The sequence below is a fragment of the Gaiella sp. genome, from assembly GCF_035710885.1.
Lineage (GTDB): Bacteria > Actinomycetota > Thermoleophilia > Gaiellales > Gaiellaceae > Gaiella.
This window is the reverse complement of sequence record NZ_DASTCS010000046.1, coordinates 111820-168021: the sequence shown is the minus strand read 5'-3', so window position 1 is coordinate 168021 and position 56202 is coordinate 111820. Positions and strand designations below refer to the sequence as shown.

Genomic DNA, 56202 nt, shown 5'->3' with positions numbered 1-56202 from the left:
TCGTACTCGGCTCCGGCGTCGTCCAGCACCTTCGTCAAGTCGGCAACGCCCATCTCATCGCCTCCTTCGTCGTCTCGGCGTGATGATGGCAGACGAGGGCGGGTCTTCGGCGCCGCTCGGCGTGGGAGCGCCGGCCACGGCGGTACGCCGGCCCCACCCTCCGTGCCGTCGGTCGAGGTAGGACCGGCCGGACAAGCCTGTCCCACCTCGCGCCCGTGCGCAAGCGCACGAACTGCCCGCGCCCGCCCGGGTTTGCGCCTGCGGCTGCGAGGGCACATGACCTCATGTCGTTCGAATCTCCGCTACCGCCGTCGCCGAAGCCGCCGATCCCCGGCCCCGAGCCGCTTCCGACCCCTGACCCGGAGCCACCGGACGAGCCGGACCCGGTCCCACCGCCGGTCATCTGAGCGGGGCTCGTCATGAGGCGGGCGTGGCGAAACCCCGGCAGGCGGGCAGGCGCTTGCCGAGTACGCCGTCGTCGTGGCCGCGATCGCGGTCGGGCCGCCTGTTCGCGCTCCTGATCCTCCGCTCCGGCATCGAGGCCGTGTCCGGATCGACGGCAAGACCGACCCAGCCCACTCCGCCCCGCCGCGTCGGAGCACGACGCCGGTCCTCACGTTCCCGACGACGATCGCGAGTGCGAGACGGAGGTTGGGCGGACGTTCCGGATTTCGAGGGCGAGGCGGAGTGCAAGGAATACGTGGAGCGGCTGCTCCACGACGCGCTCGCCAGGGGGTACGACGCGACCCTGGTCAGCGACGCCCACACGACGGAGCACCAGACGGCGTGGGGGGCGCCGCCGCCGGACCAGGTCATCGCGCACTCGAACCTGTACTGGACTTACCAGACCGCGCCCGGCCGGACGGACGGGACGGTCGCCACCGGGGAGGTCGACTTCGGCGGTCCGGCCTGAGGGCCTCGTTGACCCGCCCGGCAGAAACGGCGTGTGGGAGACGTTGCACTGACCGTGAACGAGCTCGCGCGCCGCATCGAACGCACGTACCTCGTGCTCATGCTGGGCAACACGCTGGCCGCGTCGTTCATCTGGGGCATCAACACGCTCTTCCTGCTCGACGCAGGGCTCAGCAACCTGGAGGCGTTCGCGGCCAACGCGTTCTTTACGGCCGGGATGGTCGTCTTCGAGATCCCGACCGGTGTCGTCGCCGACACGTGGGGAAGACGGACGTCGTACCTCCTCGGCACGCTCACGCTGTCGGGGTCGACCTTCCTCTACTGGGTGCTGTGGGTGACGAGCGCGCCGTTCTGGGCGTGGGCCGTCGTCTCGATGTTGCTGGGCCTGGGCTTCACGTTCTTCTCGGGCGCGGTCGAGGCGTGGCTCGTCGACGCGCTTCACCATGCCGGGCACGACGGTGGGCTGGAGGCGGTCCTGGGTCGCGGGCAGATGGTCGGGGGTGTGGCGATGCTGGGCGGCTCGGTGGCCGGCGGCGTGATCGCCCAGGCGTCCTCGCTGGGTGTCCCGTTCCTGCTCCGCGTGGCCGTGTTGCTGGCGATGTTCGCGGTCGCATACAGGCTCATGCACGACCTCGGCTTCACGCCGGCGCGCAGAGAGGCTCCCTTGCAGGCGACGCGCCAGGTGCTCGAGGCATCGCTCGAGCACGGGCTCGGGAACCCGCCGGTGCGCTGGGTGATGCTCGCCGCCCCGTTCGCCTCGGGTGTCGGCTTCTACACGTTCTATGCGCTGCAGCCGTTCCTGCTCGAGCTCTACGGCGACCCCGACGCATACGCCGTCGCCGGGCTCGCGGCCGCGATCGTCGCCGGATCGCAGATCCTCGGCGGCTGGGCCGCGCCGAGGATCCGTCGTCTGTTTGCGAAGCGGACAACGGCTCTGATCCTCGGCGGTACGGTGAGCGCGCTGATCCTCGCCCTGCTCGGCGTCGTCGGCTCGTTCTGGCTGGCCCTCTTCCTACTCGTCCTGTGGGGCCTGATCTTCGCGGCCGACATGCCGATCAGACAGGCGTACCTGAACGACATGATCCCGTCGCAACAGCGGGCGACCGTCCTCTCCTTCGACTCGTTGATGGGCTCCAGTGGCGGCGTCGTGATCCAGCCCGTGCTCGGGAAGACGGCAGATGCCTACAGCTACGCCACGTCGTTCCTCGTCGGCTCCGTCTTTCAGCTGCTCGCGGTCCCCTTCCTCGTGCGGAGTCGCCGAGAGGGAGCCCCGGCCGACACCGCGGTCGGTTCGAGCGACGCCGAGCCGACGGCTCACCCGAAGGACGAGCCGCCGTTGGCCGCGTAGGGGCGGGTCGAGCTCGCCAGCGCGGAACTGCGCACATGCGAACACGAAAACCCGGGGCTCACGAGGGGCGACCAGAAGGTCGCCCCTCGTGGCTTGCGCTACGGAATGACCAGGCCCCAGATCTGCTGGTCGAGGCCGCCTGCATTGGGGCAGCCGTCAGCCGACCAGGCACCAGTGGCGGGATTTTGAGTGCGGCACTGATGCACGTCGAAGCCGTCCGTGCCGTCCCCGTTGGTGTAGCGGGGATCGGTTCCGGCGAGCGTGTCACGGCCGTCCGTCCAGTTCAGCAGGACGGTCGTGCCGACGGCCGAGATGTAGTTGTAGTCGCCGAAGAACGGGACATCCCGGTTGCCGAACTGCTCCCACTGAAGCGGGTAGGCGACCGACGAGGCGGGCGTCGACGTCCAGGAGGCCCCGTCATCGGCCGACGTGGCGTAGAACGACTGCACAGCCGCGCCCGAGGATGTGCTCCCGGGCGGGTTCGCAGCGACGTGCCGGTTCTGGAACGGCACGCTGATGAAGCTGCCGTCGGAACCCGTTGCCGTGTCGGCCCGGGTGTCCTGCCAGACGACGTGGAGGCGACCCCCGTTGGCGTCGACGTCAGGGTAGAACTGGTTCCCCGCCGCCTGCGGATCGATTGGCGTCAGTGGCGTCCACGTCGTTCCACCGTCGGTCGTCTTCGTGAAGTAGATCGCGCTCTGGCTCGCCGTCCCGGAGACGATCGTTCCGTAGGAGGGACGCGCCGCCGGCCGCTGCGTGCCGGGAACGGTGGCTTCGATGACGACGTAGAGTGCGTCCGGGTCGCCCGTCGCAGACGGGTCGGCTGCGTTGCGAGGCGCCGAGTTGACCCGGCCGAAGACATAGCCCGACTGGCATGCGAGTGGGCCGTCACCGCAGTCGCGGGCGTCGTTCTTCACCGTTGGCCCTTCGCAGCTGCCGAGGGTTCCGTCGGCCGCCAAGCACGACTCGTAGCGGGCCTGCGCCATTGCCGCCGGCGAGCCTGCGTGGTCGGTCATGTCCCAGTGGATGAATTCCTGGGCGATCGCCGGCTTCGTGAACGTGGCCCCTCCATCGAGCGACTTGACCCAGGCGATGGCGTCCGCCTGCGCCTGCCCCTGGTCGGCCTTGAACTCGTACTGGCGCCAGGTCACGAAGACAGTTCCCGTCCTTGTGACGGCGATGTCGCACTCCTGGTTGCCGTGGATCGACTCGGAGATCTTCTGGGTCCGCCACGTCCGACCGCCGTCGGTCGAGCGGGCGAGCTCGATGAAGTTGTTCGCCCCAGAGCCGGTGAAGCGCGCCCAGCAGACGTAGACGTTGCCGGCATGCGGGCTGGTGACGCCATCGTCGGCCTCGAGCTCGACCTTGTCCTCGAAGTGTCCGAGGAAGATCGGGCTCGGCGTCCCGCGTGAGACGATGCTCGTGAACTCGTAGTCAGGAGCAGCGAACGGCGGCGACCAGTTGTAGCGCGCAACCCAAATCGAGCCGTTCGCGGGCCTGCTCCGGTTGAAAGCGATTCCACCGTAGTAGAGGTGATTCGCACGATCCCAGTCCTGTACGGGATCGCCCGCCGACGTCACAAAGTTGTGTAGCGGAGACGCCTGCCCCTCCGCCGAGGTGTCGGTCGGGTAGCCAGGCAGAAGGCTGTTCGTCCACGTGGCGCCCCTGTTCGACGAGTAGTAAAAGCCGGCCCACGCGTCCGTGGTAGTCGACACCGGGCAGTAGTCGTTCGCCCCGGCCGTCATCTTCGTCGGATCGAGCGGATTGACCGCTGCCGTCGGCTCGTTCTGCTGCCGCTCGCCGCCCCCCTCGTCAGCCGGAGGCGTGGGCGTCGGTGCGTCGAGAGCGGAATCGCTGAAGTCGCTGCTGCACGACTCGATCGTGATGTCGGTCCCGCCGTCGTGACGGACGTAGGACTGATCGGTGATCCGTACGTCGGCGCCCGCCGAACCGGCACCAGTGAGAACTGCCAGCAGCGCTACCGCCGCGACAGAGAGGTTCCTTCCCATCTCTCCCCCTTCCTTGGAGCTGGGTTGAGGAAAGAACCTTCCTCGCATACCCGTACGTCGGGCAGGCAAAACCCGCTCAACAAGTCGAACCGACCACGGTTCGCAAGGTGGCGGCGCCGTGAGTGTCGAGAGCACCGTGCTTGCGCAACGTGAGAGATTCGCGGTCGCGTCCCACGAGTCATCCCTGCTCGTGCCCTCCAGGCATTGATCGATCAGTCGCGGATCGACCACGACGGAGATCTACCTCCGTGCGTTCAACCGAACGCGAGCTGTCGAGCTTGTCGTCGGAGCTCCATGTTCGATAGGTCCATCGCGGTTCAGACGCCCCTGTTCATGGGCCACTCGCATATCGAGAAACCCGGAAAAGGCCCATACGGGATTCAAACCTCGCTGTAAACAGGCCACTTCTTCAGGGCGATGGGGGAACCGGTGGGGGACAGAGCGTTGCCTCCGTCCCCTTCCGTCAGGCGAGGACGGTCTCGCCAGGAGCCCCAAGCCGCTCGGCGATGATGCTCCCGTAGTCGAGCTCGCGCTCGTCCATGAGGACGTGCGTGTACGTGTCGGCGAGGAGCTTCGCGGAGCGGTTACCCACGAGCTCGGCGATCTCGGCCCACGACTTGCCCTGAGCGTGTAGCAGCGAGATGCGCCGGTGCTTGAGGTCGTGAGGTGACCAGAGTGGCGTCCCCGTCGCCCTGCAGGCCTTGGCGATTGCCGTTCGCAGCGCATCCGACTTCACGCCGGGGAACAGGGGGGCGGCGAGGTCACGGTCGTCGCGTGGCAGGAGCGTCCTGTCGATGGCCTCGGCGAGCTCGGGCGGGATCTCTCGCCAGTGCGCCAGTCGCGTCTTCGTCGTCGCGGCCCTGGCCCGGACGCGGCCCCGAGCGGCGTCCCAGTCGCCCACCGTCACCTTGTCCACACCGGCCGTCACCCGATGGGCTGACCAGTCGAGCCAGAGCACCGGCAGCACGTACTTCGATGGCACGAGCCGGAGTGGCGCTTCGATGTGATCGGCCGTCGGCGGGTCGATCTGGTCGGGCTCCTCGTAGGGGAGCTTCACCCTCTTGTCCTTCGCTGGGTTCGGAACGACCTCGGCGAAGTCGAGGACCTGGGCGAGCGTTGACTTTGTCTTGCGGATCGACTCGCGGTCGAGGTGATCCTCCTCGTGCAGCTTGTTGACGAGGGGCTGCACGTCTTCCCACGCAAGCTCATCCACGGCTGTCGTCCCAAGCACTGGTCGGATGCGGTTCAGGTTTGTCGTGTACGTCTTGACCGTCCCCTCGGCCACGTCGATGCGGCTCGCTCGCCACCGCTGGGCGACCTCGGTGAGCGTGTTCGCCGAGACGCGGTCCGGCTCGATCAGTCGCAGGTCGGGGACGCGCATCGCAGCGAGCTCGCTCCTGATCCACGCGGCTCGGGCGTTCGCGTCGGCCTTGCGTGGGAACGTACCGGCGTAGCGGGGACGAGCTCCTCGTCCTCCCAGCGTCCACCTCACCTTGTGGCGGATCTTCCCCTTCGGTGTCTTGTACGTCTCAACCCAGGCGCTCACCGGCGGGCCGTCCTGGGCCGTCGTAGGGTTCTCATGCGGTCAGGCCTCCTAGCAGGTCTGCTCCGAAGTCCGAGCTGGGGTCGTTGACGCGGCCCCGCTCGGGCGCTCGATCTGAGCGCACACGAAGTATGACTCAAGGCCTCCGCGTCCCCCCACGCGTGGGCTGCACCTTGTCGCCGCATCGGTCGCAGTACGTGTTCCCAGCGATGAGGGCGAGGTAAGCCTCGACCGGGACGAGTGGGCGGTTGAAGCCGGGCAGGTAGACGACGGAGACGGCCCGCCACACGGCCTGAGTCGCCCGCTCCGAAAGCCCGAGCTCACGGAAGTGCCCGGAGTCGAGGAGCGTGCCCTGGGCGAGAAGCTCTGCCGCTGTCGGGCGGGGGTTCATGACCGTGGCTTGCCCTGAGCGTCGCGGGCGAGCTCGGCGAGCCGTTCAATCTCGTCCTCGTCCACCGCGTTGCTCTGGTTGTTGGCGGCGGGGGATGAGCTCGGCCGGTCACGTTGAGCAACTTGCTCACTTGCTTCCCCCGAAGGGGGAGCAAGTTGCTCAACCCGGAGCTCGGCGTTGTAGAACGACGGAACTTGCTCAACTCGCTCGAAGCTCTGAGCAGGTTCCGGGCCGGGAAGTGCAGCCTTCATCGCAACCGTCCCCCACAGCTTCGCCCTCGGTGATCGCCCGACCAGCTTCGCCACCTCGCCCGTGATCGACGCGAAGCGATCAGGGGCGCCGCTGAGTGCGGCTCCTGCTTCGTCACGGTTGACGCTGATCCCGGCCTTCTTCCCCGCGAGCTCCGTCTCGGTGCGCCACTCGCCATCGACGAACAGCGCCTCAAGCTCGGCGGCAAGGTCACGGCCCTCGGCGGCGCTCGCGTCGATCTCAACGGTGGCCGTGTCGGTGAACGTGAACCCGCCGTGCTCCCCCGTGCCCGTGCCGACGATGACGACGCCAAGCGCGTCAGGGGCGGCGAAGTCGCGGGCCTCGACTTCCACCCGAAGCCGTCGTGCGCCACTCTCGGAGCGAGTGATGAGGAAGCCGACATCGAGGGCCCCGTGCATCGCGCCAGTCCCTGCCATGCGCTCGCCCGGTGACCTCTCTTTCTGCGTCTCGGTGAGCTTTCCGAAGTGATGAAGGAGCTCGACGGTGCGGCCGTCGGCGAGCAGCGGCTCTAGCCCGTCACGGACGCGAGCGAACTCCTCGGCCACGTTCTCTTTGATGCGTGCCGCCGCTCGGAGCACGTCAACGATCTCCAGCGCTGCCTCGACGCGCTCTGCCTCATCGCTGAGCCAGCCCGCCGTCTCAGGGTCAGCGAGGTCGAAGGGACGGGGTCGGTAGAGCGTGTGCAGTAGATCGAGCCCGTCACCGTCAGGATCGACCCCGAGGCCACGGGCGAGCGCACCGATCCTCGCCCGGAGTCCTGGCCGCGACCCTTCGAGGGCGATATAGAGCACGGGCCTTGCCTCCTCGACCGCGTACTCACCGAATAGGGGCTTGCCCGTGACAAGCGCCAGCGCCTGCGTCAGTCCGATCCAGGTCTTGCCCTTCTTGGGTGGACCCGCGACGAACGCGAGCATCCCCGCCGGAAGCAGCCCGTTGATGAGCCAGCGGTGCTCCTCCGGGCTTGCGTCGCGGAACCTGGACCACGGCGTCGACTCCCACGGCGAGATGCCCGCATGTGGGGCCGGGTCCGGCTCGACGAGTGGGAGCTCGGGCACCGTGGCCTTGGCCGCGAGTTCATAGAGGCGAGCCTTCGCCTGGGCCGGATCTAGCCCATGCAAGTAGTCGGTGATGTCGTAGCCGCTCACCAGGCGGGCCTCGCGCCCGTACGCGGCCCTCGTGGCGGCTCGGGTTCGTCAGGTTCTCGGCCGGGGGAGCGGTTCCGCGAACTCCGCGATGCCGTCGAGCGACGGCGGCGGCCACGGGGGCGAACTCGTGGCACTGCGGCGACGGCCGTCCTCGGGGGCCGGACACGACGAAGGTGCAGCGCACTCGACACCGCGGCCCCAAACGAGACGGCGATGGGGATAGGCGGGTCCGGTGGCCTTGACGCAGCCACGCGCTCACGACGTGCCAGGGCATCGGCGTAGCGGCGGGAGTCCTCGACGTATGACGCCTGCCGCAGACGGCGGAGCGTGATCCGCTGGTCGAGCGTGAGCTCACGGCCGCCCGCGTAGGCGAGTGCCTTCCCCGCGAGCCAGCGGAGCTCGTAGAGCTTCCGGCGGTTCAGGGTTCGCGGATCGCGGAGCCGGTCGAGCTCAAACGTCTCGCTCAGAGAGAGGCCGGGAAGCGGCCGGTCGGTCACTCGATGAGGAGCGTCGCGGTCATCGACTAGGAACCCGAGACCGTAACGGGCGGGTCGGACGGACATGCGAAAGGCGGCCCGCGACAGACCGGCCCCCCGCGTACTCCTAGTCGAGGATCAGGCTACACAGTCACCCGGACGTTGTTCGGGTCGGCCACGGGGCGGCGTCGGGGTCACCTTCACCTGGCCGACTTCGTGGAGCTCGAGCTCGCCGTCCTCCACGAGGTCGCCGTCGTAGACCGTGGCTTCGCCGCTCGATGTGAACCCCGCAACGACGACGGGCTTGCCGAGCGCCTGCGAACGCCGAAGGGCGAGCTCCGCCATCTCGGCGACTGTCTGATCGGAGTTGCGGCTCATGCCCCCGAGGGTAGTGGGGCGGCCGGGTGACCTCGACCCTGTCGCCCCGGGAGGGGTGTCGCTTGCGCGACTACAGGTCGCGCGAGATCTCGCGTGCGAGCGCGAGCGAGTCGCGCCGGGTCTCGAAGAGGTCGCCGCGCACGGTCTCTCGGAACCCGATCACGTACAGCCTGTGCGCCAGCCGGGCTGGTGCGCCGCCTGCAGGCGCTTGCGCAGGCTCCCCATCGAGGTCGACGAGGTCGGCGAGGGCGTTCCTGAATCCCGTGGCCGCGACCACTGCGTCGAACGGCTCGCTGCGACCGTCGGCGAAGACGACCTCGCGCTCGGTCAGGCGCTCGACGGCGGGCAGGATCTCGACGCGCCCCGCGCGGAGCTGGCGCAGGAAGCCAACATCGATGACCGGCGGGTGCCGTACGGTGAACGTCCCCCATTCGGCCGGTCCGAGGCCGTAGCGGGTGAGGTCGCCGATCGCGACCCGCTGAAGCGTTGACGCGATCCAGTCTGCGGCTCGGGGCGGCATCACGGAGGCTGTCATCCCGAGCAGCTGGATGGGGATGCCGACGATGTCCCGGCGTGTGATCGGGGGCGACGCTCGGACGGAAACGGCTACCCGCTCGGCACCCGATTCCACGAGGTCGGCCGCGATCTCGGCCCCGGTGTTCCCGAAGCCGGCGACCAGCACGTCCTGGCCCACGTAGGCGGAGCCGGAGCGGTATGCGCTCGAGTGGACGAGCGAGCCGCGAAAGGTCTCACGGCCGGGCCACTCAGGGACGACCGGGGCGTCGTACTTCCCAGTAGCAACGACGACGACAGGGGCACGGAACGCGGCAGCTGGCGCCTCCACGATCCAGCCGTCCGCGTCGCGGCGGATGCGCGTCACGTCCGTGTCGAGACGGACGTCGAGCCCGAAACGCAGCGCGTAGTCGCGCAGGTAGCGTGCGAACTCGTCCTTCGTGACGTAGCGCGAGAGCTCACGCGGGAGTGGCTGATGCGCGAGACCGGAGAAGCGCTTGATCGTGTGGAGCCGCAGTCGGTCATACCGCTCGGCCCAGCGGGCGCCGACCTCGCCGTCGCGCTCGAGCACGGTCGCGCGGACGCCGAGTCGCGCGAGAGCGCCGGCAGCCGAGAGCCCCGAAGGCCCGGCGCCGACGACAATGACCGGCGCGTCAGCGGGCATTCTCGGACCAAGTTAAGCACCGCGCGGGTTGTGGTTCTGTCACCACCCACTGGATCGACCTACGCCTTCGACCTCCCGGCGTGAGCGGTCGCCCCGCTCGTCCAGTCAGCGAACTCGAATCCGACGATGGGCGAACCGCTCGGCCCGACGGGCTGGGCGACCGCACAGGCGACTCGCAGGTGGACGCGCAGGAGCGTCATGTCGTCCTGGAACGCCGACACCTGGATCACGCCGCCCGGATCAACGAGAACGCCGTCGGTCGAGAGCTCGTAGGTGATGTCCTCGCGGATGCCGATGATGAGCTGCGAGGCGAAGTCGCCGACGACGGCATCGCCCTTCGTCGCGTCCCAGTTGACCGTCGTCTCGACCGGAAGACCGAAGAGACGTGACTCGACCTCGCCGGTCACTGGCCCGAGCCCGGCCGCGATCTGGGCCTTGCGGATCGCCGACAGGATCGAGAGCCCGGAGGCGATGCCGCTCGGGCGAACGCCCTGAGCCTCGACCGCGCTGAGGGCCGCGTCGATGGCCTCGCCTGCGGTCGCGCCCGTCTGGGCGGCCCCGGCGAGTCCGGCGATACCACCGGCCGGGAACTCGGCCGGAGCGTTCGTTCCGAACAGCACCGCCTGGTCGAGCACCTTGGCAATCGACTTGGCGAGCTCCGAGCGAACGGACTCCCACACGGGGAAGCCAGCGTCGTCAATGAAGGCATCGGGGATCGCAAGCGTGGCCGCGATCTCGACGGGGTCGAGCCGCTCGGCACTCCACTCGACCTGCGTGATCGGCTTACGGCCGCCAAAGGCGGGGCTGACGAAGCCCACGCTCGGCGCGACGGAGACGACCGGGATCGACTCGACCCCGGCTCCCATCCGAATGACGTTGCCCAGCGCGAGCACCACGGACTCCTGCTCGGCGGCGGCGATTGCCTGATCTGCGATCCCGCTTGGGATCAGTGTCTCGTAGTCGGTTGCCATCTTCGGTCCTCCTCAAGGCAGATAAAAACGGAGCGCCCTTCCTGAGAACCGGCCCGCCACGGGCTGCGACCGGCTGGCCTACGGGGCCTGCCGACCGCTCCAGGACGACCGAAGCGGCGACCTGCGGGGACATTCCTCGCTCCGCTACTGGCTGCAAACGAGGCCCGCATCAGGAACTCTAGCTCGCGTCGTGACCGGGCACGACCCCCGTGGCACATGAAGGGCCGGGCCAAGTTTCGCGGAGTGTTTCTCGCGGCCACAGTCCCCGCCGGGGTTCGGCGCTCGGCGTCGAGGGGGTCACCCCCGGGTCAGGCGACGGATCGCACGAACCCGCGAACGAGCGCGTTGAACTGATCGGGGAACTCGAGGTAGCACTCGTGCCCGAGCGCCTACGTCGTTTGCCGGCAGCGTTGGGCGGGAACCGCCGACACATGCCGCCTCGCCTTGCCGCCGCTTGCGGCCTTCTCACACCGCTGACGTATGGCGCAGCGCTTCTCTTCGGCGGCTTGGCACAACCTGACGACTTCAGCAGCGCCGACGACGCGACCAGCGATCTCGGCGCCACGACGGCCTCGAGCCCGTGGATCTACAACCAGGTCGGCATGAACCTCACAGGAATCCTCATCGTGGTCTTCGCGCTCGGCTTGTGGCGAGCGCTATCGCCCGACCTCCTCGGGCGGGTGGGTGTCGTGGGCCTTGTGGGTGTGGGCGTCACACTCTTTCTCGAAGGGTTCCTCCGCCTCGATTGCCAAGGCATCGACGCAGGGTGCGATAACACGAGCTGGTACTCAGATGGGCACCGTTTCACGACCGCTCTCTCGGGGATTTTCATCTTTGGCTCGCCGCTCGTGCTCGCGTTCGCGTTCCGTCGTCTCCCCAGTTGGCGTAACGCCTGGTTGCCGACACTGGCCGCCATTCCCGCGTTCTTCCTGGCGAGCATCCTCTTCTCGCTGATCGGCGACGGTGCGTCGAACCGGGCGGGAGCCCTCACGTGGTTCGTGTGGCTTGCCTTCGTCGCTTTCCAGCTTCTGAAGAAGACAGAAGAGCAAGAACCCGAGCCGCTCGCGGCGCGATGACGAGATCCCTGCGCTGCAGCGCTGGGCGGAACCGAGACGGCGTTCGAGGTTTAGCGGGCTAGTCGCTCGTGTATTGCCCGACCAGGCGACGAAGGGAACCAGATGAATGACGACCAGAGGCATGGCCGGATCTTCGGAGTGCTGTTCATCGCCACGTTCGTCACGTCGATTACGGCGCTCATCCTCTTCCAGTCCGTCCTGGACGATCCCGCGGGGTACATCGCCGGCGGCGGTAAGGACAGCCAGATCTACCTGGGGGCCTTTCTCGAGTTTCTCCTCGTCCTCGCCAACGTCGGCACGGCCGTTGTGCTCTACCCGATCGCGAGGCGGCAGAACGAGGCTCTCGCCATCGGCTACGTCGGTGCTCGGATCATCGAAAGCGTCTTCATCGCGACCGGGATCATCTTCGTGCTCGGGGTCGTGACCATGCGTCAGGACTCTCCCGACGCGGCCGACCTCGCGGTCTCGCTCGCCGCGCTCAAGGACTGGACGTTCCTGCTCGGCCCCGGAATGGTCGTGCCCTTCGGAAACGGGCTGATACTCGGCTACCTCATGTACAAGTCCGGGCTTGTCCCGCGGCGCATGGCCTGGCTCGGGATGATCGGGGGGCCGCTGCTCCTGTTCGGGAACTTCGGCGTGCTCTTCGACTGGTGGGATCAGACCGGCCTGGTGAGCCTCCTGGTCATCCCGGAGTTCATCTGGGAGGCGTTCCTTGGCATCTACTGCGCGATCTGGGGATTCAGGAAGGACTCGCCAATCGTCCGACCGAACTGGCGCGGTGACGCCGTTGCCTGACGCTCTAACTCCGTCGTGGCTGCGGCTCTTGGCCCTGTCCGGTGTCGTGTTCGCCGTCCTCTTTCTGGTCGGGTGGTTCGCCAGCGGGGGCGACGCGCCCGACTACAGCGCGACGGACGGCGACCTCGGCGAGCTCGGCTACTCCTCGTCGGCGAAGTAATCGCCGTCCACGCGCTTTACGGCATAGGTCTCGCGGTCGGTCACTCCTACGTTGTGGTCGATCATCAGCTCGGAGAGTCGCTCTCCGTCTACCAGGATCACGCGCGGTGACACGCCGGCCGCATACGTCACTGCGTCGGAGGAGAAGCTCGACGCCGTGAAGATGATGCCCTTCGTGGCCCTCGCCCCTTGAAGTGCGCCGACGAAGCCCTGCACCACCGGACGACCGACTGTCGCTCCCACCGCTTCGCCTGCACGTACACAACGTCTAGGCCGAGCCTGTCCTCTCTGATAACACCGTCGATACCGGCATCGCCACTCCCTCCGACGCGAAGCCGCGAGTGCTCGGTGCCATCGCCGTACCCCATCGCGTGGAGCACGTCGAGCACGAGGTCCTCGAACGCCGAGGGTGGCATCGCGGCGATCCTGTCCCGGACCTCCGCGATCAGCGCCTCGCGTAGTTCGTGGTAAGCCGCTTCGATGCGCTCCTCGGGCGTCGCCGTGTCCGTGACTGCGATCGGCACGGATGCGGCTCTTGCCCTCCGAGGCGACGAGCTCCCCTTCCTGAACTCCGCGAGTTCGGGGAACTGAGAGAGGACGGTGAGGTCCACTCGCTCCGGGTTGGCCGCGAGTACCTCGCGGCCCCGGTCGGTGATCGCGTACACCGAGCGGCGTGGCCGCACGAGGAGGCCGACGCGGTAGAGGTACGTCGCGGCCCAACCTACGCGGTTGTCGAACGTCTTCGCCAAGCCGCTCGGCAGGCGTTCCGCGAGTTCCTCGGGGGTCAGAGCGAACTTCGTCGCGAGTACGCTCCGCACCTCGGCGATCGGCTTCTCCTCGCCGTCCGCGTACTCCTCGAGCAGGGGACGCATGAGGGTCTGGAAGTCTGGGACGGACATCTTGCCGCCGTACTCTACGACGGCTCCTTCGCGTCAGCCCGAGGGCTATCGCGAGCTCGACCCTGCGGGCGAGGACCGGGACGCAGCGCGGGTCGGGCGGGGTCCAGAGCACGGTCTCGACGCGGTAGGTCGCGTCGGCACTCGCCACGAGGTCGCCCGGCTCGACCGGGCCCGGGGCAGTCACGTCGGCGAGGTCGTCCAGCGTCTCAACGTCGCGCATGTGAACGCGTACTCCGAGCTCGGGCTCCACTAGGGGAAGCGTGACGACCGGGTATGCGGCTGTCGAGATGGCCGCTCGGGACGATGCCGTCAGCAGAGGTCGCCCGGCGGGACGAGGTTCTTGTCGTAACCAGGAACGCCGAGCCGTCCTAGCGGCCAGTAGGTGAGAACGACACGCCCGAAGATCGCATCGCGTGGCACCGGACCGAAGGCACGGCTGTCCTGCGAGAAGATTCGGTTGTCGCCGAGGACGAAGTATTCGTCGGGACCGAGACGGGTGACAGGGAAGGGGTCGGTGGCGATGTCGTCCGCCTTCGCTCCGTTGACGAACACGCGGCCTTCGCGGCCAACGACCCTGTCGCCCGGAACCCCGATCACGCGCTTCCCCAGGTTGAGGTCACGCGCTGCCGGATCAGGTACGACAGGACCCCCGATCTGACCACGAGCGTGAATGACGACGATCTCGCCTCGGTGCGGGTCGCGGAAGCGATAGGTGACGTTCTCCGCGAGCCAGCGGCCGTTGCAGGCTGGAATGGTGGGGGACATGCTCGAACCGCCCGCCGCTCGTCCGAGCACGATCACGCCGGTCCCCACGAGCACCACGCCCAGCACGACGACCACGACGATCGTCACGACCGGAATCACCACGCGCTTGCGTCGCCAGCGAGCGGCTTGAGCCATCTCGGGCATCTTGATCCGCCGTGGTGCCTCCCGCCACCGATGGGGGAACCGGTGGGGGAACGCCCTGCCGATTCTGCGGGTTCCCGTCGCTCCTGTTCCGCTTACCTAAGCGGAATCCGTTTGCCCAGGAATCTCGAAAAGGCCCATACGGGATTCGAACCCGTGCCGCCGCCGTGAGAGGGCGGTGTCCTAGGCCACTAGACGAATGGGCCGTGGCGAGCACGAGTTTAGCGTAGGTCCCTCCCGTGCCCATCCGCATCTGTCCCCCCCGGGCGATGAGTCCGACGCCTCCTTTCGGTCGAAACGTGTAGACCGAGGTCAGCGAGGCCAACAGGAGGAAGCCGCCATGAGGAAGCTCGTCGAATCGACGTTCGTGACGCTCGACGGAGCGATCGACCAACCGCAGGTCTGGGGCTCGCGGTACTGGGACGAGGAGCACACGGGGTACGCGCGCAGGCTGCTGTACGACGCCGATGCCCTGCTCCTCGGACGGGCGACCTACGAGGTGTTCGCCGAGGCATGGCCGGTGCGGAGCGGAGACGACTACACGGACCGGATCAACGCGCTTCCGAAGCACGTGGCCTCACGCACGCTCGATGACGCTGCGTGGAACGCGGTGGTCATCAAGGGGGACGTCGCCGAGGAGGTCGCGAGGCTGAAGGCGGAGCCCGGGCGGAGCATCCTCAAGTTCGGCACCGGTGAGCTCGATCGGACACTGCTGCAGCACGGTCTGCTCGATGAGCTCCACCTGTGGATCTTCCCCGTACTCGGAGTCGGCGGTCAGCGTCTGATCGATGGGATCGAGACCACCCATCTGAGGCTCGTCGAGACCACGCCGTTCGCCAGCGGCATCGTCGTCAACACGTACGCGCCGACGAAGTGACCGGGACTCAGGCGGTCGCGGACGGCGTGGGGGCGAGCGGCTCGGGGTCGCGCGCGTCGATGCGCTCCTCGAAGCGCCGCCGGATCTCCTCGCCCGTGGCGAGGAGGTCGTAGCGGGCGCGGCGCGGCGGGAGCTTGACGACGCGGACCGATTCGTCGCGGTCGCCGTGGCAGCGCGCATATGCGGCTGCCTCGTCGAGAGGCCTCAGGCGGTCGGGCTTCCGCCAGAAGGGCACAGTCGCTCTACTACCAGCGAACGTGCGTCGTGTGAACCCGGCGGCATGACCCGGTTCCGCACTTTGCGCACGAATCGTGGCTGGACGTCAGTACCACGGCTTGCACGACCAGGGACTCCAATCTCGGCCTGCCCGCACAAAGTACCGGTAGGCGGCCCTCGCCTGCTCGAGCGCGGTGGGGCCGTGGCCGAACAGCCGGCGTTCGCTGGAGCCCATCTGGAACAGCCCGAGGTACTGCCCGTTCTGCGCCGACACCCGGTAGCCCGACTCACAGCGCGCCACCTGCAGCGCCTCCTGGCAGTGGGCGCCGAAGACATGGCAGATCGCTTTCTCCGGCGAGCGTGCGAGCTCGACGAGAAGGCGCTCGCGGCGCTCCTGGGCCTCTCGACGCGCGACCTCCGCCCGTGCGCGGGCTGCTTTCGCCCTGGTCGACGCGAGCGTGCGCTGCGCAAGACCGAGGCGGACGGCCGCCTCCTTGGCGAATCGAGGGTCTTTAAGGAGCCAGCGGTGCCTTTCGAAGAAGCGGATCACCGAGCTCGACCTCTGCATGGTCGCCAGGTGCTTCGCGAGCCGGGGGCCGAGGTCGACCGAGGTGCCTGCTTGCGCGGCGGCCGGAGTCGCACAGAGAACGAGGGCGCACAGGCCCGTGACCAGGGCTTTCAGGAGACAACCTCCGCGTCGGAGACAGGGTCACGGCGCGCGCCGCAGTCGGGCCTACGCGGAGTAGCCCGGCGCCGCCGTTGTCGTCTGGCAGATCAGGCGAGCGTACCCTGGAGCACAAAGTCGTCGGGAAACGCTTACGAAAGCTTCACAGCGGGTGTTACAAGCGTTTTCTGTCCGCAAAACGCGAAACGCCCCAAAAGGGGCGTTTCGAGGCTGCGGGACAGGGACTCGAACCCCAACTTCCGGAGCCAGAATCCGGCGTCCTACCATTAGACGATCCCGCAGGGCGTGGCCCGGATTGTACCCGGCCGCCGGGCGGCGGTCAGATGTCGAGGCGGTACTCGGGGACGAGACGCTTCTCGTCGGCCGTGTCGATGTGCGCGATCACCTCGACGTGTGGCTCTAGCCCGGAGCCACGGAGCTTCGCCTTGAGCAGACCGTCGACCTGGTACAGCCCGGACGAGTTGTTCATCACGATCTCGATCCGCACCGGCTTCACCTCGCCGTCGCCGATCATGACCTCCTCGACCGCCGCCGCCGAGAGGGAGTGCATCGACACCTGTCCCTTCTCGAACGGGATCCGCGAGCGGCCCTTCGCCATGTCCAGCGCGTCGCCGACGCGAAGGATCCCGGCCTCGAGTGAGAGCGGCTCGCCGTCGGCGCGGTGGCTGGTGATCGCCTGCAGCACCTCCGACACGATCACGGTGCGGTCGGGCTCGTCGTAGATCCCGTCGAGCAGCTCGCGGAGCTTGGGCTCGGCGAGGAATAGGCTCCAGTCCTCGTGACCCCTTCGGTGCACCGACATTCCGACGCAGTGGGTGAGCGCCGCGAGGACGACGACGACTTCGGCGTCCTCGTTCTCCATCCCGTAGTCGCGCACGAGAGACGGCTCGACGCCGTGCTTCGTGAGCTGGCGGAGGAGCTTGAGGGCGATGTTGGCGACGATCTGGATGTGCACCCACGAGTGGTCGTTGATCTCGAGGCGGACGACTGCGTTGACGTTGGAGACATGCCACCAGCCCTTCAGCTCCCGGTCGGCGTTGGCGCGCTCGATCACGCGCCGGAGCTTCCGGTTCCCGCGGTCGGGAACCCGGATCCGCATGTGCTCGACGGCCTCGGCGGGCGTCAGTCGGGCCTCCCGGACGGCGTCCGCGGAGGCCGGCTCCTCGATGCGCGCCTCGGTCTCCGGATCGAGGGTCACGCCTCGGCGACCGGCTCGGCTGCAGCCGCTCCGCCGTGCGCCTCTCTGAGCCGGAAGTACGTGATCGCCAGCGCGATCGCGCCGAAGGGCGCGACGACCGCCTGGGCGATCGTGCTGCCGACCAGGATCTCGAGGAAGCGCGGCAGGAAGGAGAAGGCTGCCTGGAGCAGGCTGCTGGCGATGCCGGAGAGGAGGCCGGTGATCAGGACGATCCCGAACACCGTCCAGCCGTGGCCGCGCACGAGCTCGCGGGAACGGCCGAACGACTCGAGCGCGGAGCGTTTCTCCACGACGATCACGGGCGCGATCACCGCCCAGATCGTCAGGAGGAACAGGCCGGGCACGATCAGGAGCAGCAGGCCGAAGGCGATCCCCAGGCCGGCCAGCAGCCCGGCCACGAGCAGTGGGACGATCGAGGACGAGACGCGGGAGAAGACCTCGCCGAGCGAGGCGTCGAACACGCCGTCGCGGGCGTCCTGCACCGCGTAGACGAACGCGCCCTGGAGCCACGTCGAGCCGACGACGGCGGTCGCGAAGCCGACGATCGCGAGCGCGACCGCAGCACCGTTCTCGTCGTTCGAGATCGCGCTCACGACGAGCGCGTAGAACAGGTTGATCACCGCGAAGACGACGAGTGCGATCGCGAAGAATCGGAGAAAGAACCGCGTGAAGAGTGTCCAGGCCTCGTCGAGGACGGCGCCGATGCTCACGGGGCGATCCTACGTCACGCCGCCGCGAGCGAGCTCGCGGCGGACGTGGGTCAACGCCTTCCCTAGGCGGGCGCGGTTCGTCGCGTCGTTCAGCCAGCCGCTCGCACCCGACGGATGAGGAAGGGGGACCGCCACGGCGTCGTCGAGCAGGAAGCTCTTCCCGACCGCGTCGGTGAGCCGCGGCACACGGAGCAGCTGCTGCGCAGCGGCCAGGCCGACGGTGACGACGAGCGCGGGGCGGAGCAGCCGGAGCTCGGCCTCCCGCCACGGCGCGCAGAGCGCCTCCTCCGTGGGGGTCGCCCGACGGTCGCCGCGACCGCCGGGGCTCGGCCCGGGGAAGCAGCGGGTCACGGATGCGCAGTAGAAGCGCGCGAAGAAGGTCTCCTCGTCGAGTTGCAGCCAGCGCCGGAGCGTCCGCCCGGCCCGTCCCTGCCACGGCCGGCCCGTGTCGGCCTCGACGCGGCCGGGGGCCAGCCCGAAGAGATAGGCGCGCTGGCCCGCGTGCCCCTCGAACACCGGTGGCGGCACGATGGGGAAGCCGGCCTCGAGGCAGCGGCGGCAGCGGGCGTTGTCACGCTGGAGCGCGGCGAGCGGGCTGACGCGGCTCACCGTGGCGAGCGCACGACGACGAACCACTCGCCGGCGAGGAGGACGTCGCCACCGCCGAGCTCCTCCAGGAGCCCCTCGGGTGTGAACCAGCGCTTGTAGACCTCCCAGCTCGACCCGTCACGGAGGGCCCGGCTCGACCATTCCTCGGTGACCTCCGAACGGCCGAGCGATGCGTCCACGACCACCAGCTCGGGCGCGACGCGCCGCACCTCGCGGAGAAACACCGGGCGCTGGTCCGCTCCGAGATGCCCGAAGAAGTGGCCGCTGACGACGCGGTCGAAAGCATCGTCCGGGAAGGGGAGAGCCAGGCCATCTCCCTCGACCAGCGTCGCGTGGGGGAGGCGCTCGGCGGCGATAGCGAGCATCCGGGAGCTCCGGTCGAGGCCCGTGATCGTGCCGCGGAGGTGGCGCGTGAGGAAACCGGTCCCGCAGGCGACGTCGAGGGTGCGGGCTGGGGGGAGGCCCGCGAGGGTCTCCTTGACGCGCGCGAGCTCCTCGTCGAACCCGTCGCGCGCCCTGCCGGCGTAGAGGCCCTCCCCGAGGTACCAGTCGTCGTACTCCGGCGCGCGCCGGTCGTAGTACGCGGGGGCAGTCGGCTCGTGCATCGGTCGTAGGGTAGGCACGATGCTGCGCCTCGAGTCCGTGCCCAACGTGTCGGAAGGGCGCGACACGCGGCTCGTCACGGCGATCGCCGCGGCGTTCGCGAGCGCCGGCGCGCGAGTCCTCGACACACACGTCGACCCTCACCATCACCGCGCGGTCATCACGCTCGTCGGAGACGACCGGGAGCTGGAGGACGGCCTGGTCGCGGGGATCGACGAGGCCTGCCGACGGATCGACCTGCGCCGCCACGACGGCGTCCATCCGCGCGTGGGGGCGGCCGACGTGGTCCCGGTCGTCCCTCTCACGCCGGATGCGCTTCCCGGGGCGGAGGCCGTCGGACGCGAGGTCGGACGACGGGTTGCGGAAGAGCTCGGATTGCCGGTCTTCTTCTACGGCTCCCTCGGAGACGGACGGCGCCCGGCGTACTTCCGGCGCGGCGGGCCCGAGGAGTTGCAGCGGCGGATCGACGCGGGGGAGCTCGCGCCCGCGTGCGGGCCGACGCGGCTCGACCCGCGGTCGGGCGCGGTGCTCGTCGGCGTGCGGCCGCCGCTCATCGCCTTCAACCTCGAGCTGGCCGGGCCGCTCGAGGTCGCGCAGGAGGTCGCCGCCGCCGTGCGAGAGTCGTCCGGGGGGCTGCCCGGGGTGCAGGCGCTCGGCCTCCAGCTCGCACAGGGGGTCGTCCAGGTCTCGACGAACGTGATCGATCTCTCGGCGACGCCGCTTCACGTGGTGGTCGAGCGCATCGCCCGGGAGGCAGCCGCGCGCGGCACACGTGTGGGCGGAGGGGAGCTCGTCGGGCTCGTCCCCGCGGCGAGCGTGGCCCAGGCAGCAGCGGGTGTGCCCGATCCGCTCGATGAGCGCGGCGTCCCGACCGCGACCGCGCTCGACGCGGCCGCGCGTGCGCTTCGCCTGGAGCGCCTCGGGCGGGAGCGTGTGCTCGAGTGGCACCTGGCCGGCTGAGAAGTGGTGCCGTCTTCGCGGCGAGGTTGACCCGGGCGCCGATCGGCGTCGCGGGCGGGGTGCGCGTCGGGAAGCTTGTCGTCTCGCGACGGGAGGCCGAGCAGAGAGCCGGGTCGGTGCACGTGCGCGTGTCGAAGTCGGCGCGAAGTCGGCACAGACCCATGACACTTGCTGCGATACCGTGAATCCAGGGAGCCTCGCTCCCCCGTGGGGGGAGCCCCACGCGAGGCTCGCGGACGTGCTGCCCCGACCTCGGCAGCTTCATTTTTCACGGGGATGCGCGGCGGGCACCAGCGGACGGCCGACGGTGTCCGGCCCGCTTCGAGGGCGACGCCGTCCCCCAAGGTGCACGTACCGCCCGACGGGAGCCCATGTCGCGTCGACGGGGGCCACGTGCCGGCTCCCTCTACACTCGCGCCGTGCCGGCCGCTGTCGAGCTGACGGGGGAGCATCTGGCGATCGACGATGTCTGGGACGTCGCCGTCGGCCGTCGGCCCGTCGTGCTCGGTGCGCGGGGCCGCGAGCGCGCAGCAGCGGCGCGGGAGTTCCTCGAATCCGAGGTGGGCGACCACACCTACGGGGTGAACACGGGCTTCGGACGGTTCGTCTCCGAGTCGATCCCGCCGGAGCAGGCGGCCGAGCTCCAGCTGCGACTGCTGCGGAGCCACGCGTGCGGCGTCGGCGAGCCCTACCCCGAGGACGTCGTCCGCGCGGCCATGCTCCTGCGCGCGAACACCCTCGCCAAGGGGTACTCGGGCGCACGCGTCGAGACGATCGAGCTGCTCGTCCGCGTCCTCGGGGCCGGGATCGTCCCGCGCGTCCCGTCTCGCGGCTCGGTCGGGGCGAGCGGCGACCTCGCTCCCCTGGCCCATCTCGCCCTTCCACTTGTCGGCGAGGGCGAGGCAACCGTCGACGGAAAGCTCGTGACCGGCGCCGAGGCGCTCGACGCTGCCGGCTTGACCCCGATCACGCTTGCGCCGAAGGAGGGCCTCTCGCTCATCAACGGGACGCAGTTCATGACCGCGATGGCGTCGCTCGCGCTCGTCCGCGCGCGACGCCTCGCACGCGTGGCGGACATCGCGTGCGCGATGTCGGTCGAGGCGCTCCAGGGAACCCCGATGAGCTTCCACCCGGCCATCCACGCCGCCCGGCCGCTACCGGGTCAAACGCGAAGCGCCGCTGCGCTTCGCGCCCTGCTCGCGGGCTCGGCGATCGTGGAGGCCCACCGGTGGTGCGACAAGGTGCAGGACGCCTACTCGCTTCGCTGCGCGCCACAGGTGCACGGCGCCAGCCGGGACCTGCTCGATCACGTCGAGAGCAGCGTCGCGGTCGAGCTGAACGCCGCCACCGACAACCCGCTCGTCCTGCTCGAGGAGGAGATGATCGTCTCCAACGGGAATTTCCACGGCCAGCCGATCGCGATCGGGCTCGACTGTCTCGCGATCGCATGCGCCGAGCTCGCGAGCATCAGCGAGCGGCGCACGGAGCGGATGGTGAACCCGAGCCTTTCGGACGGACTGCCGCCGTTTCTGGTCGCACGCGAGGAGGGGCTCAACTCCGGCTTCATGATCCTCCAATACGTGGCGGCGGCCCTCGTCTCGGAGAACAAGGCGCTGAGCCACCCGGGATCCGTCGATTCGATCCCCACCAGCGCCGGACAGGAAGATCACGTGTCGATGGGAAACGGCGCCGGCCTGAAGGCGCTGCAGGTGGTGTCCAACGTCGAACGGGTGCTGGCGATCGAGTTGCTGGCAGGAGCGCAAGCCGTCGAGTTCCTCGCGCCGCTGGAGCCGGGCATCGGTGTTCGCGCAGCCCGCAGCTTCGTGCGCACGTTGTCGGAGCGCGTTCGCGAGGACCGGTCGCTCTCTGCGGACATCGAGCGGGTCGCGGACGCGATCCGGGACGGCAGCCTGCTCGCGGCGGTCGAGCGCGAGCTGCCGGAGGCCCTTCCGTGAGCGATCTGCCCGCGCCTCGGCAGCCCTATCGCGCCGCCGTCGTCTTCCACGCCATCCTCGCAGGGGTGATCCTGCTCGTGGCGGCGATCTCCGGCGGGGATCTCGTCAAGACGCTCGGCGTGGCGCTCGCGTACTTCGTCGCCGCGACGGGTTGGAGCTGGTTCCGATTCCGGCAGCGGGAGACACGGGCGGCCGCAGGGCGTTCGAGCGGTGGAGACGGGGGCGAGAAGTCGTGAGCGCGCTCGTCGAGGACCTCGTCGGCGACCTCTCGGGGATCAAGGCGCCGCGTGGCTCGGCGCTGCACGCACGCTCGTGGCAGACCGAGGCCCCGCTCCGGATGCTCCTCAACAACCTCGACGCCGAGGTCGCCGAGCACCCCGAGTCCCTCGTCGTGTACGGCGGCTCGGGCCGCGCAGCGCGGTCGCACCAGGCGCTTCGGGACATCGTTCGGACCCTGCTGCGGCTGGGGGACGACGAGACGCTGCTGATCCAGTCGGGGAAGCCCGTCGGTGTCTTCGGGACGCACCCGGGTGCGCCCCGTGTGCTGATCGCGAACTCGCTGCTCGTCCCCGCATGGGCGAGCTGGGACGAGTTCCGGCGCCTCGAGACGGCCGGCCTGACGATGTTCGGCCAGATGACCGCGGGGTCGTGGATCTACATCGGCACCCAGGGGATCCTGCAGGGGACGTACCAGACGTTCTGCGCTGCAGGGGAGGCTCATTTCGGCTCTCCGGATCTCTCCGGCCGGACGGTGCTGACGTCCGGTCTCGGGGGAATGGGTGGCGCGCAGCCGCTGGCCGCGACGATGGCGGGCGCCGCCATCCTCTGCATCGAAGTCGATCAGCGCTCGATCGATCGCCGGCTGGAGATGCGGTACCTCGACGCGCAGGCCGAGTCGCTGGACGACGCGCTGAACCGCGTGCGTGGGGCAGCCGCCGCGGGTCGCCCGCTTTCCGTCGGGCTCCGCGCGAACGCTGCAGACGTCCTGCCCGAGCTCGTCGCCCGCGGCGAGACGTTCGACCTCGTCACCGACCAGACAGCGGCCCACGATCCCTTGACGGGCTATGTCCCGGCAGAGGTCCCGTTCGAGGAGGTCGTCGCGCTCCGTGACCGCGCCCCGCAGGAATACCTCCGGCTCGCCTCGGAGTCGATCGTGACGCACGTCCGGGCGATGGTCGATTTCGTCCGGATGGGATGCTACGTTTTCGACTATGGCAACAATCTGCGAGGTGAGGCCTATCGAGCCGGTCTGAGCGAGGCCTTCACATACCCGGGCTTCGTCCCGGCCTATATCCGGCCGCTGTTCTGCAAGGGGATCGGGCCGTTCCGCTGGGCGGCGCTGTCCGGTGACCCCGCCGACATCGCGACGATCGACCGAGAGCTGAAGAGGCTGTTCCCGGACGACGGGCTTCTCCAGCGCTGGCTCGAGCTCGCACCCGAGCGGGTCGCGTTCCAGGGGCTGCCGGCGCGGATCTGCTGGCTCGGCTACGGCGACCGGGCGCGGGCGGGTCTCGCGATCAACGCGCTCGTGCGCTCGGGGGAGGTCTCCGCGCCCGTGGTGATCGGGAGGGATCACCTCGATGCCGGCTCCGTCGCCTCCCCCTACCGCGAGACGGAGTCGATGCGCGACGGCTCGGACGCGATCGCCGACTGGCCGATCCTCAACGCTCTCCTGAACACCGCCGCGGGCGCGACCTGGGTCAGCGTCCACCACGGTGGCGGCGTCGGGATCGGCAACTCGATCCACGCGGGCATGGTGGTCGTCGCGGACGGGTCGGCGGATGCCGACGAGCGGCTCGAGCGGGTGCTCACCGCGGATCCCGGCACGGGCGTCATGCGTCACGCTGACGCCGGGTACGAGGATGCGCGAGCAGCCGCGCGCGCGGGGGGCCTCGACCTTCCGGGCGTGACGTCGTGAGGCGGTCGAGCGGCGGCCGCGCGGCCCGTGGCTGACCCGCCGGAAGGGCCCGTGCGGCGCCTGCTCGTCCGCGACCTCGCCCAGCTCGCGACGCCTGCAGGGACGGGCGCGCCTCTCCGGGGCGGTGCGCTGGCCGAGGTCGAGGTCGTCGAGGACGCCTACGTTCTCGTCGGCGGCGAGACGATCGAACGCGTCGGGCGGATGCGCGACCTGGCCCCGATCGCGGGTGACGTCGAGGAGGTCGACGGACGCGGGCTCTCGGCCATCCCGGGCCTCGTCGACTGCCACACGCACCCGGCGTTCGCGGGAGACCGGGCGAACGAGTTCGCGCTCCGCGCAGCGGGAGCGACGTACGAGGAGCTCCTCGCCGCCGGCGGCGGGATCCTCTCGACGACCCGTGCGACCCGTGCCGCCGGAGCCGAGGTGCTCACGGCGATCGTCGCGCGGCATCGCGACGCGATGCTGGAGCATGGGACGACGACATTCGAGGGGAAGAGCGGGTACGGGCTCGATCGCGACACGGAGCTGGCTCAGCTCGAGGCCGTTCGCTCGGCGGGCGGGATCCCGACCTGGCTCGGCGCCCACGCCGTGCCTTCCGAGCACGCCGATGCGGACGCGTACGTCGACTGGGCGGTCGACGAGGTCCTGCCCCACGCGGCGAAGGTCGCCGTCGCGGCGGACGTTTTCGTCGAGCGCGGGACCTTCGACGCCGAGCAGGCGCGCCGGTACCTCCTCGCCTGCCGCGCCGCAGGCCTCGCCCTCAGGCTCCACGGCGATCAGCTCTCGGAGATCGGCGCGGTGCCGCTCGCAGTCGAGCTCGGTGCCAGGTCGGTCGACCACCTCGAGGCGACGGGTCGCGGCGGTATCGCGGCGCTCGCCGCGAGCAACGTCGTCGGCGTCCTGCTCCCGATCGCCGCGCTCTACCTCGCCCGCCCCATGCCCCCTGCGCGCGAGCTCGTCGACGCGGGCGCCGCGATCGCGCTCGCGACCGACTTCAACCCTGGGAGCGCCTTCTGCGAGAGCCTGCCGGTCGTCTGCACGCTCGCGTGCACGCAGCTCGGCCTGTCCCCCGAAGCAGCGCTCATCGCCTGTACGGTCAACGCCGCGCACGTGGTGGGCTTCGACGACCGTGGGAGGCTCGCCCGTGGGCAGCGCGCCGATCTCGTCCTGCTCGCAGCTCCGGACTGGCGCCACCTTGCCTACCATCTCGCCGGGGACGTCGTCCACACCGTGATCCAGGCAGGCCGGGTCGTGGTGTCGCGGGCATAATCCGGGTCGATGGCGACGCAGAAGCAGCGGCGAAAGCGCGCGAAGGAGAAGCGCCACGCGTACGACCTCGTCGAGATCGACGCCGAGGGCAACGAGACGCTGCTGACCGCGTCCGAGCTGAAGGCAGAGGCGCCGGCGAAGGCACCGGCGCAGAAGGACGGACGCGGGAACGGGCGAGCGAAGTCCCCCCGGGGCGCGCCCCAGCCCCCGACGTGGCGGAGGGTCCTGAAGCGGGCGGCGATCTTCGCGCCGATCTTCCTCGCGACGGTGATGCTCCTCGGCGGCGACGGCATCACCTTCACGGGTGCCGTCGTGCAGACGTTCTTCCTGCTCGCGATCTTCGTGCCGTTCAGCTACTTCATGGACCGCCTCGTCTGGCGATCGCACGAGAAGCGCCTCGCCAAGGCAAAGACCGGCGGACGCTGACGAGCGGCCACGTGCGGCCCGAGCCGGGCAGGCACCGTCAGGCCATCTCGGGGTCGGCGCCCAGAGCTCGATCAGGCCCGCAGGCCGCTAGCCTCTCCCCGTGAGGCAGATCTGGACGGGGCGGGCGACACGCGTTGCCGTGCGGTACGGCGAGCACGCGCCGATGGCGGCGGTCTGCTGCAACGCCTGCCGAGCCTGCGCCACGACGAACGTCGCCGCCGTGGCGGCGGGAGCCGGGCTCGGGCTCGTCTACGCAGTCGGACGACTCACGAGGCGCGTTGCGCCGATCCGCCGTGGTCAGCCGGGGCGTACCTCGCCGTCGAGATAGTGGCCCTCCCCTGGCCACGGCGCCAGGATGAGGAGTAGACGGGCGCCCTCGGCGCTCGAGAGCGCGTGCCGCTCGCCGGGGTCGAACGTGACGAGGGTGCCGACGCGGCCCCGCACCGCGTCGCTCCCGCAGCGGATCTCCGCCTCGCCTTCGACGATGACCACCCAGGCGCGCTCTCGCACCTGGTGGTCGCGGAGCTCCTGCCCTGCCTCGAGGCGGATCGAGATCGCCCGTGCGCCGTCGTCGGTCGTCAGGACCGTCGGGTCGACAGTGCCGCCGGGAGCCTCGATCTCGGTCAGGTCCCACGACTTCACGGCGCAACCGTATCGCGGGTCGAGATGGAGCGGCGGCGCAGGGCGTCCGTAGACTCGCGTCGTGCTCCCGGTCGTCGACCAGCTCCCGCTCGGCCCGCTCGGCACGAACTGCTACCTCGTGCGCGCCGGCCGTGGCGTACCCGAGGCCGTCGTCGTCGACCCGAGCGGCCCCGCGGCCGAGATCCGGGTCGCGCTCGCCTCTCTCGGCGCGCGCTGCGCCGCGATCCTCGTCACGCACGGTCACTTCGATCACATCCTCGGCCTCGCCGACCTCGCGGAGGGAACGGGAGCCCCGGTCCACGCCGCGGCGGGGGAGCGTGCGCTGCTCGAGGCTCCGGCGGCGTTCACGCCGCCCGGGGTCGCGGTCCGTCCCTGGACGCCCGACGTGCTGCTCGGGGGCGGGGAGGCGCTCGAGCTCGCCGGGATCCGCTTCGATGTCCTCGCGGTCCCCGGTCACTCGCCGGCACACCTGGCCTACGCGATCGACGGCGCGCTGCTCTCCGGTGACCTCCTCTTCGCAGGTTCTGTCGGACGGACCGATCTGCCCGGTGCGGACTGGACGACCCTGCTCGCATCGCTCCGGTCGCTCTTCGACCGCTACCCACCGGGGACGGCCGTCCATCCGGGGCACGGCCCCTCGACGACGCTCGGCGCGGAGCTCGCGGGCAACCCGTTCCTGGCCGAGCTCCGGCTCGAGCAGCACGAGGCGGCCGGATGAGCGGCGCGGCCCCGATCGAGCGGCCGCGCGGAACCCACGACGTCGTCCCCGCCGAGATGCCGTCGTGGCGGCGCGTCACCGACGAGATCGAGCGTCTCTGCGCCTTGTACGGCTACCGCAAGATCCTGACGCCCGTGTTCGAGGACACGGCGCTCTTTGCCCGCACGTCCGGCGCCGGCTCGGACGTGGTCCAAAAGGAGATGTACACCTTCGCCGACCGGGCCGACCGCTCACTGACGCTGCGCCCCGAGGGCACGGCCCCGATCTGTCGCGCGTACGTCGAGCACGGCATGCACCGCGAGCCCCAGCCCGTGAAGCTCTTCACGATCGCCACGATGTACCGCTACTCCGCGCCCGGCAGGGGGCGCTACCGCGAGCACTGGCAGGCCTCCGTGGAGGCCCTCGGCACGGACGACCCGGCGATCGACGCGGAGCTGATCCAGCTGTACGACGCGCTGCTCGCGCGGCTCGGAGTGACGCGCTACCACCTCGAGCTGAACTCGATCGGATGCCGGCAGTGCCGTCCCGCCTACCTCGAGACCCTCCGCGCGTGGCTCGCCGACAACGCCGGTCGCCTCGACGACGAGACCCGCGGGAAGGCGGACGCAAGCCCGCTGCGCGTCTTCGACAACTACCTTGCCAAGCCGCCTGCCGTCCGCGAGGCCCTCGACGACGCGCCGAAGATCGGCGAGTCGCTGTGTGCCGCCTGCGTCCAGCACTTCGCCGCCGTCCGGGCCGGGCTCGACGCGACGGGCGTGAGCTACACGCTCGTGCCGACGCTCGTCCGCGGCCTCGACTACTACTCGCGCACGACGTTCGAGTTCATCGGCCCGCTGGAGAGCCAGAACTCGACCATCACAGGCGGCGGGCGCTACGACTATCTCGTGGAGGAGATCGGCGGGCCGCCCACGCCCGGGATCGGCTTCGGAGCCGGCCTCGAGCGATTGTTGATCGCGATGGAGGAGGAGGGGATCGAGAGTCCGCAGGAGCCCGGGATGGACGTCTTCTTCGCAGTGGAGGACGGTGTTCCCCGGAACCACGTCGCCCGCTGGCTCGCCGAGCTGCGGCGAGCAGGGGTCGCGGCCGAGACGGACTACGCGCACCGCTCGCTCAAGGGACAGCTGACCCAGGCACGGCGCCTGGGCTCCATCCACACGGTCGTGGTCGGTCCCGAAGGCGCGACGCTCCGCACGCCCGGGGCCGCGGACGAGCCGCTGGCGCACGACGACATCGTCTCGAGGCTCACGCCGTGAGCTGGCGTGACCTGATGTGCGGCGAGCCGCGGGCCGACCACGTGGGGAGCAGGCTGACGCTCGCGGGCTGGGCGTCGCGGCGCCGCGACCACGGCGGCCTCGTGTTCGTCGACCTGCGCGACCGGACCGGCATCACGCAGCTCGTGATCAACCCGGAGCGATCCCCGCAGGCCGCCGGGCTCGCGGGCGAGATCCGGAACGAGTTCGTGCTGCAGGCACGCGGGGAGCTCGTCGCCCGCGCCCCGGAGACCGTCAACCCGAGGATGCCGACCGGCGAGGTCGAGCTGGCAGTCGACGAGCTCCGGATCGTCTCACGCTCGACGCCGCTCCCGTTCCAGCTCGACGAGGAGAACGTCGACGAGACGCTCCGCCTACGCTACCGCTGGCTCGACCTGAGGCGCGAGAAGCTGCAGCGGAACCTGCGGCTGCGGGCGCAGATGGTCGGGATCATCCGCCGCCACATGGAGGAGGCCGGCTTCCTCGACATCCAGACGCCGATCCTCTACAAGTCGACGCCGGAGGGCGCGCGCGACTTCGTCGTCCCGAGCCGGCTCCACAAGGGACGCTTCTTCGCGCTGCCGCAGAGCCCGCAGATCCTCAAGCAGCTCACGATGATCGCCGGGTTCGACCGCTACTACCAGATCGCGATCTGCTTCCGGGACGAGGACCTCCGCGCCGACCGCGTCCAAGAGCTGACCCAGCTGGACGTCGAGATGAGCTTCCCCGACCGGGAGGTTCTCTTCCTCCTGATGGAGGAGATGTTCGCGACCATCTGGCGGGATTGCCTCGGGGTCGGAATCGAGACGCCGTGGCCGCGCATGACCTACGACGAGGCCGACCGGCGGTTCGGCACCGACAAGCCGGACACCCGCTTCGGGCTCGAGCTCGAGGACGCCACCGAGCTCACCCGAGGCTCCGGGTTCGGCGTCTTCGCCGGCGCGGAGGCGGTGCGGTACCTGCGCGTGCCGAGGGTGCTCTCGCGGGCCCAGCTCGGCGCGCTCGAGGAGATCGCGAAGGAACGAGGCGCAAAAGGGCTCGCGTACCTCGTCCGGGACGACGGGGGAGAGCTCCGCTCGCCGATCGCGAAGTTCCTCTCGGAGGACGAGCTGTCGACGCTCGCCCCCGCCGCGGGGGAAACCCTGCTCTTCGCGGCGGACGAGTGGGAGCTGACATCGCGGGTGCTCGGCCACCTCCGGCTGCACGTCGGACGCGAGCTCGGCCTGATCGACGACGCCTCGTTCACGTTCCTGTGGGTGACCGACTTCCCGATGTTCGAGTGGGACGTCGAGGAAGAGCGCTGGGCGGCGAAGCACCATCCGTTCACACGCCCCACCGACGACTGGCGCGAGCGCTTCCACGAGGATCCGCGCAGAGCGCTCGCGAACGCGTACGACATCATCGTCAACGGGAACGAGCTGGGCGGTGGCTCCTTCAGGATCCACGAGCCCGACCTCCAGGCGCGGGTCTTCGACCTGCTCGCCCTCAGCGAGGCGCAGCAGCGATCGCAGTTCGGGTTCCTGCTCGACGCGCTCGCGATGGGGGCCCCGCCCCACGGAGGGATCGCCCTGGGGATCGATCGGATGACGATGGTGCTCGCGGGCGAGCCGAATCTGCGTGACGTGATCGCCTTCCCGAAGAACCAGGCGGGGGTCGACCCGATGTCGGGTGCGCCGACCGCGATCACGCAGGATCAGCTCGACGAGCTCGGGCTCGCCGTCGTCGTCGAGGAGCCGCCGAGCTGAGCGCGCGCGTCGTCCAGCGGCTGCTCGCGCTCGCCGCCGTCGCGCTGCTCGCGGGGCTCGTCGCCGTCGCCGTCGTCGAGCAGCGCGCGGATGAGCCGGTCTCCGCTCCGACGGGGGCCGTCGCAGCCGGAGGGGGCTGGTACGAGGCGCTCGCCGCGCCGCGGCCGCCCGGCGAGGACGCCGAGCGCACGACCTGCGGCCTCGTTCTCACGGCTCGCTCGCTCGGCGTCACGCACCCGGTGCTGCCGTGCGGGGCGAAGCTGCTCGTCCGCTATGGAGGCGAGACCGTCCTGACCGAGGTGATCGACAACGAGCTGGTGGCCACGGGCCGTCAGTTCGAGCTCACGTCCGCGCTCGCCGGCCTCGTCGGGCTGGACGGCACGCAGGAGGTCGAGTGGCGCTACGCGAGCCGCCGGTGACCACGGGTCGGCGCGCGCGACTACACTGACAGAAGCGCGACGTTGCGCGTGACCTCGGGCTCTCAACGTGAACCAACGATCACACGAAGGGAGCCCGGGTCCGGAGGACGGTTTCACCGGAGTCCGGCAGGGCACCCACCTGGAGAAGCGGGTTCGCTTTTCCGGCCCGGGGTCACGCGGAGCGTCGCGTCGCCCACGATGACCGGCGCGGTCATCGGCCTCGATCACGTCCAGGTCGCCGCTCCGCCCGGCTGCGAGGAGGACGCACGGCGGTTCTACGGCGAGCTCCTCGGGCTCGAGGAGCTCGACAAGCCGCCGACGCTCGCCGTTCGCGGAGGGGTCTGGTTTCGCGTCGGCGAGCACCAGCTGCACGTCGGCGTCGCCGACGGCTTCACGCCTGCCGCGAAGGCGCATCCTGCGCTTCGCGTGGCATCCCCTGCCGAGCTGGAACGGCTCGCCGACCGGCTCGGAGAGCACGGAGTCCACGTCCGCTGGGCCGATCCGGGCGAGATCCCGGGCGTGTCGAGGCTCTTCCTCGCCGACCCGTGGGGGAACCGGGTCGAGCTCGTCGCCTGACGGCCCCGCCGCGGGCTTCTTCATCGCCTCCATACAGCCGTCGGGGAGAATCCCCGGGCCGTCAACGACCCAGGAGGCAGGTGATGTCCAACTCTCGTGTCGTGAAGCGTGTCTCGACGCGGCGTGCAGCGGCCGCCGTCCTCGTCGCCGGCGCGGCGGTACTGGCCGTGCTGGTGCCGGCAGGCTCGGCCCGTCAGCAGGCCGTCCCCGCGAACACCGTCCCACCGACGGTCACCGGCATCCCCTCGTTGGGGCAGACCCTCACGGTGACACCCGGAACCTGGACGGGGGACCCCGCGCCGACGTTCGAGTTCCAGTGGGTCCGCTGCCCGCCGTCCGGCGGAGCGCCGGACGGATCCGACTGCTCTACCATCGGCGGCGCCACGACGACCGGGTACGTCGTGACCTCGGGCGACGTCGGCTCGCGCATGCGAGTGCGTGTCACGGGGCGAAACAACGAGGGCGCAGCGACGGTCGCCACGAACGCGACCGAGGTCGTCGGCGGCCAGGCGGGCCCGCCGAACACCGCGCCGCCGACGATCGTGGGCCCGGCGGTCGTCGGCCAGACGCTCACCGCGAGCCCCGGGACCTGGACCGGGACGGGAATCACGTTCGCGTACGCGTGGCAGAGGTGCGACGCGGCCGGGGGTGCGTGCGCGGCGATCGCCGGCGCGACCCAGAGCACGTATCGGCTCGTCGCGGCCGATTCCGGCCGGACGATCCGCGTGAACGTCACGGCGACGAACACGACCGGCTCCAATTCCGTCCAGTCGGCCCAGACCCCGGTCGTCACCACGGGCACCGGGACCACCGGCTGTCCGGCCGGAACGGGGACGATCGACGTCGATCGCCTCACGCCTCCGGTCCGCCTGCAGTTCGGCCGGCAGCGCATCACACCGAGCCCGGTGCGACGGGACACCCGCACGATCCGCGTGAGCTTCCAGGTCACCGCGTGCAACGGGCGTCCGGTCGAGGGGGCGCTGGTCTACGCGACCCCGACGCCGTACCAGCAGTTCTCGGCGACGGAGCAACCCACCGGCTCGGACGGCGTGGCCATCTTGACGATGAGTCGGCTGCGCTTCTTCCCCGCGAGCAACCAGCAGCAGCTGCTGGTCGTGTTCGCCCGTGCGCGGAAGGCCGGCGAAGACCTGCTCGGCGGCATCTCGACGCGCAGGCTCGTGTCGTTCCCGGTCAACCTCCGCGGCTGACAGCGGCCCGGGGAGCCGGCGGTGACGCCGGCTCCCCGCCGCGTATGATCGACGGTGCCTCCCCGAGGCACCGTCGGACGTGTCCCGTTGCATCGCCGCCTACTGACAGTCACGCTCGCCGTGGCGGTCGCCCTCGCCGCCTCCAGCACCGCGGCGGCCGGTGAGCCGCCGAATCAGAACGACCCGTGCTCGTCGGGCGGCCGCAACACCTGTGGCACGCTCGGGGTCGGCTCCTACGAGACCTACCGGTACGGCGTGCGGTGGTTCGGGGACTACCGGGGCGCGGTGCCCGGCGTCGCCCACACGTACTGCCTTGACCTGCGGTACTGGTACCCCTCGGCGAGATACCGGTTCCGAGAGGACGGGTCGGGCACGCTCCGCAACCGCGACGGCGAGGTCGTCTCGCTCGAGCGGCAGCGGCGCATGGCTTACGCGATCTGGAACGCCGGCCGCACGACGGACCGGACACAGGCCGCGGCGGTGATGCTCTACGTGCACGGGTTGATGGGCGATGCCGCTCCCGGCGAGGCTGCTCCCGACGCGATCGGGGCAACGGTCGCGGCCGCCCACGCGCGCGTGGCCCGGGACGCCGAGCGCTACCACGGCCCGTACCGGATCGAGGCGCGATTGCCGGATCGTCTCCGGGCGGGCGTCAAGGCCAGCGGGACGATCCGCGTGCTCTCGGCGGGCGGGAACCCCCTCCCCGGGGTCGACCTACGGCTCGACGCGAGCGGCGCGAGCGGGATGCCGACCAACGTCACCACGGACGCGAACGGCGTCGCCGCGCTCGAGCTGACGCCGACGTCGGCCGAGGGGCTCCGGCTCCGCGTACGTACGGAAGCGCTCGCCTCGACGCGACCGAGGGTCTTTCGTCCGACGACCGCGCCCGCGGCACGGAACGGCCAGCGCCTTGCCGTGCCCGACTCGCAGGTGGTGACCGAGACGCTGGAGCGAGCGGTCGGGAAGGTGCAGGTGACCGTCAGCACGACCGCCGACCCGAACCGCGTCCTGCTCGGCCAACCGAGCCGTGATCGGGTCGTGATCGGCGGGGCTCTCGCCGGCTGGTCCGCGACCGTCGCGGTTCGCGTCTACGGGCCGTTTCGGACGGCGGCGGAGATCCGCTGCGACGGCACGCCGGCCTTCGAGGGATCGTTCTCGACGAACGGCCCGGGTACCTACACCACCCCGCCGGCGACGCTGCGGGCAGTGGGGTGGTACACCTACCGGCTCGAGGTGCCGGGGGACGAGACGCACGTCGGGGTGACGACACCGTGCGCCGTCCCGGTCGAGAGCTTCCGGGTCGAGGTGCAGCCGCGCGTGACGACGGTCGTCAGCTCGGCGCGGGTCGAGCCCGGTACGACGATCACCGACCGGATCGACGTCGAGGGGCTCGGCACCGAGAGCGCCACCGTCCGCGCCTTCCTCTACGGCCCGTTCTCCACGCGTGAGGCGATCGCGTGCACAGGGACGCCGTTCTGGAGCGGGACCGTGCAGGTGGAGGGCGACGGCCAGGTCACGACCGAGCCCGTGCAGCTCGACGTGCCCGGCTACTACACGTACCGCGAGACGATCGCCGCGGCGGGGTTCGTGCGGGCTGCCGAGACGGCGTGCGGGGAGGTGGCCGAGACGACGGTCGCGGTGGGGGCGCCGACGCTGACGACGCGGGTGAGCGCGCAGCGAACCCGGCCCGGGGCGACGATCACCGACAGCGTCGTGGTCTCGGGCCTCGGCGTCCTGCGGGTGCCGGTCTCGGCCGAGCTCTTCGGCCCGTTCCCGACGATGGAAGCGATCCGCTGCGACGGGACACCCTTCTGGCGGGGCACGTTCGTCGCGTCCGGAAACGGCACGTACACGACAGCGCCCGTCCGTCTCGACCGTGCCGGCTACTACACGTACCGGGAGTCGATCGTCGAGGGCCCCGCGAACCCCGCCGTCACGACCGACTGCGGCGACGTCGCGGAGACGACGCTCGCGCGCGCGGAGCCGCAGGTCACGACGCTGGCCTCGGCGGAGGTGGTCGTTCCGGGGACGCTGCTGCACGACCGCGTTCGGGTGAGCGGGCTCGGCCGGACGAGCGCGGCGATCGAGCTCGAGCTCTACGGGCCTTTCGCCTCGCGCGCAGCGATCCGATGCACGGGGGCGCCGTACTGGAAGGGGCGCTTCACGGTCGAGGGTGACGGCGTCCATCGTTCGCCCTCCGTTCGCCTCGCGAAGGCGGGTTTCTACACGTACCGGGAGCAGCTCGTCGGCTCCGCGCTGATCGAGGGGACGCGGGGCGAGTGCGGGGCCACGGCGGAGACGTCGCTCTCGCGTCCGCTGATCGTCACCGGCGGGCGGGCGGCGACGCGGGGCAGGCGCTCGGACGCGGACGTCGGCGGCCGGACGCCGGTGCGGGTTCGAATCTCGACGCTCCGGATAGACGCGCCGCTGACGCCCTCGGACGTGAGCGTCTCGGCGGGTGTGCTCGACGTCCCCGCGGACATCAGGAGACCCGGCTGGTGGAGCGACGGCGCCGCGCCCGGCGACCAGGCCGGAGCGATCCTCATCGGGGGTCACGTCGACAGCGCCAGGCTCGGGCCGGGTGCGTTCTTCAGCCTGCGGTCCGCGCGCGCGGGAACTCGCGTCGAGCTCCAGTTGCGCGACGGGCGCACGAGGTCGTATCGCGTCGTGTCGGTGCGCTCGATGCGCAAGGAGGCGCTGCCCGCCGACGTGTACTCGCTTCGGGGACGCGCGCGTCTCGTGCTGGTGACGTGCGGCGGCCCGTTCAACCGTACGACGGGGCACTATCGCGACAACGTCGTCGTGACCGCGGTTCCCGTCTGAGGGCTCGCCCGTCCGCTGCGGGCCGTTGCGATCCGGCCCGACGATCGGGCGACACGCGAGCCATCCGCCTGGCACACAGTCGACACGAAGCCGCGGCACTTCCGTGTTCGTTCTGCCGATAGCGTGACTACAGGGACACGGGAGTGCCCCTGGGGGCGGTTGGGGTACCGGGCCAGTGGCGGAACGGGGCCGTCGTGGCAGTCGCAGGGCGGCCGACCGGGCTCCCGGAAGCCGGCCGGCGGCGGCCGGCGGGCGTGCGACGAGGAGGGCGGGCGCTAGCCTGGGTCGATGGCCGTCGAGGTGATCGGCGATTCCGCGCGGGGCGACACGTTCGCCGTCGCCCGTCTCGTCGTGGACGGCGAGCGCGTCGTGGAGGCGGACGCGCCGGGGATGGAGCGGCCCCTCGCAGGCCTCACGCTGCTCGAGGCGGCTGCCGTGCCGGGCGAGACGCTCGCCGCCGACGCTGTCGCAGACGCTCTGGCCACAGTGTTCCGCGCCTCGCCGCGACCCGGCCGGATCGCGGTGGCCATGAGCGGCGGGGTCGACAGCGCCGTCGCGCTGCATCGTGCGGGAGCCGACGCCGTCGGCGTCACTCTGCGCCTCTGGCTCGACCCCTCCGGGCCCAGCGCGGAGCGCGCATGCTGCTCGCCCGACGCGGTGATCAGCGCGCGCGAGGCGTGTCATGCGCTCGGTCGCCCGCACGTGACGCTCGATCTGCGCGAGTCCTTCCGCGAGACGGTGGTGCAGGCGTTCGTCGAGGGATACGCCGCGGGCCTCACACCGAACCCGTGCATGCGCTGCAACGGCGCCTTCCGGTTTGCGGCGCTCGTCGCCTTCGCTGAGCGCGCGGGAGCCGACGTGCTCTGGACGGGGCACTACGCCCGGCTCGTCGAGCGGGACGGCGTCCGCCTCGTCGCGCGCGCCGTCGACCCGGCGAAGGACCAGTCGTACATGCTCGCGACGGTCGACCCGGCCCTGTTCCAGCGGGTCGGGTTTCCTCTCGGTGAGAAGACCAAGCCGGAGGTGCGTGCCGAGGCGGCCGCTGCGGGCCTCGCGGCCGCGCTCCGGGCGGAAAGCCAGGAAGCGTGCTTCCTCGCGGGGGGTGACTACCGGGGGTTCCTCGAGCGGAGCGGCCTCGCGGCGGCAAGCGGCGAGATCGTCGACGAGTCGGGCGCCGTCCTGGGCGCTCACGAGGGCATCTGGCGGTTCACCCCGGGCCAGCGCCGTGGGCTCGGGCTCGCATCGGCCGAGCCGCTCCACGTCGTCCGCTCCGACCCCGGCAGCAACACCCTGGTCGTCGGCCCCCGGAGCGCTCTCCGCTCGCGGCGGGTGTCCGTCCGCGGACGGACGTACGTGCCGGTCGAGCGCGCCGACGCGAAGCTCCGCTATCGCTCCGCCCCGGTCGGCGCGAGGGTCCAGCCGGTCGACCAGGGATTCGTCCTGGAGCTCGACGAGCCCGTGGAGGCGGTGGCGCCCGGTCAGGTGGCCGTGCTCTACGAGGACGACGTGGTCGTCGGCGCCGGCATGATCCAGAGCGCGACGGGGTAGGATCCTGCGCGATGACGCTCGCGTTCTCGGCCGGCGACGCCGCCTACTGGGGTCTGGCGATCTTCCTCGTCCTCGTGGGCGTGGGGTCGCTGTTCGCCCTGTTCAAGCTCGGCCAGCTGTTCGACAGGGTGTCGTCCTTCGTGACCGGCAGCGAGCGCGACGTGCTCCCCGTGGTCGTCAAGACCGGGGGCACGGTCGATCGCGTCAACTACCAGCTCGACAAGCTCGACACCGTGACCGACAGCGCGGTCTCGATGGCCGACAGCGCCGACACGGCGGTGCGGGCGGTCTCGACAGCGATCGCCAAGCCTGTCGAGAAGGTCTCGGGTGTCAGCGCCGCGATCGCGCACGGCTTCGCGTCGCTGCGCCGGACGAAGAACGTGTCGGAGGCGATGGACGCCGCGAAGGAGGCGGCACGAAGACGCGAGCAGGATCTCGCCGAGGACCTTCGCGGCGCAGGGCCGACCCCACCCTCGACCGAGCGGCCGACGCCCACGCCGACTCCGACCCCGACGCCGAAGCCCGATCCCTGGCCGCAGCCGACGCCGACGCCGAAACCGGACCCGGCGCCCGTTCCACCCGACGAGCTTCCCTGAGCCTGCGCCGAGGTCGGCCGCGGGCGGCGACCGTCGCCGGGGGGCGGGAGCGCTCCCAGACCCCCGCTACGATCGGCGGATGCGCACGACCGCCGAGCTTCGCGAGGGGTTCCTCTCGTTCTTCGAGTCGAAGGATCACCTGCGGTTCCCTTCGTTCCCGCTCGTGCCACCGCCCGAGGACCCCTCGACGCTCTTCGTCTCGGCGGGGATGCAGCCGCTCAAGCCGTTCTTCTCGGGGGCGAAGGAGCCGCCCGCGCCGCGCTTCACGACCGTCCAGAAGTGCCTCCGGGCGGGAGGCAAGGACACCGACCTCGACGAGGTCGGCCTGACCGCCCGGCACGCCTCGATGTTCGAGATGCTCGGCAACTTCTCGTTCGGCGACTACTTCAAGGACGGCGCGGTCGACTACGCCTGGGAGCTCGTCACCGAGCACCTCCGCCTCGACCCGGCGCGGCTGTGGGCCACGGTGTTCGCCGGCGATCCGGGCCTCGGCCTGGGCGAGGACGAGGTCGCCGTCGCAGCCTGGCTGCGGAAGGGCGTCCCGCGCGAGCGGATCGTGCCGTTCCCGCGCTCCGACAACTTCTGGGGGCCGGCAGGCGACACCGGCCCGTGCGGCCCCTGCTCGGAGCTGCACTACGACCGCGGCGCCGAGTACGGCTGCGGGCAGCCCGACTGCGGGCCCAACTGCGAGCGGTGCGACCGGTACATCGAGTTCTGGAACCTCGTGTTCATGGAGTTCGACCTCGGGGCGGACGGCTCGCTCACCCCGCTGCCGAAGCAGAACATCGACACGGGCATGGGGCTCGAACGCGCCGCGATGCTTCTCCAGGGCGTCGAGTCGATCTTCGACACGGACGGGTTCCGGCTGATCATGGACTGGATCGCGAACGAGTCCGGAGTCGCGTACGGGACGTCTCCCGAGGCCACGAAGGCCCACCGCGTGCTCTGCGACCACGGCCGCGGCGTCACGTTCCTCGTGGCCGAGGGCATCACGCCCTCGAACGAGGGTCGCGGCTACGTCCTGCGCCGCCTCATCCGCCGCTCGGTCGTGCAGGCGCGGAGGATCGGCCTCCCGGCGGTGTACCCGCTGCCGCGGATCGTCGTCGAGCAGGTCGGGCCGTGGTACCCGGAGGTCGTCGAGAGCGCGGCCGAGATCGAGCGAGTCGTGCGCGCCGAGGAGGAGCGCTTCCGCGAGACGCTCGAGCGGGGGATGAAGGAGTTCGAGGAGCTCGCAGGAGCGGACATCGGCGCGGACGACGCGTTCCGCCTCGCGGCGACGTACGGCTTCCCGATCGAGCTGACCGTCGAGCTCGCCCGCGAGCGGGGCCACTCCGTGGACGTCGACGGATACCGCGCGGAGATGGAGCGCCACCGCGAGATCTCGCGGGGGACAGGAGAGCGCGGCCTCGTCCAGCGCGCAGCCGACTTCGCCCGGGGGGCCGGGTTCACATCGGAGTTCGTGGGCTACACGAAGGTCGACGTGCTCACGCAGCTCGGCGCGCTCGAGGACCTCGGCGACGGCACGTTCCTGGCGAAGCTGCGCGAGTCGCCCTTCTACCCGGCCGGCGGCGGCCAGGTCACCGATCAGGGCTGGATCGAGCTCGACGACGACACCGCCACGCGCGCCGACCTGGTCGACGCGTACCGCTTCGAGGGAGACCAGGCGCTCCTCCTCCGTGGCCACGGATTCGCAGCGGGCGACCGTGTGCGGGCGGTCGTGCCGTGGAGCGTCCGGTTCCCGACGATGGCGAACCACACGGCGACGCACCTCCTGCAGGCGGCGCTTCGCGAGGTGCTCGGTGAGCACGTCACGCAGGCAGGCTCCGCGGTCCGGCCCGAGAAGCTGCGCTTCGACTTCACCCACGCCGCGCAGCTGACACCGGACGAGCGTGAGGCGATCGAGCGCCGGGTCAACCGCGCCGTCTTCGCGAACCTGCCCGTGCACACGTTCGAAACGACGCTCGACGAGGCGCGCGCGCTCGGCGCGATGGCGCTGTTCGGCGAGAAGTACGGCGATGTCGTCCGCGTCGTCGAGGTCCCGGGGATCTCGACCGAGCTCTGCGGCGGCACGCACGTGCGCTCGACCGCCGAGATCGGCGCCTTCTCGATCCTCGGTGAGGGCTCCGTCGGCGGGGGCACTCGCCGGATCGAGGCCGTCACCTCCGGGGAGGCCTGGGCCGCCCTGCACGCACGCGCGGCAGCCGCCGAGGCGCTTCGCGCGGAGCTGGAGGAGGTGCGTCGCGAGATCAAGCGTCGGCCGCAGGCCGCCGCGCCGTCGGCCGATCCCGAAGCGGTGGTGACGGCCGTGGACGGCGTCAACGTCGTCGTGCAGGCGATCGAGGGCCTCGACGGCGACGCGCTGCTCGACCTCTCCGACCGTTTCAAGCAGCGCCATGCGCCGGCCGCGGTGGTGCTCGGCTCCGTTGGGGACGGGAAGGTCTCGCTCGTCGCGAACTTCGACCCGACCGTCGCGGAGCGCATCAGCGCGTCCGACGTGATCCGGGGTGCGGCTCCTCTCGTCGGCGGCGGCGGAGGCGGACGGCCGACGATGGCCCGGGCCGGAGGGAAGGATGCCGAGAAGCTGCCCGAGGCCCTGGCGGAGGCCGAGCGGCTGATCCGCGCCGCGCTCTAGCCCATGCGAGCCCTGGCGCTCGACTTCGGCGCAGCGCGCACCGGTGTGGCGGTCTCGGACGCGACCGGGACGCTCGCGCGGCCCGTGTGCGTGGTCGAGCGGGCCGGCAGCGAGGCCGGCCTCGACCGGGTTGCCTCGCTCGTCGCGGAGCACGCGGCCGAGGTCGTGGTGGTCGGCCTGCCGCTCACCCTTCGCGGCGAGCGCGGCGAGCAGGCACGGGCGACCGAGGTGTTCGTGGACGCTCTGCGCAGGCGCCTCGACGTCCCCGTCGAGACGGAGGACGAGAGGTTCACGACGACGCTGGCCCAGCAGACCGGCGGCCGCGCCCCGGAGGACGCGCTCGCTGCGGCGCATCTCCTCCAGGGGTGGCTGGAGCGAACCCGGTGAGGCGCGGTGTCGCGATCGTCGCCGCCGCGGCGCTCGTGGCGATCGCCGCCTTCGGCGCGACGGCGTGGGTCTCCGGGGGCGGGGACGAGGCCGCGCCGGTGACGACCACGGTGCCCGCGCCCCTCGCGCGCCTCAGGATCATCTACCCCGAGGGATTCTCGGTCCGCGAGATGGCCGACCGCGTCGCTGCCGTCCGGGAGATCGCGATCGGGAAGCGCGGCGTGACACCGCGGCTGACGCGGGGCGGTTACCTGCGCGCGGTCGACCGGGCGCTGGCGCCGCCACAGTTCCGCAAGGACGTGAAGCGCGACTCGCTCGAAGGTTTCCTCTTCCCGGCGTCGTACGAGTTCACCCGCCTGACGACCGCGCGGGAGCTCGTCGCCGACCAGCTCCGGGCCTTCCGTCAGCGTTTCCGCAGCGTCGACCTCTCCTACGCGCGCTCGAAGAACCTCACCCCCTACGACGTCCTGATCATCGCCTCGATGATCGAGAAGGAGACCGCGGTGCCGCGCGAGCGGCGCCTCGTGGCAGCCGTGATCTACAACCGCCTGCGCAACAGGATGCCGCTCGGGATCGATGCGACGATTCGCTACGGGCTCGATATCCCCGGGACCCGGTCGCTGACCAAGGAGGCGCTCAGGTCGACGTCCCCGTACAACACGCGGATCCACACCGGCCTCCCGCCGACGCCGATCGCGAACCCCGGGCTCGCGTCGATTCGCGCCGCGGCGAACCCGACGCGCGGGGTCGACTACCTCTACTACGTCCGCAAGCCGAAGTCCCTCGCGCACTACTTCACTGCCAGCGAGAGCGACTTCCTGCGCAAGGTCTGCGAGTACGGCTACGCCTGCGACTGAGGTGGCATCGACCCCCCGGACGCCGGCGTACCCTCGAACGCATCTGTCCTGAACGGACAACTAGCGGTCGCGCTCGTCAAAGCGCGTGGCCGGGCTGACGTGGCCGGAAGCGCCTTCACTTCGACGGCCCGCATCATGCGGGCCGTCGCTCGCTCCGGTGGAGTCCCCTCACCGGACGCGTCACGGCTTCGTTCCGGCTGTGTGACAACCGCTTCGGGACGACGGCTTACCCGCGCCGCGGCACGCTGCGCGCGAACGTGCTCGCATGCCCGCTCGAGCACCTCGACGAACAGCTGTCCGAGATGCTCCGGGGGCTCCCGCTCCGCGTTGAGCCACTCGGGCGGAAGGAGCTCGCGTCGAGCGCGCTCGTGCTGGCGACTCGCCTCGAACCGGGCGAGGAGCCTCCGGTCGACGTTGTCGACGCCCATCCAGCTCGATGTCGGCCGGAACGTGGTCGGACATGAGCGTTGCCGCGACGCGGCGGGCGGCGATACTCCCCCGGTGCCGAGCTTCGCGGAGGCGGACCCCACGAGCCCTGAGCGCCCGCTGGTCGCGTGATCGAGATCCGCGGCACGACGACGCTCGTCGGCCTGCTCGGTTGGCCGACCTCGCATTCGCTCTCCCCGCCGATGCAGAACGCCGGCTTCGCCGCGCTCGGGCTCGACTGGGCGTACGTCCCGCTCCCGACGGCTCCGGACGGACTCGGGGAGGCCGTCCGGGGGCTCGTCGCGACGGGTTTCGCCGGGGCGAACGTCACGATTCCCCACAAGGAAGCGGTGATCACCTGGTGCGACGAGCTCGACGAGGTTGCCGAGCGGGCGGGATCTGTGAACACGCTCGTCGTCAGCGGCGGTCGGGTGCTGGGCTCCTCGACCGACGGTCTCGCGGTCGCGTCGCAGATCGAGGCGGAGGGCCGGCGCGTTCTCGTGCTCGGGGCCGGTGGTGCTTCCAAGGCGGTCGCGGCGGCGTTGGAGGGCGAGGGCGCCGAGGTCGTCGTGCGTGGGCGCCGCGACCCGGGTTGGCCGCCGTCGGGCGAGGGATTCGACGTGCTGGTCAACGCGACGCCCGTCAAGGACGAGCTGATCGTGACGCCCAACCCGGGGATGCAGGTGGTCGACCTCGCGTACCAGCCGAACGGGCGGCCAACGGCGCTGATCGCGGCTGCGCTGGAGCGCGACTGCCACCCGTGCGTCGACGGGCTCGACGTCCTGCTCGCGCAGGGCGCCGCGTCGTTCGAGCGCTGGACGGGTGAGGCGGCGCCCGTCGTGGCGATGCGCACGGCCCTCCGAGGCAGCCTCTAGCGAGCCGCTCGCCCTTCGAGCTCCCCGTACGCGTCCGCCTGACGGCGGCGCTCACGGACGTAGGATCGCAGGCATGGCGCTCGGGCTCGTCACCGCGGGGGAGTCGCACGGGCCGGCGCTCGTCGCGATCCTGACGGGAGTGCCCGCCGGCCTGCGGCTCGACAGAGAGGCGATCGACGCCGACCTCCGCCGGCGGCAGCAGGGGTACGGCCGCAGCCCCCGCCAGAAGCTCGAGGCCGACCAGGTCGAGGTGCTGGCGGGCCTGCGTCACGGCAGGACGCTCGGGACGCCGCTCGCGCTCGTCGTTCGCAACCGTGACCACGCCAACTGGGCCTGGGGCATGAGCCCGTGGCCGCCCGAGGGTGAGCCGTCCGGCAAGGGGAGCAGGCCGGTGACGTTGCCCCGTCCCGGGCACGCCGACCTCGCGGGAGTCCTCAAGTACGGCCACGAGGACGTCCGGAACGCCCTCGAGCGCGCGTCGGCCCGCCACACCGCGGTGCACGTCGCCGCGGGGGCAGTCGCGAGGGCCTTGCTGCGGGAGCTCGGGATCGAGGTCGTCGGGCGCCCGGTCGAGATCGGCGGCGAGACGACCGACAGCGGGATGCGCGAGGCGACCGATGCGGCCAGGCAGGACAGGGACACGCTCGGCGGCATCGTCGAGGTGGTCGCGGTCGGGGTGCCGCCGGGCTTCGGCTCCTATTCGGAGAAGCGCGAGCGCCTGGACGCGCGGATCGCCTTCGCCCTGATGGGCATCCAGGCCGTCAAGGGAGTCGAGGTCGGCGACGGGTTCGCACTCGCGCGCCGCCGCGGGACGGAGGCCCACGACGAGATCGATCCCGGCCTCACGCGCAGGACGAACCGCGCGGGTGGTATCGAGGCGGGTATCTCCAACGGCGAGCCGATCATCGTCCGCGCGGCCATGAAGCCGCTGCCCACGCTGATGCGTCCGCTCGACTCGGTCGACCTCGCGACCGGCGACTCCGCCCAGGCCCTCGTGGAGCGATCGGACGTGCAGGCCGTGGAAGCGCTCGCGGTCGTCGCCGAGGCGGCGGTCGCCTTCGAGCTCGCCGGGGCAGCTCTGGACAAGCTCGGCGGTGACGCGATGGTCGACGTCCTCGAGGCGCTGGCTGCGTACCTGGCGCGGATCGGCGACCGGTGGCGCAGCCGGTAGTCGAGCGGGTCGGCACGGCCTTCGGCATCGCCACGGGTGCCTTCGTCACCGAGCGGGACGACTGGCCGGCGGCGATCGGCCGTGCCCGTCGCGAACGGTGGCGCTGGCTCGAGCTGACCGCGCTCAGGGGGCGACTCGGCAGCCTGCTGCGCCTGCTGGAGGCGCGGCCCGATGCGCTCGAGGGTTTCGAGCGCGTCTCGGTCCACGCTCCCGCGAGGACGAACGACGCTCCGGCGGAGATCGTCGGGCTGGTCGAGCACCTGCCCTTCGACGTCGTGCTCCATCCGGACGTCTACGGCGCCGAGCCGGCATGTGGCCGCCTGGGTGCCCGGGCGGTGTTCGAGAACATGGACGTCGCGAAGCGCTTCGGACGCGACGTCGATGACCTCCGAGACGTGCTCACCGCATTTCCGGAGGCGGGCCTCTGTCTCGACGTCGCGCACGTCTGGACGAACGACCGGACGCTACGGCTCGGTCACGAGCTCATCGACGCGTTCGGTGGTCGGCTCCGTCAGCTTCACGTCTCCGGCATCGAGGGCGACGGCACCCACCGGCCGACGACGTCCGCGGATCTCGAGCTGTACGCGCGGCTGCTGGAGCGGTGTCGTCACGTGCCGTGGCTGCTGGAGTCCGAGATCGCCCAGGACACTCCGTGAGGCCGCTCGACGCGCTCGGCCGCCACCTGGCGCTCGCCGGGTTCATGGGCTCCGGGAAGACGAGCGCCGGGAAAGCCGTCGCGGCGCGGCTCGGGCGACACTTCGTCGATCTCGACCAGGAGGTCGAGGAGCGGGCGGGCGCGGCGATCGCGGAGCTGTTCGCGACCCGGGGTGAGGCGGGCTTCCGGGAGGTCGAGGAGGAGGTGGCCCGCGACGTGCTTCGCGGCGGAGACCCGGCGGTGGTCGCTCTGGGAGGCGGCGCGGTGCTCTCCGAGCGGACGAGAGGCGACCTGGCTGCGCGCGCGTTCACGGTCTTCCTCGACGTCGACCCGGACGTGGCCTGGCAGCGGGTGGCCGGCACGGAGCGGCCGCTGGCGCGGTCGGCCGAGGCGTTCCACGCGCTCCACCGCGACCGGCAGCCGCTCTACGAGGAGGTCGCGGACGCCCACGCCGACGACGTCGACGGCATCCTGCTCGCCGCCGCGGGCGTCCACGTCGCGCTCGGCGCGATCGACGAGCTGGGGGAGCTCGTTCCCGGGGACGGCCCGGTCGAGCTCGTCGCCGACACGCACGTCTCGGGCATCCACGGCATCCGCGCCCAGGTGGCTCTCGGGGCACGGGACGTCGCGCAGCACGAGGTGCCGGCAGGGGAGGCGGCGAAGACGCCGGCCGTCCTCGAGCGCCTGTGGTCGGCCCTCACGATCGGACGGGACGGGTCGATCGTCGCCCTCGGCGGGGGCTCGACGACCGACGTCGTCGGGTTGACGGCTGCGACCCACATGCGCGGCGTCCCCTGGACGGCCGTGCCGACCACGCTCGTGGGCCAGGTCGACGCGGGGATCGGCGGGAAGACCGCGATCGACCTTCCGGGCGCGAAGAACGCGGTGGGCGCGTTCCACTGGCCGGCGCGCGTCGTCTGCGACCCGTCCCTCCTGTCGACGCTCCCCGAGGAGGAGCGGGTGAACGGGCTGGCGGAGGTGGTGAAGACCGGCCTGCTCGCAGGCCGGCCGCTGTGGGAGCTCGACGAGCCCGACCAGGTGCGCGCCTGCGCGGCGTTCAAGTCGGGCCTGTGTCTCCAGGATCCCTACGACCGCGGGCCGCGCACCCAGCTCAACCTCGGCCACACGTTCGCGCACGCGCTCGAGGCGGCGGCCGGATACGCGCTTTCGCACGGGCGGGCCGTCGCGCTCGGGCTGCTCGCCGCGCTCGAGCTCTCCGGCCTCGCGGAGGAGGCGAGGACGGTGCGGGAAGTGCTCGCTCCGGAACGGGCACGCGTCGACCGGGACGCGGCGTGGGCGGCGCTCGCGCGCGACAAGAAGGCGGAGCGCGGGACACCGAGGCTCGTGCTGCTCGACGCGCCCGGCCGGCCCCGCTGGGGGGTCGAGCTCGCGGAGGCGGACGTCCGCCGAGCGCTCGACGCGCTGATCCGGTAGCGCACAGCTGCCGCCACCGGCCCCCGGCGAACCGGCGCCAGTAGCATCGTGCCGTGCGCATCGACGTGCTGAACGGCGTGAACCTCGACCTCCTCGGTCGGCGCGACAAGGACGTGTACGGGCACGACTCGCTCCAGGACCTCGAGACGAAGGTCTACGCCTGGGCGCGAGAGCTCGGCCTCCAGGTGCGGTGCCGGCAGACGAACCACGAGGGCGAGTACGTCGAGTTCCTCCACGCGGCGCTCGACAACGCCGACGCGCTCGTCGTCAACCCGGCCGCCTGGACGCACTACAGCTGGGCGATCCGCGACGCGCTCGAGCCGTTCTCCGGCCCCGTCGTCGAAGTGCATCTGTCGGACGTGGATGCGCGCGAGGACTGGCGACGGTCGAGCGTCCTCGAGGGCCTGACGACCGACCGCATCACGGGCGAAGGCATCACCGGCTACCAGCGGGCGCTCGCGCTGCTCGCGGAACGGAGGGACGCATGAGCCGGATCGCGAGGCTGGCCTCACGTCTGGAGGAGCCGCTCCTGGTCACGGGGCTGGTCAACGTCCGGTACCTCACGGGCCTCGAGAGCTCGAACGCCGCCGTCCTCGTCGACCCGTCGGGCGACGCGACCCTCTACACCGACTTCCGCTATGCCGAGGCCGCCTCGGAGATCGACGGCGTCACGTTCCGGAAGACGCCGCGACTCGTGATCCCGGCGCTCAGCGAGCTCCTCTCCGGCAGGCGAGTCGGCGTGGAGGCGGCGCACCTCTCGCTCGCGTCCGCGGAGGCGCTTCGCGCCGGAGGCGTCGACCTCGTCTCCACGAGCGGCCAGGTCGAGGCACTCCGCGCAGTCAAGGAGCCGGGTGAGCTCGACGCGATGCGACGTGCCGGGGCGATCTCCGACCGCGTCTACGAGGAGCTCGCAGAGCAGCCGTTCGTCGGCCGCACCGAGGCGGAGCTCGCCTGGTGGCTCGAGCAGGCCTGGCACGACGCAGGGGCCGACGGGCCCTCGTTCGACGCGATCGTCGCCTTCGGCGAGAACGGCGCGAGACCGCACGCGAAGCTCCGCGACGTGCCCGTCCCGGAAGGCACGCTCGTGGTGATCGACGCGGGATGCGCGGTCGACGGCTACTGCTCCGACTGCACGCGCACGTTCTTCACCGGCGAGCCCGACGGGCGCCTGCGGAAGCTGTACGACCTCTGCCTGCAGGCGCAGCTGGACGGTCTCGCCGCCGTTCGCGCGGGCGCGGCGGGGCGTGACGTGGACGCCGCCTCGCGCGTCGCGATCGAGGCGGCGAGCCTCGGGGAGAAGTACGGGCACGGCCTCGGCCACGGCGTCGGCCTCGACATCCACGAGGAGCCGAGCCTGCGGCCGGAGTCGGACTCCGTGCTCGAGGTCGGCAACGTCGTCACGATCGAGCCCGGGATCTACCTCGCCGGCGACGTCGGCGTCCGGATCGAGGACATGGTCGTCGTCACGGAGGACGGTTGCGAGCGTCTCACCGCCGTGACGAAGGAGCCTGTGGTCGTCGGCTAGCGGCTACCCTGGCGCACCGTCATGGCCGAGATCGTCAACACGAACCAGTTCCGGAACGGGATGCACATCGAGCACCGGGGCTCCGTGTGGCGCATCGTCGAGTTCCAGCACGTCAAGCCGGGGAAGGGCGGAGCGTTCGTCCGCACGAAGCTCAAGAACCTCGAGACCGGCTCGGTGGTCGACGACACGTTTCGCGCCGGCGAGAAGTTCCCGCGCGTCCACACCGAGGTGAAGAACGTCCAGTTCCTCTACGACGACGGCAGCGAGGCGCACTTCATGGACGAGGAGACCTACGAGCAGTTCGCGCTGCCGCGCGCCGAGATCGCGTCGGAGCTCGCGTACATGCAGCCCTCCTCCACCGTGCAGATCCTGCAGGTGAACGGGAAGCCGTCCGGGATCCAGCTTCCGGCCTCCGTCGAGCTCTCCGTCGCGGAGACGGAGCCGGGCGTGAGGGGCGACACCGTCTCGAACGTGACGAAGCCGGCGACGCTCGAGACCGGCGCCGTCGTCCAGGTGCCGCTGTTCGTCGACGTGGGGGAGCGGATCAAGGTCGATCCCCGCGAAGCCCGGTACATCTCCAGAGCCTGACGCGTCGGGACGGGTGTCCGACCGACGTCGGGCACCGTCTCACGGTCGCGAGCAGGGGCGGTCGGCGGATCCCGCTCGCGAACAGGCGCACGAGTAAGCTCCCGCCGTGCCGCAGCTCTTCGACACCACCGTCCGGCTGCTCTCCCAGGAGCCGCTCGCCGGGCGCGTGCCGACGGGCGAGGTCCTCCGTATCGCCGAGATCCTCGACCGGGCCGGGTTCGGGTGCCTCGAGGTCTCGGGCGGCGGCGTCTTCGACGCATCCGTACGGCGCGGGGTCGAGAGCCCGTGGGAGAGGATCCGCGCGATCGACGCGCGCACCACCACGCCGCTCGGCCTCGCCCTGCGCGGTCGGTTCCTCGTCGGCTCGAAGCCCGTCTCGCCCGACATCGTGCGCAGGTTCATCGCGTGCGCGGCCGAGAACGGGATCGACGTCTTCAGGCTCCACGACCCGCTCAACGACGTCTCGAACCTCCGTGAAGCCGGTGAGGCGATCGTCGGCGCGGGACGGCAGCTCCACGTGGGGCTCGTCTACAGCCCGGGCCGCACGGGCGAGGCCGACGCGCTCGTCGAGCAGGCACGGCAGCTCGCCGACGTCGGTGCCTCCCGGGCGCTGCTCCACGACCCGACGGGCGCGCTCCTCCCGCACGTGACCCAGGAGCTCGTCGAGCGGCTCGCCGAGGCGAGCGGGCTACCGGTCGGGCTCTACATCCAGGCAGCGGGCGGAACGGCGCTGGCGAACGCGCTCGTCGCGACGCGGGTCGGCGCGGACGTCGTCGCCACCGCCGTCTACCCGCTCGCCCTCGCGCTGCACCGGATCGCGGGCGAGTCGCTCGTCGAGTCGCTCGAGGGGCTCGGTCGCTCGACCGGTGTCGACGTCTCGCGGCTGTGGGAGGCGTCCGACGTCGTCGACGAGCACATCGGCGACGAGCCGCTCGCACCGCTGGCGCCGCGCATCGCCGTGCGCGCCGCGGAGTACGACCTGCCGGCCGGGCTGGTCGCCGCGCTCGACGTCCATCTCCGCGCCCACGCCGCCGGCGATCGCCTGCTCGACACGCTCTCCGAGGTCGTGCGCATCCGCGAGGAGGCAGGCTGGCCTCCCCTCGCGGCCCCGATCGGGCAGATCCTGGGGTCGCAGGCGCTTCTCAACGTCCTCTCGGCCCGCCGCTACGGCACCGTGCTCGACGAGTTCCGCCAGCTCGTGACGGGCGGTTACGGCACGCCTCCCGCCGCGATCGAGGCGTCGGTCCGGCGCGCCGTCGAGCTGCTCGGCGGCGAGGCCCCGGCCCTCGACGAGGACCCGCCGAGCGCCGCCGACGTTCGCGAGGCCGCGGAGGGGCTCGCCTCCTCGGAGGAGGATCTCGTCCTGCTCGCGATGTTCGGCGACGAGGCGGAGACGCTCCTGCAGACCATCCGGCAACGACATTCGCGCGAGTCCTCGCTCCTCGTCGGCGATGTCGACGCACAGCGCGGCGAGCGGATCCGCGAGCTCGTCCGCATCGTGCAGGAGTCGGGGGTCGGCGAGATCGAGATCGAGGACGAGGGGATGCGCGTGTCGGTGCGACGCGCCGACGAGCCGGGAACGCAACCCACCACGGCCGCCACGGGCGTCGCGGTCGCCGAGCACGACCTCGCGGCCGAGGCCCCGCTCCCGGCCGCCGACAACGTCCGCGTCGAGTCGCCGATGGTCGGGATCTTCTACCGCGCGCCGCAGCCGGGGGCGATGCCGTTCGTCGAGGTGGGCGACGTCGTGGCCGCCGGGCAGACGCTGTGCGTGCTCGAGGCAATGAAGCTCTTCAACGAGCTGAAGGCCGACGTCGACGGTCGCGTGCGGGCGATCCACGCCGACAACGGGCAGGCGGTCGAGTTCGGGACGCTGCTCTTCGAGCTCGAGCCCGTCGTCGCCCCTCCCGCGGTCTAGGCAATCATGTTCTCCCGCGTCCTCGTCGCCAACCGAGGCGAGATCGCCGTCCGCGTGATCCGCGCGCTGCACGAGCTCGGCGTCGAGGCGGTCGGCGTGTTCTCCACCGCCGACCGCGACGCGCTCCACGTCAGGCTCGCAGACCAGGCGGTCTGCATCGGCCCGCCGTCCTCCGCCGAGAGCTACCTCCGCATCCCGAACCTGATCGCGGCCGCCGGCACGACCGGATGCGAGGCGGTGCACCCGGGCTACGGGTTCCTGTCCGAGAACCCCGCGTTCGCCCGCGCGTGCTCCGAGAACGACCTCGTGTTCGTCGGGCCCTCCCCCGATGTGATGGAGCGGCTCGGTGACAAGGCGTCCGCCAAGGCAGAGATGCGAGCGGCCGGGGTTCCGCTCGTCCCCGGGACGGCCGAGGCGGCATCGCTCGAGACGATCCGCTCCGTCGCAGACGAGATCGGCTACCCCGTGATGCTCAAGGCGACCGCGGGAGGGGGCGGGAAAGGGATGAGGCTGGTCGACTACCCGTCCGGTCTCGACGACGCGTTCTCCGCCGCGAGGGCGGAGGCCGAGGCCGCCTTCGGCGACGGCTCGCTCTACCTCGAGAAGGTGGTCGCTCCGGCCCGGCACGTCGAGATCCAGGTGCTCTGCGACGCGCAGGGCGGCGTGCTCACCCTCGGCGAGCGGGAGTGCTCGATCCAGCGCCGTCACCAGAAGCTCGTCGAAGAGTCGCCCTCCCCGGCGCTCTCGCCGGAGACCCGCGAAGAGCTCGAGGCGTCGGTCGCGCGTGCGTGCGCACTCGTCGGCTACCGAGGCGCGGGCACGTTCGAGTTCCTGCTCGGACCCGAGGGCGAGCCGTACTTCATCGAGGTGAACTGCCGCCTCCAGGTCGAGCACCCGGTCACGGAGCTCGTCACGGGGGTCGATCTCGTGCGCGAGCAGGTCCGCATCGCGGCGGGTGGGCCGCTCGCCCTCGTGGGTCGCGCTCCGCGGCACGGGCACGCGATCGAGGTGAGGATCAACGCCGAGGACCCCACGCGTGGATTCGTGCCTGCGCCGGGCGTGATCGAGCGGTTCCGGCCACCGCTCGGGGCGGGGGTGAGGGTCGACACGGCGGTCGAGGACGGAATGGAGATCCCGCCCTACTACGACTCCCTGATCGCCAAGGTGATCGTTCGCGATGACGATCGGCCGGCCGCGCTCCGGCGCGCAGTGCGCGCGCTCGAGGAGCTCGTGGTGGACGGGATCCCCACCACGCGCGGGCTGGCGCTCGACATTCTCCGCTCGGACGCCTTCGCCTCGGGCGCGTATTCGACCGGCTACCTTGACGAGATGGAAGAGCACCTGCCCTCCCTGCGCCCGGCATGAGCGGAGGGGCGACGAAGCCGCTCGGCCGCCGCAAGGCCCGGCGGCAGGCGCTGTTCCTGCTGTACCAGTGGGACCTCACCGGGCAGCCGCTCGCATCGCTGTTCGAGGGCGAGCCGGACGAGTTCGCGACGCAGCTGGCCGCAGCGGTCGCTGCGATGGCGCCGACCCTCGACGAGCGGGTCACGGCAGCTTCCGAGGGCTGGCCCGCCGACCGCCTGGGTACGCTCGAGCGGAACATCCTGCGCATCGGGGCGTACGAGCTCGAGGAGGAGACCGTGCCGGCGGAGGTCGCGATCAACGAGGCCGTCATGCTCGCGAAGCGCTACGCGACCGAGGACGCCGCAAGGCTCGTGAACGGGATCCTCGGGGCGATCCGGGGCGAGCGCGCGTGAGCAGCTCCGACGCATCTCTGCAGCGGGCCGAGGAGCTCCTCGAGCGCCTCAAGACGCGCGTCGACGCGCTGGAGGCCAGCGCAGACGGAGGCGGCGACGTCGACGAGGCGATCGACGGGCTCGCCGAGATCGCCGAGATCGCGAAGGAGATCGAGGCCGAGGTTCAGCGCGCCCGCCAGGCCGCCGATGCGGGGGCCTGACGAGCTCGGCCGGCTGGTCGAGCGGGCACTCGACGAGCTCACCTTCCATCCCGCACTGGCCGGGCTGGAGGGGCCGATGCGCTACGCGCTCGGCGGCGGGGGCAAGCGGATCCGGCCGGTGCTCTGCCTCGCGACCGCGGAGGCGGCCGACGGACGGGCGGAGGACGCGGTTCCCGCGGCGGTCGCGCTCGAGCTCGTGCACACCTTCTCGCTCGTGCACGACGACCTGCCGGCGCTCGACGACGACGACGAGCGGCGCGGCCGCCCGAGCGCGCACGTCGCCCACGGCGAGGGGGTGGCCCTGCTGGCCGGGGACGCGCTCCTCACCGAGGCGCTGCGGCTGGCGCTCTCCTACGAGCGCCGCGAGCCCGCGCGCGAGCTCGCGGAGGCGACGCTCGGGATGATCGGAGGGCAGTACCTCGACGTGACGCGCGCCGACGTGGCGCTCGAGGACCTCCACCGGCTGAAGACGGGGAGGCTCTTCGCCGCAGCGGTGGGCCTGGGGCTCTGGGCCGCGGACGTCCCCGCGAGCGACCAGCCGCCCTGGCGGGCCTTCGGCGAGGAGCTCGGGCTTCTCTTCCAGGCGGTCGACGACGTGATCGACGGCGACGGCTACGCGCTCGAGCTCGGCGAGGAGGGGGCGAGGGGTGTCGCAGCGGAGGCCGCCAGGCGCGCCCACGAGCGGCTCGACGCGCTCGACGCCGACACGACGGTCCTCGGGCAGATCGTGGACGGTCTGGCGGCGAGGACCGTCTGACCACATTTTGCGCTAGTCGAGACGTGCGCAGCGCGCGGCGGAACTTACGAACGCGCTGAGTCCTCGACGCGGCTGAGCCAGGCCTCGCGCCACAACGTGTAGTGCTCGGCGGGGCAGAACCACGCCCCAGGCGTCCGGTCGCCGCTGCAGACGACACCGTCGAGGGCGATACAGTCGTTCTTGAGCTCGATCATGCGCCCGGTCTCGCGATCGATGAGCCGGTCGACGCGTGCGCGCACTCTGAATCTCTTCCCACAGCGCGGCGTGAGCTCCTGGGTCCACGTCAGGCCTCGGTGCCGCGATTCCTCATCCAAGGTGCGGCCGACCTCGTCGAGCGAGCGCACCTGGACGATCTCGCCGGGCCTGAGATCGAGCCGCTCGCCATCGACGCGCTCGCTGCCCGCCACCTTGGGCATCTCCGGCACTCGCTTCAAGAGCCTGCGAGACACACGCCACCAGAATGCGCGCAGAAATACTGTGACGAAGCGCCACACGCTGATGTTGCGGCTGCGAAGCTCGCCGACGTATTGGCTCGGCTCGAGCTCACCAATCGGTTCGCTGGCACGAACCAGATCAGTGTACTGGCACCGATAGACCTCCTCATCAACGCCGTTGAACGCGCGGAGCTCTCTGGTGTTCGCGTTGCTGACGCGCGCGAGCTCGGCCATCTCTGGCGATTCGATCCCTGGATCGCCCTCGGCGTCGGCGGCCGTCGCTGGGCGCAACCACGCTTCCTTCCAGTAGAGCCTGCACTCGGCCGCGCAACCCGCGTGACCTTCACCCGAGCAGCGAAGCTGGTCGAGGATGACCGTGCTGTCCATTTTTCGGGACGAGCTCTCGTGCGTGTGCCAGCAGAGCTTTTGCACGGCGGCGGAGACCCGGAGCGTCTTGCCGATGTAGGGAAGCATCTCCGGCATGAACGGCAATTCCTCATATGTCCCGCGGCTGTCCAGCGTCGCGAGGATCTCGCCCGCAGACCGGACGCGAACGAGGTCGCCCGTTCGATAGGCGTGTGCCGCTGCCTTCTGCATGCCCCTCCCACTATTCCGACGCCTTCGGGGTGGGTCAACCCCGGTTCCCATTTCGGGCGCGCACACGTATTCTCCGACCGGGGGGTAGTTGATGGGGCTCGTGCAGCGCATGCGGGGCCGGGTGTTGGCGATCCGGCTTTCGATGTTCCGGCGGATTCCTCCGCACGTCAGAGGCCGTCTCGTCACGCGGTTCACCGGATGGCTCGCGCCCGCGGAGATGCGATGGGCATCGAAGAAGGCATGGTGGGACGGCGTCTTCGCGTCGGAAGACCCCTTCTTCTTCGACAGCAACCCGCGCGAGGCGCTCAAGTACGAGCGCACGCTCGCGCTCTGTGGTGCCGGACCGTTCGCACGTGCCTTGGAGATCGGGTGCGCCGAGGGCGCGTTCACCGAGCGTCTGGCGCCGCGTTGTCGGAAGCTCGACGCCTTGGACATCTCCGCCGTCGCAGTGCAGAGGGCGGCGGACCGCACGCGATCGTTGCCGGGTGTCTCGTGCGAGCGTCGCACGTTGCCGGTCGAGTTCGAAAAGGAAGCCTTCGATCTCATCGTTGCATCCGACGTTCTCTACTACCTGTCGGTGTCAGATCTCGAGGCCGCTCTCTCGGCGTTCGAACGAGCTCTCGCGCCGGGCGGAGGGCTCGTCTTCGTCCACTACGCGCCGCCCATGGGTGCGATGCTCGACGGCGACGAGGTCCATGACGCGCTCGAATCGCTCCTGACGCTCGAGCACACCCATGCAGAGAGGGTCTTGCTCGACGGCGCCCGTTATCGCTTCGATCGATTCGACCGGCGCGCGCGACGAACCTGATCCGCGGATGCGCGTGGCCAGGAAACGGTCGCTGCGCCCCTCACGTTCGTTCTACCATCCCGCCGTGAAGAAGCGGCTCGACGTGCTGCTCGTGGAGCGGGGGCTCGCGGAGAGCCGCGAGCAGGCCAAGGCGCTCGTGATGGCCGGCCTCGTGGCGGGCTACGACAAGCCGGGCCACCAGGTCGCGGACGACGCCGAGCTGACCGTGGAGCGCCTGCCGCGATTCGTCTCGCGAGGCGGCGAGAAGCTCGCCCACGCGCTCGACGAGCTGGGTGTCGACCCGGCCGGGAAGGACTGCCTCGACGTCGGCGCCTCGACCGGGGGGTTCACGGACTGCCTGCTGCAGCGCGGCGCGGCGAGGGTGATCGCGCTCGACGTCGGCTACGGGCAGCTCCATCCGAGCCTGCGGGCCGACGACCGCGTGACGGTGCTCGAGCGCGTGAACGCGCGGCATCTCGATGCGCTCCCGTTCCCGCCGGAGCTGATCACCTGCGACGTGTCGTTCATCTCGGCGACCCGCGTGATGCCGCCCGCGATCGCGCTCGCCTCGGCGGGCTGGGAGGCGCTCGTGCTCGTCAAGCCGCAGTTCGAGGCGGGGCGGCGCGATGCGCCGAAGGGCGTCGTTCGCGACCCGGCGGTGCAGCGGCGCGTCCTGCGCGCGTTCTGCGCCGCCGCGGCAGGGTGGGGTGCGCGCGTCGCAGGCGTCGTAGACTCGGCCCACCCGGGGCCGAAGGGGAACCGGGAGTTCGTCGTCCACCTGATCGCGAGCGAGGAGCCCTCCGACCCCGATGAGCTCGAGCGCCGGATCGACGCTGCCGTCGGCTGAACGCCGGCCCGCCAAGCGGGTCGCGGTCGTCACCCACGGGAGGCCCGGCCAGGTGGGGGACGGCGTGCAGCGGCTCGTCGCAGCCGCCCGCGAGGCCGGCGTCGAGCTGCTGGTGGGCCAGGAAGAGGCGGCCCGCAACGACCTGCCCGCGCACGGGGACCCTGCGGACGCCGAGCTGGTCGTCGTGCTCGGCGGTGACGGGACGATGCTCCGGGCGCTGCGCGCCTACCTCGGGAGCGGCGTGCCGGTGCTGGGCGTCAACTTCGGCCGCGTGGGGTTTCTCAGCTCGGTGCAGCCGCACGACCTCGAGACGGGCCTCGCGCGCGCCTTCTCGGGCGATCTCGATGTCGTGGAGCTCGCCACGCTCGAGGTGGAGAACGGGACCGCGTCGCACGTCGCCGTGAACGACGTCGTCGTCACGTCGGGCGAACTGGGGCGGATGGTGGAGCTCGAGTGGGCGGTGGGCGGCGAGGACCTCGGCCGCGTGCCGTGCGACGGGATCATCTGCTCGACGCCCTCCGGCTCCACTGCCTACAACCTCTCGAACGGCGGTCCCGTGCTCATGTGGGGAATCGATGCGATGGCGACGACGTTCGTCGCCCCCCATTCCCTGCACGTGCGCCCGCTCGTCGTGCCGCGGGGCAAGGACGTCCTCGTGTGGAACAGGACCCCGGACGTCGCCGTCGTCGTGCTCGTCGACGGCCATCGTGTCTCGGAGGCCGCCCCGGGTGGCCGAGTCACGATCCGGCTCGGCTCCGCGTACACACTCCTCGCGACGTTGCCGGACGCGACCTTCGTCAGCAGATACCGGGAGAGCTTCTCGACCTGAACGGACAGGTGCCAGGCGGGAGGCACCGGTCTACGATCCCTCCGTGCTGCGCAGACTGCGGATCGAGAACCTCGTCCTGATCCGCGAGGCGGAGCTCGACCTCGCGCCCGGGCTCGTCGC

The 56202-nt window shown here is 71.0% G+C and carries 58 protein-coding genes, 2 tRNA genes and 2 pseudogenes (2 of these 62 cut by a window edge); 41 read left to right on the top strand and 21 right to left on the bottom strand.

Going from position 1 to position 56202, the window contains the following annotated elements; translation table 11 throughout:
- Positions 1–53: the 5' end (the start) of a YbaK/EbsC family protein gene (locus VFO26_RS11135; RefSeq protein WP_325115051.1), read on the bottom strand. The gene continues 418 nt to the left of window position 1, outside the view; 53 of the gene's 471 nt are visible here — the first part of the coding sequence; its start codon is at positions 51–53; its stop codon lies beyond the left edge, outside the window.
- A 659-nt stretch (positions 54–712) separates the two neighbouring features.
- On the opposite strand from VFO26_RS11135, the pseudogene VFO26_RS11130 reads away from it, so the two are divergent.
- A pseudogene (locus VFO26_RS11130) lies at positions 713–913 on the top strand (cysteine hydrolase); the annotation flags it as partial.
- A gap of 54 nt (positions 914–967) precedes the next feature.
- Entirely contained in the window at positions 968–2260 is a 1293-nt protein-coding gene (locus VFO26_RS11125; RefSeq protein ID WP_349259076.1) for an MFS transporter, read from the top strand.
- A 98-nt stretch (positions 2261–2358) separates the two neighbouring features.
- Here VFO26_RS11125 and VFO26_RS11120 read toward each other — a convergent pair whose 3' ends face one another.
- The 7 genes from VFO26_RS11120 to VFO26_RS11090 form a co-directional block, all read right to left on the bottom strand.
- Positions 2359–4269: a sialidase family protein gene (locus tag VFO26_RS11120; protein ID WP_325115048.1), complete on the bottom strand. Its 1911-nt coding sequence runs from the start codon at positions 4267–4269 to the stop codon at positions 2359–2361.
- A 463-nt stretch (positions 4270–4732) separates the two neighbouring features.
- On the bottom strand, positions 4733–5815 hold the full coding sequence (locus VFO26_RS11115; protein WP_325115047.1) for a site-specific integrase: 1083 nt from the start codon (positions 5813–5815) through the stop codon (positions 4733–4735).
- A gap of 133 nt (positions 5816–5948) precedes the next feature.
- Positions 5949–6203: a hypothetical protein gene (locus tag VFO26_RS11110; RefSeq protein ID WP_325115046.1), complete on the bottom strand. Its 255-nt coding sequence runs from the start codon at positions 6201–6203 to the stop codon at positions 5949–5951.
- Complete coding sequence (locus VFO26_RS11105) at positions 6200–7618, bottom strand: AAA family ATPase (RefSeq protein WP_325115045.1); 1419 nt, start codon at positions 7616–7618, stop codon at positions 6200–6202. The genes VFO26_RS11110 and VFO26_RS11105 overlap by 4 nt, the downstream gene beginning before the upstream one ends.
- Positions 7619–8232: 614 nt before the next feature.
- Positions 8233–8472, bottom strand: coding sequence for a hypothetical protein (locus tag VFO26_RS11100; protein WP_325115044.1), 240 nt, complete (start codon positions 8470–8472; stop codon positions 8233–8235).
- A gap of 70 nt (positions 8473–8542) precedes the next feature.
- On the bottom strand, positions 8543–9649 hold the full coding sequence (locus tag VFO26_RS11095) for an NAD(P)/FAD-dependent oxidoreductase (protein WP_325115043.1): 1107 nt from the start codon (positions 9647–9649) through the stop codon (positions 8543–8545).
- 59 nt (positions 9650–9708) lie between these two features.
- Positions 9709–10620: a phage major capsid protein gene (locus tag VFO26_RS11090; protein ID WP_325115042.1), complete on the bottom strand. Its 912-nt coding sequence runs from the start codon at positions 10618–10620 to the stop codon at positions 9709–9711.
- Positions 10621–10997: 377 nt separating this feature from the next.
- Between VFO26_RS11090 and VFO26_RS11085 the strand changes: the two genes are divergently transcribed.
- The 3 genes from VFO26_RS11085 to VFO26_RS11075 all read left to right on the top strand — a co-directional run bounded on the left by VFO26_RS11085 (position 10998) and on the right by VFO26_RS11075 (position 12651).
- Complete coding sequence (locus VFO26_RS11085) at positions 10998–11696, top strand: DUF998 domain-containing protein (protein WP_325115041.1); 699 nt, start codon at positions 10998–11000, stop codon at positions 11694–11696.
- Positions 11697–11798: 102 nt separating this feature from the next.
- Entirely contained in the window at positions 11799–12491 is a 693-nt protein-coding gene (locus VFO26_RS11080) for a DUF4386 domain-containing protein (RefSeq protein WP_325115040.1), read from the top strand.
- A 28-nt stretch (positions 12492–12519) separates the two neighbouring features.
- Positions 12520–12651, top strand: coding sequence for a hypothetical protein (locus VFO26_RS11075; RefSeq protein ID WP_325115039.1), 132 nt, complete (start codon positions 12520–12522; stop codon positions 12649–12651).
- Here the strand turns inward: VFO26_RS11075 and VFO26_RS11070 are convergent.
- Positions 12630–13522 (bottom strand): annotated as a pseudogene (locus VFO26_RS11070) (restriction endonuclease). The gene VFO26_RS11075 and the pseudogene VFO26_RS11070 overlap by 22 nt on opposite strands.
- Between VFO26_RS11070 and VFO26_RS11065 the strand changes: the two are divergent.
- Positions 13521–13802 carry a hypothetical protein gene (locus VFO26_RS11065; protein WP_325115037.1) on the top strand — a complete coding sequence of 94 codons (282 nt, stop codon included), beginning with the start codon at positions 13521–13523 and terminating at the stop codon, positions 13800–13802. The pseudogene VFO26_RS11070 and the gene VFO26_RS11065 overlap by 2 nt on opposite strands.
- Positions 13803–13858: 56 nt before the next feature.
- On the opposite strand, the gene lepB is transcribed toward VFO26_RS11065, so the two are convergent.
- Positions 13859–14389: a signal peptidase I gene (gene lepB / locus VFO26_RS11060; protein WP_325115036.1), complete on the bottom strand. Its 531-nt coding sequence runs from the start codon at positions 14387–14389 to the stop codon at positions 13859–13861.
- Positions 14390–14588: 199 nt separating this feature from the next.
- Positions 14589–14661, bottom strand: a tRNA-Glu gene (locus VFO26_RS11055).
- Positions 14662–14795: 134 nt separating this feature from the next.
- Between VFO26_RS11055 and VFO26_RS11050 the strand changes: the two genes are divergently transcribed.
- Positions 14796–15332 carry a dihydrofolate reductase family protein gene (locus tag VFO26_RS11050; protein ID WP_325115035.1) on the top strand — a complete coding sequence of 179 codons (537 nt, stop codon included), beginning with the start codon at positions 14796–14798 and terminating at the stop codon, positions 15330–15332.
- A 7-nt stretch (positions 15333–15339) separates the two neighbouring features.
- Here the strand turns inward: VFO26_RS11050 and VFO26_RS11045 are convergent, their stop codons facing one another.
- The 7 genes from VFO26_RS11045 to VFO26_RS11015 form a co-directional block, all read right to left on the bottom strand.
- Positions 15340–15567 carry a hypothetical protein gene (locus VFO26_RS11045; RefSeq protein ID WP_325115034.1) on the bottom strand — a complete coding sequence of 76 codons (228 nt, stop codon included), beginning with the start codon at positions 15565–15567 and terminating at the stop codon, positions 15340–15342.
- 87 nt (positions 15568–15654) lie between these two features.
- Positions 15655–16116, bottom strand: a complete 462-nt coding sequence (locus tag VFO26_RS11040) for a hypothetical protein (protein ID WP_325115033.1) — start codon at positions 16114–16116, stop codon at positions 15655–15657.
- Between the two features lie 327 nt (positions 16117–16443).
- Positions 16444–16514: transfer RNA gene (locus VFO26_RS11035), tRNA-Gln, on the bottom strand.
- 38 nt (positions 16515–16552) lie between these two features.
- Positions 16553–17431 carry an HD domain-containing protein gene (locus VFO26_RS11030; protein ID WP_325115032.1) on the bottom strand — a complete coding sequence of 293 codons (879 nt, stop codon included), beginning with the start codon at positions 17429–17431 and terminating at the stop codon, positions 16553–16555.
- A complete protein-coding gene (locus VFO26_RS11025; RefSeq protein ID WP_325115031.1) occupies positions 17428–18141 on the bottom strand; it encodes a hypothetical protein in 714 nt (237 codons plus the stop codon). The genes VFO26_RS11030 and VFO26_RS11025 overlap by 4 nt, the downstream gene beginning before the upstream one ends.
- 9 nt (positions 18142–18150) lie before the next feature.
- Positions 18151–18750: a uracil-DNA glycosylase family protein gene (locus tag VFO26_RS11020; RefSeq protein WP_325115030.1), complete on the bottom strand. Its 600-nt coding sequence runs from the start codon at positions 18748–18750 to the stop codon at positions 18151–18153.
- Complete coding sequence (locus tag VFO26_RS11015; protein WP_325115029.1) at positions 18747–19355, bottom strand: class I SAM-dependent methyltransferase; 609 nt, start codon at positions 19353–19355, stop codon at positions 18747–18749. The genes VFO26_RS11020 and VFO26_RS11015 overlap by 4 nt, the downstream gene beginning before the upstream one ends.
- A gap of 19 nt (positions 19356–19374) precedes the next feature.
- Between VFO26_RS11015 and ftcD the strand changes: the two genes are divergently transcribed.
- The 6 genes from ftcD to VFO26_RS10985 all read left to right on the top strand — a co-directional run bounded on the left by ftcD (position 19375) and on the right by VFO26_RS10985 (position 25881).
- Positions 19375–20313 (top strand): glutamate formimidoyltransferase, encoded by a 939-nt coding sequence (ftcD, locus tag VFO26_RS11010; protein WP_325115028.1) that lies wholly within the window; start codon positions 19375–19377, stop codon positions 20311–20313.
- Between the two features lie 419 nt (positions 20314–20732).
- Positions 20733–22268, top strand: coding sequence for a histidine ammonia-lyase (gene hutH / locus VFO26_RS11005; protein ID WP_325115027.1), 1536 nt, complete (start codon positions 20733–20735; stop codon positions 22266–22268).
- Positions 22265–22504 carry a hypothetical protein gene (locus VFO26_RS11000; RefSeq protein ID WP_325115026.1) on the top strand — a complete coding sequence of 80 codons (240 nt, stop codon included), beginning with the start codon at positions 22265–22267 and terminating at the stop codon, positions 22502–22504. Before hutH ends, VFO26_RS11000 begins: the two co-directional genes overlap by 4 nt.
- A complete protein-coding gene (gene hutU, locus VFO26_RS10995) occupies positions 22501–24186 on the top strand; it encodes a urocanate hydratase (protein ID WP_325115025.1) in 1686 nt (561 codons plus the stop codon). Before VFO26_RS11000 ends, hutU begins: the two co-directional genes overlap by 4 nt.
- 27 nt (positions 24187–24213) lie before the next feature.
- A complete protein-coding gene (gene hutI / locus VFO26_RS10990) occupies positions 24214–25455 on the top strand; it encodes an imidazolonepropionase (protein WP_325115024.1) in 1242 nt (413 codons plus the stop codon).
- 9 nt (positions 25456–25464) lie between these two features.
- Positions 25465–25881, top strand: coding sequence for a hypothetical protein (locus VFO26_RS10985; protein ID WP_325115023.1), 417 nt, complete (start codon positions 25465–25467; stop codon positions 25879–25881).
- A 297-nt stretch (positions 25882–26178) separates the two neighbouring features.
- Here VFO26_RS10985 and VFO26_RS10980 read toward each other — a convergent pair whose 3' ends face one another.
- Positions 26179–26523 (bottom strand): hypothetical protein, encoded by a 345-nt coding sequence (locus VFO26_RS10980; protein WP_325115022.1) that lies wholly within the window; start codon positions 26521–26523, stop codon positions 26179–26181.
- Between the two features lie 61 nt (positions 26524–26584).
- Here VFO26_RS10980 and VFO26_RS10975 point away from each other — a divergent pair, with 61 nt between their 5' ends.
- The 3 genes from VFO26_RS10975 to aspS are packed head-to-tail and all read left to right on the top strand — an operon-like array spanning position 26585 to position 30236.
- Positions 26585–27241: an MBL fold metallo-hydrolase gene (locus tag VFO26_RS10975; protein WP_325115021.1), complete on the top strand. Its 657-nt coding sequence runs from the start codon at positions 26585–26587 to the stop codon at positions 27239–27241.
- Entirely contained in the window at positions 27238–28494 is a 1257-nt protein-coding gene (hisS, locus tag VFO26_RS10970) for a histidine--tRNA ligase (protein ID WP_325115020.1), read from the top strand. Before VFO26_RS10975 ends, hisS begins: the two co-directional genes overlap by 4 nt.
- Before the next feature lie 14 nt (positions 28495–28508).
- A complete protein-coding gene (aspS, locus tag VFO26_RS10965; RefSeq protein ID WP_349259075.1) occupies positions 28509–30236 on the top strand; it encodes an aspartate--tRNA ligase in 1728 nt (575 codons plus the stop codon).
- On the opposite strand, the gene VFO26_RS10960 is transcribed toward aspS, so the two are convergent.
- A complete protein-coding gene (locus VFO26_RS10960) occupies positions 30185–30472 on the bottom strand; it encodes a hypothetical protein (RefSeq protein ID WP_325115018.1) in 288 nt (95 codons plus the stop codon). The two genes, aspS and VFO26_RS10960, sit on opposite strands and share 52 nt — an antisense overlap.
- Positions 30473–30475: 3 nt before the next feature.
- Here VFO26_RS10960 and VFO26_RS10955 point away from each other — a divergent pair, with 3 nt between their 5' ends.
- The 21 genes from VFO26_RS10955 to VFO26_RS10855 all read left to right on the top strand — a co-directional run bounded on the left by VFO26_RS10955 (position 30476) and on the right by VFO26_RS10855 (position 52588).
- Positions 30476–30655, top strand: a complete 180-nt coding sequence (locus tag VFO26_RS10955; RefSeq protein ID WP_325115017.1) for a hypothetical protein — start codon at positions 30476–30478, stop codon at positions 30653–30655.
- 198 nt (positions 30656–30853) lie between these two features.
- Positions 30854–31231: a VOC family protein gene (locus tag VFO26_RS10950; protein ID WP_325115016.1), complete on the top strand. Its 378-nt coding sequence runs from the start codon at positions 30854–30856 to the stop codon at positions 31229–31231.
- An 83-nt stretch (positions 31232–31314) separates the two neighbouring features.
- Complete coding sequence (locus tag VFO26_RS10945) at positions 31315–32439, top strand: hypothetical protein (RefSeq protein ID WP_325115015.1); 1125 nt, start codon at positions 31315–31317, stop codon at positions 32437–32439.
- A gap of 120 nt (positions 32440–32559) precedes the next feature.
- Positions 32560–35262: a sortase domain-bontaining protein gene (locus VFO26_RS10940; RefSeq protein ID WP_325115014.1), complete on the top strand. Its 2703-nt coding sequence runs from the start codon at positions 32560–32562 to the stop codon at positions 35260–35262.
- A 288-nt stretch (positions 35263–35550) separates the two neighbouring features.
- Complete coding sequence (mnmA, locus tag VFO26_RS10935; protein ID WP_325115013.1) at positions 35551–36810, top strand: tRNA 2-thiouridine(34) synthase MnmA; 1260 nt, start codon at positions 35551–35553, stop codon at positions 36808–36810.
- Positions 36811–36821: 11 nt separating this feature from the next.
- Complete coding sequence (locus VFO26_RS10930; protein ID WP_325115012.1) at positions 36822–37406, top strand: hypothetical protein; 585 nt, start codon at positions 36822–36824, stop codon at positions 37404–37406.
- Positions 37407–37485: 79 nt separating this feature from the next.
- Positions 37486–40038 (top strand): alanine--tRNA ligase, encoded by a 2553-nt coding sequence (gene alaS / locus VFO26_RS10925; RefSeq protein ID WP_325115011.1) that lies wholly within the window; start codon positions 37486–37488, stop codon positions 40036–40038.
- 3 nt (positions 40039–40041) lie between these two features.
- Positions 40042–40425: a Holliday junction resolvase RuvX gene (ruvX, locus tag VFO26_RS10920; RefSeq protein WP_325115010.1), complete on the top strand. Its 384-nt coding sequence runs from the start codon at positions 40042–40044 to the stop codon at positions 40423–40425.
- A complete protein-coding gene (mltG, locus tag VFO26_RS10915) occupies positions 40404–41282 on the top strand; it encodes an endolytic transglycosylase MltG (protein WP_325115009.1) in 879 nt (292 codons plus the stop codon). Before ruvX ends, mltG begins: the two co-directional genes overlap by 22 nt.
- 554 nt (positions 41283–41836) lie before the next feature.
- Positions 41837–42583, top strand: coding sequence for a shikimate dehydrogenase (locus VFO26_RS10910; RefSeq protein WP_325115008.1), 747 nt, complete (start codon positions 41837–41839; stop codon positions 42581–42583).
- A 73-nt stretch (positions 42584–42656) separates the two neighbouring features.
- Complete coding sequence (locus VFO26_RS10905; protein ID WP_325115007.1) at positions 42657–43754, top strand: chorismate synthase; 1098 nt, start codon at positions 42657–42659, stop codon at positions 43752–43754.
- Complete coding sequence (locus tag VFO26_RS10900) at positions 43739–44410, top strand: hypothetical protein (protein ID WP_325115005.1); 672 nt, start codon at positions 43739–43741, stop codon at positions 44408–44410. Before VFO26_RS10905 ends, VFO26_RS10900 begins: the two co-directional genes overlap by 16 nt.
- The gene (locus tag VFO26_RS10895) at positions 44407–45843 is read left to right on the top strand and encodes a bifunctional shikimate kinase/3-dehydroquinate synthase (protein WP_325115004.1); all 1437 of its coding nucleotides are present in this window, start codon (positions 44407–44409) and stop codon (positions 45841–45843) included. Before VFO26_RS10900 ends, VFO26_RS10895 begins: the two co-directional genes overlap by 4 nt.
- A gap of 53 nt (positions 45844–45896) precedes the next feature.
- Positions 45897–46331 (top strand): type II 3-dehydroquinate dehydratase, encoded by a 435-nt coding sequence (locus tag VFO26_RS10890; protein ID WP_325115003.1) that lies wholly within the window; start codon positions 45897–45899, stop codon positions 46329–46331.
- Entirely contained in the window at positions 46328–47368 is a 1041-nt protein-coding gene (locus tag VFO26_RS10885; RefSeq protein WP_325115002.1) for a Xaa-Pro peptidase family protein, read from the top strand. Before VFO26_RS10890 ends, VFO26_RS10885 begins: the two co-directional genes overlap by 4 nt.
- Before the next feature lie 30 nt (positions 47369–47398).
- Positions 47399–47956, top strand: coding sequence for an elongation factor P (gene efp, locus VFO26_RS10880; protein WP_349259074.1), 558 nt, complete (start codon positions 47399–47401; stop codon positions 47954–47956).
- Between the two features lie 106 nt (positions 47957–48062).
- Positions 48063–49874: an acetyl-CoA carboxylase biotin carboxyl carrier protein gene (gene accB / locus VFO26_RS10875; RefSeq protein WP_325115000.1), complete on the top strand. Its 1812-nt coding sequence runs from the start codon at positions 48063–48065 to the stop codon at positions 49872–49874.
- 6 nt (positions 49875–49880) lie between these two features.
- Positions 49881–51239: an acetyl-CoA carboxylase biotin carboxylase subunit gene (locus VFO26_RS10870; protein WP_325114999.1), complete on the top strand. Its 1359-nt coding sequence runs from the start codon at positions 49881–49883 to the stop codon at positions 51237–51239.
- Positions 51236–51631: a transcription antitermination factor NusB gene (gene nusB, locus VFO26_RS10865; protein ID WP_325114998.1), complete on the top strand. Its 396-nt coding sequence runs from the start codon at positions 51236–51238 to the stop codon at positions 51629–51631. Before VFO26_RS10870 ends, nusB begins: the two co-directional genes overlap by 4 nt.
- Positions 51628–51831, top strand: a complete 204-nt coding sequence (locus tag VFO26_RS10860; RefSeq protein ID WP_325114997.1) for a hypothetical protein — start codon at positions 51628–51630, stop codon at positions 51829–51831. The genes nusB and VFO26_RS10860 overlap by 4 nt, the downstream gene beginning before the upstream one ends.
- A complete protein-coding gene (locus VFO26_RS10855) occupies positions 51818–52588 on the top strand; it encodes a polyprenyl synthetase family protein (protein ID WP_325114996.1) in 771 nt (256 codons plus the stop codon). The genes VFO26_RS10860 and VFO26_RS10855 overlap by 14 nt, the downstream gene beginning before the upstream one ends.
- A gap of 44 nt (positions 52589–52632) precedes the next feature.
- Here the strand turns inward: VFO26_RS10855 and VFO26_RS10850 are convergent, their stop codons facing one another.
- Positions 52633–53619, bottom strand: a complete 987-nt coding sequence (locus VFO26_RS10850; RefSeq protein WP_325114995.1) for a hypothetical protein — start codon at positions 53617–53619, stop codon at positions 52633–52635.
- A gap of 124 nt (positions 53620–53743) precedes the next feature.
- On the opposite strand from VFO26_RS10850, the gene VFO26_RS10845 reads away from it, so the two are divergent.
- From VFO26_RS10845 to VFO26_RS10830, 4 genes are all read left to right on the top strand, one after another.
- A complete protein-coding gene (locus tag VFO26_RS10845) occupies positions 53744–54427 on the top strand; it encodes a class I SAM-dependent DNA methyltransferase (RefSeq protein ID WP_325114994.1) in 684 nt (227 codons plus the stop codon).
- Between the two features lie 64 nt (positions 54428–54491).
- On the top strand, positions 54492–55253 hold the full coding sequence (locus VFO26_RS10840) for a TlyA family RNA methyltransferase (protein WP_325114993.1): 762 nt from the start codon (positions 54492–54494) through the stop codon (positions 55251–55253).
- A complete protein-coding gene (locus tag VFO26_RS10835) occupies positions 55216–56082 on the top strand; it encodes an NAD(+)/NADH kinase (RefSeq protein WP_325114992.1) in 867 nt (288 codons plus the stop codon). Before VFO26_RS10840 ends, VFO26_RS10835 begins: the two co-directional genes overlap by 38 nt.
- 43 nt (positions 56083–56125) lie before the next feature.
- Positions 56126–56202: the beginning of a DNA repair protein RecN gene (locus VFO26_RS10830; protein ID WP_325114991.1), read on the top strand. 1564 nt of this gene lie beyond the right edge of the window; the window shows 77 of its 1641 coding nt (coding positions 1–77); the start codon lies at positions 56126–56128; its stop codon lies beyond the right edge, outside the window.

Excerpts from the sequence above, each read along its gene's own strand:
- VFO26_RS11120 (WP_325115048.1), bottom strand. The coding sequence starts at position 4,269 with ATGGGAAGGAACCTCTCTGTCGCGGCGGTAGCGCTGCTGGCAGTTCTC.
- VFO26_RS11110 (WP_325115046.1), bottom strand. The coding sequence starts at position 6,203 with ATGAACCCCCGCCCGACAGCGGCAGAGCTTCTCGCCCAGGGCACGCTC.
- VFO26_RS11100 (WP_325115044.1), bottom strand. The coding sequence starts at position 8,472 with ATGAGCCGCAACTCCGATCAGACAGTCGCCGAGATGGCGGAGCTCGCC.
- VFO26_RS11095 (WP_325115043.1), bottom strand. The coding sequence starts at position 9,649 with ATGCCCGCTGACGCGCCGGTCATTGTCGTCGGCGCCGGGCCTTCGGGG.
- VFO26_RS11090 (WP_325115042.1), bottom strand. The coding sequence starts at position 10,620 with ATGGCAACCGACTACGAGACACTGATCCCAAGCGGGATCGCAGATCAG.
- VFO26_RS11080 (WP_325115040.1), top strand. The coding sequence starts at position 11,799 with ATGAATGACGACCAGAGGCATGGCCGGATCTTCGGAGTGCTGTTCATC.
- VFO26_RS11065 (WP_325115037.1), top strand. The coding sequence starts at position 13,521 with ATGAGGGTCTGGAAGTCTGGGACGGACATCTTGCCGCCGTACTCTACG.
- VFO26_RS11050 (WP_325115035.1), top strand. The coding sequence starts at position 14,796 with ATGAGGAAGCTCGTCGAATCGACGTTCGTGACGCTCGACGGAGCGATC.
- VFO26_RS11040 (WP_325115033.1), bottom strand. The coding sequence starts at position 16,116 with ATGCAGAGGTCGAGCTCGGTGATCCGCTTCTTCGAAAGGCACCGCTGG.
- VFO26_RS11015 (WP_325115029.1), bottom strand. The coding sequence starts at position 19,355 with ATGCACGAGCCGACTGCCCCCGCGTACTACGACCGGCGCGCGCCGGAG.
- ftcD (WP_325115028.1), top strand. The coding sequence starts at position 19,375 with ATGCTGCGCCTCGAGTCCGTGCCCAACGTGTCGGAAGGGCGCGACACG.
- VFO26_RS10985 (WP_325115023.1), top strand. The coding sequence starts at position 25,465 with ATGGCGACGCAGAAGCAGCGGCGAAAGCGCGCGAAGGAGAAGCGCCAC.
- hisS (WP_325115020.1), top strand. The coding sequence starts at position 27,238 with ATGAGCGGCGCGGCCCCGATCGAGCGGCCGCGCGGAACCCACGACGTC.
- aspS (WP_349259075.1), top strand. The coding sequence starts at position 28,509 with ATGTGCGGCGAGCCGCGGGCCGACCACGTGGGGAGCAGGCTGACGCTC.
- VFO26_RS10950 (WP_325115016.1), top strand. The coding sequence starts at position 30,854 with ATGACCGGCGCGGTCATCGGCCTCGATCACGTCCAGGTCGCCGCTCCG.
- VFO26_RS10945 (WP_325115015.1), top strand. The coding sequence starts at position 31,315 with ATGTCCAACTCTCGTGTCGTGAAGCGTGTCTCGACGCGGCGTGCAGCG.
- mnmA (WP_325115013.1), top strand. The coding sequence starts at position 35,551 with ATGGCCGTCGAGGTGATCGGCGATTCCGCGCGGGGCGACACGTTCGCC.
- VFO26_RS10930 (WP_325115012.1), top strand. The coding sequence starts at position 36,822 with ATGACGCTCGCGTTCTCGGCCGGCGACGCCGCCTACTGGGGTCTGGCG.
- alaS (WP_325115011.1), top strand. The coding sequence starts at position 37,486 with ATGCGCACGACCGCCGAGCTTCGCGAGGGGTTCCTCTCGTTCTTCGAG.
- ruvX (WP_325115010.1), top strand. The coding sequence starts at position 40,042 with ATGCGAGCCCTGGCGCTCGACTTCGGCGCAGCGCGCACCGGTGTGGCG.
- VFO26_RS10905 (WP_325115007.1), top strand. The coding sequence starts at position 42,657 with ATGGCGCTCGGGCTCGTCACCGCGGGGGAGTCGCACGGGCCGGCGCTC.
- VFO26_RS10885 (WP_325115002.1), top strand. The coding sequence starts at position 46,328 with ATGAGCCGGATCGCGAGGCTGGCCTCACGTCTGGAGGAGCCGCTCCTG.
- VFO26_RS10870 (WP_325114999.1), top strand. The coding sequence starts at position 49,881 with ATGTTCTCCCGCGTCCTCGTCGCCAACCGAGGCGAGATCGCCGTCCGC.
- nusB (WP_325114998.1), top strand. The coding sequence starts at position 51,236 with ATGAGCGGAGGGGCGACGAAGCCGCTCGGCCGCCGCAAGGCCCGGCGG.
- VFO26_RS10855 (WP_325114996.1), top strand. The coding sequence starts at position 51,818 with ATGCGGGGGCCTGACGAGCTCGGCCGGCTGGTCGAGCGGGCACTCGAC.
- VFO26_RS10850 (WP_325114995.1), bottom strand. The coding sequence starts at position 53,619 with ATGCAGAAGGCAGCGGCACACGCCTATCGAACGGGCGACCTCGTTCGC.
- VFO26_RS10835 (WP_325114992.1), top strand. The coding sequence starts at position 55,216 with ATGAGCTCGAGCGCCGGATCGACGCTGCCGTCGGCTGAACGCCGGCCC.